At 67.6% G+C, this 56,535-nt stretch carries 52 protein-coding genes and 1 tRNA gene (2 of these 53 cut by a window edge); 17 read left to right on the top strand and 36 right to left on the bottom strand.

Annotated elements, in window-relative coordinates:
• From AC1DGE_RS11960 to AC1DGE_RS11945, 4 genes are all read right to left on the bottom strand, one after another.
• Nucleotides 1-1,439, bottom strand: partial view of an ABC transporter family substrate-binding protein gene (locus AC1DGE_RS11960; protein WP_441417153.1) — the 5' portion only. 343 nt of this gene lie to the left of the window's left edge; 1,439 of the gene's 1,782 nt are visible here — the first part of the coding sequence; its start codon is at nt 1,437-1,439; its stop codon lies beyond the left edge, outside the window.
• Nucleotides 1,440-1,840: 401 nt separating this feature from the next.
• Nucleotides 1,841-2,254, bottom strand: coding sequence for a hypothetical protein (locus tag AC1DGE_RS11955; protein ID WP_476892182.1), 414 nt, complete (start codon nt 2,252-2,254; stop codon nt 1,841-1,843).
• A 188-nt stretch (nt 2,255-2,442) separates the two neighbouring features.
• Nucleotides 2,443-3,153 (bottom strand): class I SAM-dependent methyltransferase, encoded by a 711-nt coding sequence (locus AC1DGE_RS11950; RefSeq protein WP_476892181.1) that lies wholly within the window; start codon nt 3,151-3,153, stop codon nt 2,443-2,445.
• Nucleotides 3,154-3,264: 111 nt separating this feature from the next.
• The gene (locus tag AC1DGE_RS11945; RefSeq protein WP_476892180.1) at nt 3,265-3,924 is read right to left on the bottom strand and encodes a Type 1 glutamine amidotransferase-like domain-containing protein; all 660 of its coding nucleotides are present in this window, start codon (nt 3,922-3,924) and stop codon (nt 3,265-3,267) included.
• A 232-nt stretch (nt 3,925-4,156) separates the two neighbouring features.
• On the opposite strand from AC1DGE_RS11945, the gene AC1DGE_RS11940 reads away from it, so the two are divergent.
• From AC1DGE_RS11940 to AC1DGE_RS11930, 3 genes are read left to right on the top strand one after another with little or no spacing between them, the layout of a single operon-like run.
• A complete protein-coding gene (locus tag AC1DGE_RS11940) occupies nt 4,157-4,849 on the top strand; it encodes a histidine phosphatase family protein (protein ID WP_476892179.1) in 693 nt (230 codons plus the stop codon).
• 24 nt (nt 4,850-4,873) lie between these two features.
• Complete coding sequence (locus AC1DGE_RS11935) at nt 4,874-5,434, top strand: DUF3090 domain-containing protein (RefSeq protein ID WP_476892178.1); 561 nt, start codon at nt 4,874-4,876, stop codon at nt 5,432-5,434.
• Nucleotides 5,434-6,201, top strand: coding sequence for an SCO1664 family protein (locus AC1DGE_RS11930; RefSeq protein WP_476917510.1), 768 nt, complete (start codon nt 5,434-5,436; stop codon nt 6,199-6,201). Before AC1DGE_RS11935 ends, AC1DGE_RS11930 begins: the two co-directional genes overlap by 1 nt.
• Nucleotides 6,202-6,307: 106 nt before the next feature.
• Here the strand turns inward: AC1DGE_RS11930 and AC1DGE_RS11925 are convergent, their stop codons facing one another.
• The 3 genes from AC1DGE_RS11925 to AC1DGE_RS11915 form a co-directional block, all read right to left on the bottom strand.
• Nucleotides 6,308-7,630: a nicotinate phosphoribosyltransferase gene (locus AC1DGE_RS11925; RefSeq protein ID WP_476917509.1), complete on the bottom strand. Its 1,323-nt coding sequence runs from the start codon at nt 7,628-7,630 to the stop codon at nt 6,308-6,310.
• 1,170 nt (nt 7,631-8,800) lie between these two features.
• On the bottom strand, nt 8,801-9,064 hold the full coding sequence (locus AC1DGE_RS11920; protein WP_476892175.1) for a hypothetical protein: 264 nt from the start codon (nt 9,062-9,064) through the stop codon (nt 8,801-8,803).
• Between the two features lie 274 nt (nt 9,065-9,338).
• Complete coding sequence (locus AC1DGE_RS11915; RefSeq protein ID WP_441417143.1) at nt 9,339-9,902, bottom strand: dihydrofolate reductase family protein; 564 nt, start codon at nt 9,900-9,902, stop codon at nt 9,339-9,341.
• A 334-nt stretch (nt 9,903-10,236) separates the two neighbouring features.
• Between AC1DGE_RS11915 and AC1DGE_RS11910 the strand changes: the two genes are divergently transcribed.
• Nucleotides 10,237-10,674, top strand: a complete 438-nt coding sequence (locus AC1DGE_RS11910; protein ID WP_476892174.1) for a DUF1003 domain-containing protein — start codon at nt 10,237-10,239, stop codon at nt 10,672-10,674.
• Between the two features lie 118 nt (nt 10,675-10,792).
• The gene (locus AC1DGE_RS11905; protein WP_476908506.1) at nt 10,793-11,707 is read left to right on the top strand and encodes a DMT family transporter; all 915 of its coding nucleotides are present in this window, start codon (nt 10,793-10,795) and stop codon (nt 11,705-11,707) included.
• 792 nt (nt 11,708-12,499) lie between these two features.
• Here AC1DGE_RS11905 and AC1DGE_RS11900 read toward each other — a convergent pair.
• Both AC1DGE_RS11900 and ychF read right to left on the bottom strand, forming a co-directional pair.
• On the bottom strand, nt 12,500-14,590 hold the full coding sequence (locus AC1DGE_RS11900) for a putative bifunctional diguanylate cyclase/phosphodiesterase (RefSeq protein ID WP_476892172.1): 2,091 nt from the start codon (nt 14,588-14,590) through the stop codon (nt 12,500-12,502).
• Nucleotides 14,591-15,262: 672 nt separating this feature from the next.
• Complete coding sequence (ychF, locus tag AC1DGE_RS11895; RefSeq protein WP_441417133.1) at nt 15,263-16,348, bottom strand: redox-regulated ATPase YchF; 1,086 nt, start codon at nt 16,346-16,348, stop codon at nt 15,263-15,265.
• Nucleotides 16,349-16,493: 145 nt separating this feature from the next.
• Here ychF and AC1DGE_RS11890 point away from each other — a divergent pair, with 145 nt between their 5' ends.
• On the top strand, nt 16,494-17,786 hold the full coding sequence (locus tag AC1DGE_RS11890) for a DNA recombination protein RmuC (RefSeq protein ID WP_476892171.1): 1,293 nt from the start codon (nt 16,494-16,496) through the stop codon (nt 17,784-17,786).
• A gap of 48 nt (nt 17,787-17,834) precedes the next feature.
• Here the strand turns inward: AC1DGE_RS11890 and AC1DGE_RS11885 are convergent, their stop codons facing one another.
• Both AC1DGE_RS11885 and AC1DGE_RS11880 read right to left on the bottom strand, forming a co-directional pair.
• Nucleotides 17,835-18,926: a 4-hydroxy-3-methylbut-2-enyl diphosphate reductase gene (locus tag AC1DGE_RS11885; protein ID WP_441417131.1), complete on the bottom strand. Its 1,092-nt coding sequence runs from the start codon at nt 18,924-18,926 to the stop codon at nt 17,835-17,837.
• A gap of 22 nt (nt 18,927-18,948) precedes the next feature.
• The gene (locus AC1DGE_RS11880; protein ID WP_476892170.1) at nt 18,949-19,812 is read right to left on the bottom strand and encodes a hypothetical protein; all 864 of its coding nucleotides are present in this window, start codon (nt 19,810-19,812) and stop codon (nt 18,949-18,951) included.
• A gap of 220 nt (nt 19,813-20,032) precedes the next feature.
• Here AC1DGE_RS11880 and xseA point away from each other — a divergent pair, with 220 nt between their 5' ends.
• Both xseA and AC1DGE_RS11870 read left to right on the top strand, forming a co-directional pair.
• On the top strand, nt 20,033-21,319 hold the full coding sequence (gene xseA, locus AC1DGE_RS11875; RefSeq protein ID WP_476917508.1) for an exodeoxyribonuclease VII large subunit: 1,287 nt from the start codon (nt 20,033-20,035) through the stop codon (nt 21,317-21,319).
• Nucleotides 21,320-21,418: 99 nt separating this feature from the next.
• Entirely contained in the window at nt 21,419-21,661 is a 243-nt protein-coding gene (locus AC1DGE_RS11870) for an exodeoxyribonuclease VII small subunit (RefSeq protein ID WP_175321268.1), read from the top strand.
• A 15-nt stretch (nt 21,662-21,676) separates the two neighbouring features.
• Here the strand turns inward: AC1DGE_RS11870 and AC1DGE_RS11865 are convergent, their stop codons facing one another.
• The 8 genes from AC1DGE_RS11865 to AC1DGE_RS11830 all read right to left on the bottom strand — a co-directional run bounded on the left by AC1DGE_RS11865 (nt 21,677) and on the right by AC1DGE_RS11830 (nt 29,645).
• Complete coding sequence (locus AC1DGE_RS11865; RefSeq protein ID WP_441417128.1) at nt 21,677-22,531, bottom strand: polyphosphate kinase 2 family protein; 855 nt, start codon at nt 22,529-22,531, stop codon at nt 21,677-21,679.
• Between the two features lie 69 nt (nt 22,532-22,600).
• Complete coding sequence (locus AC1DGE_RS11860) at nt 22,601-23,821, bottom strand: pyridoxal phosphate-dependent aminotransferase (RefSeq protein ID WP_175321266.1); 1,221 nt, start codon at nt 23,819-23,821, stop codon at nt 22,601-22,603.
• Between the two features lie 188 nt (nt 23,822-24,009).
• On the bottom strand, nt 24,010-24,972 hold the full coding sequence (locus AC1DGE_RS11855; protein WP_441417127.1) for an ABC transporter substrate-binding protein: 963 nt from the start codon (nt 24,970-24,972) through the stop codon (nt 24,010-24,012).
• Nucleotides 24,969-25,715 carry an ABC transporter permease gene (locus tag AC1DGE_RS11850; protein ID WP_441417126.1) on the bottom strand — a complete coding sequence of 249 codons (747 nt, stop codon included), beginning with the start codon at nt 25,713-25,715 and terminating at the stop codon, nt 24,969-24,971. Before AC1DGE_RS11850 ends, AC1DGE_RS11855 begins: the two co-directional genes overlap by 4 nt.
• Nucleotides 25,712-26,422, bottom strand: coding sequence for an ABC transporter permease (locus AC1DGE_RS11845; RefSeq protein ID WP_441417125.1), 711 nt, complete (start codon nt 26,420-26,422; stop codon nt 25,712-25,714). Before AC1DGE_RS11845 ends, AC1DGE_RS11850 begins: the two co-directional genes overlap by 4 nt.
• Nucleotides 26,422-27,519, bottom strand: coding sequence for an ABC transporter ATP-binding protein (locus AC1DGE_RS11840; RefSeq protein WP_476892168.1), 1,098 nt, complete (start codon nt 27,517-27,519; stop codon nt 26,422-26,424). Before AC1DGE_RS11840 ends, AC1DGE_RS11845 begins: the two co-directional genes overlap by 1 nt.
• Before the next feature lie 261 nt (nt 27,520-27,780).
• Nucleotides 27,781-28,935, bottom strand: coding sequence for a ribosome small subunit-dependent GTPase A (rsgA, locus tag AC1DGE_RS11835; protein WP_476917507.1), 1,155 nt, complete (start codon nt 28,933-28,935; stop codon nt 27,781-27,783).
• Nucleotides 28,936-29,192: 257 nt separating this feature from the next.
• Nucleotides 29,193-29,645 carry an NUDIX hydrolase gene (locus AC1DGE_RS11830; RefSeq protein WP_476917506.1) on the bottom strand — a complete coding sequence of 151 codons (453 nt, stop codon included), beginning with the start codon at nt 29,643-29,645 and terminating at the stop codon, nt 29,193-29,195.
• Nucleotides 29,646-29,710: 65 nt separating this feature from the next.
• Here AC1DGE_RS11830 and AC1DGE_RS11825 point away from each other — a divergent pair, with 65 nt between their 5' ends.
• On the top strand, nt 29,711-30,748 hold the full coding sequence (locus tag AC1DGE_RS11825) for a pirin family protein (protein WP_476917505.1): 1,038 nt from the start codon (nt 29,711-29,713) through the stop codon (nt 30,746-30,748).
• Between the two features lie 33 nt (nt 30,749-30,781).
• On the opposite strand, the gene AC1DGE_RS11820 is transcribed toward AC1DGE_RS11825, so the two are convergent.
• Nucleotides 30,782-31,711: an N-acetylglucosamine kinase gene (locus AC1DGE_RS11820; protein ID WP_476917511.1), complete on the bottom strand. Its 930-nt coding sequence runs from the start codon at nt 31,709-31,711 to the stop codon at nt 30,782-30,784.
• Nucleotides 31,712-31,762: 51 nt separating this feature from the next.
• Between AC1DGE_RS11820 and AC1DGE_RS11815 the strand changes: the two genes are divergently transcribed.
• Nucleotides 31,763-32,827, top strand: a complete 1,065-nt coding sequence (locus AC1DGE_RS11815; protein WP_476917504.1) for a nitronate monooxygenase — start codon at nt 31,763-31,765, stop codon at nt 32,825-32,827.
• Between the two features lie 124 nt (nt 32,828-32,951).
• Here AC1DGE_RS11815 and AC1DGE_RS11810 read toward each other — a convergent pair whose 3' ends face one another.
• The gene (locus AC1DGE_RS11810) at nt 32,952-33,935 is read right to left on the bottom strand and encodes a LysR family transcriptional regulator (protein ID WP_476892165.1); all 984 of its coding nucleotides are present in this window, start codon (nt 33,933-33,935) and stop codon (nt 32,952-32,954) included.
• A gap of 90 nt (nt 33,936-34,025) precedes the next feature.
• On the opposite strand from AC1DGE_RS11810, the gene AC1DGE_RS11805 reads away from it, so the two are divergent.
• Nucleotides 34,026-35,381, top strand: a complete 1,356-nt coding sequence (locus AC1DGE_RS11805) for an MFS transporter (RefSeq protein ID WP_476917503.1) — start codon at nt 34,026-34,028, stop codon at nt 35,379-35,381.
• On the opposite strand, the gene AC1DGE_RS11800 is transcribed toward AC1DGE_RS11805, so the two are convergent.
• The gene (locus AC1DGE_RS11800; protein WP_476892163.1) at nt 35,378-36,541 is read right to left on the bottom strand and encodes a trans-sulfuration enzyme family protein; all 1,164 of its coding nucleotides are present in this window, start codon (nt 36,539-36,541) and stop codon (nt 35,378-35,380) included. The genes AC1DGE_RS11805 and AC1DGE_RS11800 overlap by 4 nt on opposite strands.
• A 133-nt stretch (nt 36,542-36,674) precedes the next feature.
• On the opposite strand from AC1DGE_RS11800, the gene AC1DGE_RS11795 reads away from it, so the two are divergent.
• Nucleotides 36,675-37,181 carry an Lrp/AsnC family transcriptional regulator gene (locus AC1DGE_RS11795; RefSeq protein ID WP_175321256.1) on the top strand — a complete coding sequence of 169 codons (507 nt, stop codon included), beginning with the start codon at nt 36,675-36,677 and terminating at the stop codon, nt 37,179-37,181.
• 22 nt (nt 37,182-37,203) lie between these two features.
• Here AC1DGE_RS11795 and AC1DGE_RS11790 read toward each other — a convergent pair whose 3' ends face one another.
• Nucleotides 37,204-38,445: an MFS transporter gene (locus tag AC1DGE_RS11790; RefSeq protein WP_476917502.1), complete on the bottom strand. Its 1,242-nt coding sequence runs from the start codon at nt 38,443-38,445 to the stop codon at nt 37,204-37,206.
• Nucleotides 38,446-38,620: 175 nt separating this feature from the next.
• Between AC1DGE_RS11790 and AC1DGE_RS11785 the strand changes: the two genes are divergently transcribed.
• Both AC1DGE_RS11785 and corA read left to right on the top strand, forming a co-directional pair.
• On the top strand, nt 38,621-39,160 hold the full coding sequence (locus AC1DGE_RS11785) for an Lrp/AsnC family transcriptional regulator (RefSeq protein WP_476892162.1): 540 nt from the start codon (nt 38,621-38,623) through the stop codon (nt 39,158-39,160).
• A 7-nt stretch (nt 39,161-39,167) separates the two neighbouring features.
• Nucleotides 39,168-40,163 carry a magnesium/cobalt transporter CorA gene (gene corA, locus AC1DGE_RS11780; RefSeq protein ID WP_476908494.1) on the top strand — a complete coding sequence of 332 codons (996 nt, stop codon included), beginning with the start codon at nt 39,168-39,170 and terminating at the stop codon, nt 40,161-40,163.
• A 92-nt stretch (nt 40,164-40,255) separates the two neighbouring features.
• On the opposite strand, the gene AC1DGE_RS11775 is transcribed toward corA, so the two are convergent.
• From AC1DGE_RS11775 to galU, 10 genes are all read right to left on the bottom strand, one after another.
• Nucleotides 40,256-40,597: a hypothetical protein gene (locus AC1DGE_RS11775; RefSeq protein WP_476917501.1), complete on the bottom strand. Its 342-nt coding sequence runs from the start codon at nt 40,595-40,597 to the stop codon at nt 40,256-40,258.
• A gap of 67 nt (nt 40,598-40,664) precedes the next feature.
• Nucleotides 40,665-42,257: an ABC-F family ATP-binding cassette domain-containing protein gene (locus AC1DGE_RS11770; protein ID WP_476917500.1), complete on the bottom strand. Its 1,593-nt coding sequence runs from the start codon at nt 42,255-42,257 to the stop codon at nt 40,665-40,667.
• A gap of 214 nt (nt 42,258-42,471) precedes the next feature.
• Nucleotides 42,472-43,131, bottom strand: a complete 660-nt coding sequence (locus AC1DGE_RS11765) for a hypothetical protein (RefSeq protein ID WP_476917499.1) — start codon at nt 43,129-43,131, stop codon at nt 42,472-42,474.
• A 239-nt stretch (nt 43,132-43,370) separates the two neighbouring features.
• On the bottom strand, nt 43,371-43,832 hold the full coding sequence (locus AC1DGE_RS11760; RefSeq protein WP_441417111.1) for a GatB/YqeY domain-containing protein: 462 nt from the start codon (nt 43,830-43,832) through the stop codon (nt 43,371-43,373).
• Between the two features lie 133 nt (nt 43,833-43,965).
• On the bottom strand, nt 43,966-45,105 hold the full coding sequence (locus tag AC1DGE_RS11755) for a hypothetical protein (RefSeq protein WP_441417110.1): 1,140 nt from the start codon (nt 45,103-45,105) through the stop codon (nt 43,966-43,968).
• A 199-nt stretch (nt 45,106-45,304) separates the two neighbouring features.
• A tRNA-Ala gene (locus tag AC1DGE_RS11750) sits at nt 45,305-45,377 on the bottom strand.
• A gap of 46 nt (nt 45,378-45,423) precedes the next feature.
• Nucleotides 45,424-46,224, bottom strand: a complete 801-nt coding sequence (locus tag AC1DGE_RS11745) for an SDR family oxidoreductase (protein ID WP_441417109.1) — start codon at nt 46,222-46,224, stop codon at nt 45,424-45,426.
• A 79-nt stretch (nt 46,225-46,303) separates the two neighbouring features.
• Nucleotides 46,304-47,245 carry a hypothetical protein gene (locus AC1DGE_RS11740; RefSeq protein ID WP_441417108.1) on the bottom strand — a complete coding sequence of 314 codons (942 nt, stop codon included), beginning with the start codon at nt 47,243-47,245 and terminating at the stop codon, nt 46,304-46,306.
• Between the two features lie 123 nt (nt 47,246-47,368).
• Nucleotides 47,369-48,010 carry a GNAT family N-acetyltransferase gene (locus AC1DGE_RS11735; RefSeq protein ID WP_441417107.1) on the bottom strand — a complete coding sequence of 214 codons (642 nt, stop codon included), beginning with the start codon at nt 48,008-48,010 and terminating at the stop codon, nt 47,369-47,371.
• Between the two features lie 4 nt (nt 48,011-48,014).
• The gene (gene galU, locus AC1DGE_RS11730; RefSeq protein WP_441417106.1) at nt 48,015-48,920 is read right to left on the bottom strand and encodes a UTP--glucose-1-phosphate uridylyltransferase GalU; all 906 of its coding nucleotides are present in this window, start codon (nt 48,918-48,920) and stop codon (nt 48,015-48,017) included.
• A gap of 109 nt (nt 48,921-49,029) precedes the next feature.
• Between galU and AC1DGE_RS11725 the strand changes: the two genes are divergently transcribed.
• From AC1DGE_RS11725 to AC1DGE_RS11715, 3 genes are all read left to right on the top strand, one after another.
• Nucleotides 49,030-49,659: a 5-formyltetrahydrofolate cyclo-ligase gene (locus tag AC1DGE_RS11725; protein WP_476908487.1), complete on the top strand. Its 630-nt coding sequence runs from the start codon at nt 49,030-49,032 to the stop codon at nt 49,657-49,659.
• Between the two features lie 137 nt (nt 49,660-49,796).
• Complete coding sequence (locus tag AC1DGE_RS11720; RefSeq protein WP_476908486.1) at nt 49,797-50,048, top strand: FmdB family zinc ribbon protein; 252 nt, start codon at nt 49,797-49,799, stop codon at nt 50,046-50,048.
• 297 nt (nt 50,049-50,345) lie between these two features.
• Nucleotides 50,346-50,912, top strand: coding sequence for an RcpC/CpaB family pilus assembly protein (locus AC1DGE_RS11715; RefSeq protein ID WP_476917498.1), 567 nt, complete (start codon nt 50,346-50,348; stop codon nt 50,910-50,912).
• 33 nt (nt 50,913-50,945) lie between these two features.
• Here the strand turns inward: AC1DGE_RS11715 and AC1DGE_RS11710 are convergent, their stop codons facing one another.
• The 3 genes from AC1DGE_RS11710 to guaA all read right to left on the bottom strand — a co-directional run.
• On the bottom strand, nt 50,946-51,233 hold the full coding sequence (locus AC1DGE_RS11710; protein WP_476892151.1) for a hypothetical protein: 288 nt from the start codon (nt 51,231-51,233) through the stop codon (nt 50,946-50,948).
• A gap of 62 nt (nt 51,234-51,295) precedes the next feature.
• Entirely contained in the window at nt 51,296-55,111 is a 3,816-nt protein-coding gene (locus AC1DGE_RS11705; protein ID WP_476917497.1) for an AAA family ATPase, read from the bottom strand.
• 221 nt (nt 55,112-55,332) lie between these two features.
• A protein-coding gene (gene guaA / locus AC1DGE_RS11700) for a glutamine-hydrolyzing GMP synthase (RefSeq protein WP_476908483.1) crosses the window boundary here: on the bottom strand, nt 55,333-56,535 show its 3' portion. The gene runs 387 nt beyond the window's last position; 1,203 of the gene's 1,590 nt are visible here — the last part of the coding sequence; the start codon falls outside the window, past its right edge; its stop codon occupies nt 55,333-55,335.

The raw sequence follows: 56,535 nt of genomic DNA, 5'->3' as shown, positions 1-56,535 counted from the left end.
AGGGCCGCGCCCCAGTCCGACTTGCCGAGGCCGCCGTCGACGACCTTGAAGCCTGCCTTGGCGGCGGACTCGCGGATCAGGGAGAAGGAGTCCACCCGGTTGGGGTTGTCCTTGTTGTACATGATGCGGACCGTGGGGGTGGCGCCGTTCAGCAGCTTCTTCGCACCTTCGATGTCAACATCCTGGTAGGCGGAGGAGCCGTTGTCCTTGACGGAGTCGGCGTACTTGGCCTGGTCCGGGACGAAGAGCTGGGAATCCAGCGGAGCGGACTTGTCATCGAGCTTCTTGACGATCTTGTCGACGATGTCCTTGCGCGGAACCGTCTTCATGAAGGCTTCGCGGACATTCTTGTCGGCGAACGGGCCGCTGTAGTTCAGGTCGAGGTGGTCGTAGGCCAGCTGGTGGCCCACCTCCACCGTGACGCCCTGGCTTTCGAGGGCCTTGAGCTGCTCCACCGTGTCGGCGGAAGCCTGCGGGGCGATGATGTCGGCCTCGCCGTTCTTCAGCGCCTGGACCTGGGCCGGGGCTTCGCCGATGTAGCGGACGGTGATTTCATCCAGCTTGGGCTCCGGGCCCCAGTTGTAGTCCTTGTTCCTGACCATGGTCAGGGACTGGTCCTGGTTGACGGCCTTGACGACGAAGGGGCCGTTGGAGAGGTAGAGGCTCGGGTCGGCCGGCAGCGTCTTGGTGTCGAAGCCGGTGTTCCACATGTCGGCCATGGCCTTGAGCTGCTTGTTCGCGGGCTTGGGGTTCTTAGCGTCGCCGCGCGGCATGCCCTTGACCAGGTCAACGAAGGCCTTGGCGTCCGCCAGGCCGGCCTTCTTCGCAAGGACGTGGGCCGGAATGTCGATGCCGGGGCCGCCGAGGGCGATTTCCCAGTCAGCGAAGGGCTTGGAGTACTTGAGGGTCATCGAGCGGTTGTCGTCGCCGAGTTCCGGGAAATCGGTCAGCGCCAGGCCGGTCGGATCTCCCGCGTAGTCGAAGTACGAGGTGCCCTTCTTGCCATCCGCGTCAGCGTCGTTGTAGTAGCCGGAGAATGCTGCCCACTGAAGCACCAGGTCGGCTGCCGTGACGGGAGTGCCGTCAGACCACTTGACGCCGTCGTTGATGGTGTACTTCACGGTGAGCGGGTTGTCTGAGACCTTTTCCATCTTGCCGAACTTTTCGTTGCGTACAACGTTCAGCTTGTTGTCGACGTAGAAGAACCCGGAGTGGGTGGCGTAGCTGATCTTGGAGTTGATATCAGTGTTGCCTTCAGCGGTGTTGGGGTTGAACGTATTGAACGCGTTCACCTCTACGACCGTTGCCGATCCGCCTGTCTTGGCTGCTGCCGCGGCCGACGACGGGGTTGTCCCGCCGCTGTTGCCTGCGCAAGCGCTGAGTGCGAGTGCTGCTGCTGCCGCGACCCCCACTGCTTTGGAAATACGACCGAATCGCATTCCGCCTCCTTGTTTCTGTGGTGTGGATGAGACCGGCGCCGTAGGCACCAGACAGACGTCCACACTCCCCCAGCGGCAGTGTGGCGCGTCTCACATGGGATGAAGCGTAAACCCATGACAGGGCAGAAGGGCATGAAAGTTGACCGCGGGTATAGTTCGTTATCGAGCTGCAACAATTGGCGGCACCGTTAACTGAATTTTGTCGAAATTCATTGACGGATGCGGCACCCCAAGATAAAAGCCGATTGCTGCAAAAAGCCCGGATTCATGCAAATCGGGGCTTTACGAGTTAATCTTCCATTACTGGCCCCGACGGGGCCCAACCTGCGAAGCTGCACTCCGCCACGTCTTCGTTGGCAGCGCGACCGCCCGATCGCCATGTACTTTCCGCTGCTCCGACGCTAATGGTTCTGGCCGATTGCCAAGGTGCCGGAATTGAAGGCCAGTTGAAGTCCGCCGCCGACCGGGTCGAGCCTGCAGTTCTGGTCCTTTACCCGCGGCCAGCCGGCGAGCTCGGGCGCGCTGCGGCTCCACCGGTAGTGGGTGTCGTCGTGCCGCACGTAGATGTCGACTGCCTCGCCGTCGAACTGATCCTGGGTGATGAGCACCGACTGGCCGTCAGCGGCTTCAAGCCTCACATAGTCAGCAGACATCCCAGCCGTGAGGAAGGCGAAGAACAACAAGAGCGCAAGGTAGGGCACCGCAGCGGCCGCAGCCAGACCTGCGGTCCACGCGGCTGCCAGCCGTAGCTTGCGGCGGCGGATCCTTCTGATGAGCGGCGGCACCAAAAGGCTCGCCGCGGCGACCGCCGCCATTAGCGCAATAGCCCGGAGCCCTGCGCCAATACATTCGGCCGGCACAGCGAAGAAGAGAAGTAGATGCGAACCGGCGGCAACCCTGGCGGCCTCAGACACTGCACTTCCGCCCCACCCGACCAGCGCTGCCGCCACCAGGACCGCAGCGCCCCAGCCCTCGCGTCGGCTCAGGGGTCCACATCCCACCTCTACACTCTGTCGGCTTCGAGGACGAAGAAGATGAAGGACAGGAACGCTGTCTTCTCGCCAGTGAGGATGCGCGGGGGGAGGAGTTCGTGCGGTGTATCTGGAGACGGGGCTGGTTCGCTTACGGCGGCTACACGGTATCCGGCCGAGATGAAGGCGTTGATCATCGCGTGAAGGGGCCGGTGCCAGAAGGTCAGGACCGCAGGCTCGCCGTCGAACTCGTAGTCCTCCGAGTACTCCCGGACGGCGAAGTAGTCCTCGGTTGGCTGGGTGACCACGCTGACCGTGGGGTGGTTGACCGACAGGATCAGGCGGCCGCCCGGCTTGAGCACGCGCCGTAGTTCGGCAAGCGGTGCCGACCAGTCCTCGAGGTAGTGCAGGACCAGGGACGCGACGACGTCGTCGAAGGAGTCATCGGCGAAAGGGAGCGGCCTGCTGAGGTCGGCCAGGTGGAGGTCTGCGCTCTCTCCCAGTCGCTGTCGTGCCAATTCGAGCATGGCAGGACTGGAATCGAAGCCGGTCACGACCGCGCCCTTGGCGCCCAGTGCCGCGGACAGGGGCCCGGAGCCGCACCCGGCGTCGAGAATCCGGCGGCCGGCCACCTCGCCGGCGAGGCCTAGCATCGCGGGCCGCTCGTAGTAGGCGTTGAGGAGGCTGGACTCGTTCTCCGCCGAGTAGCTCTCAGCGAAACTGTCGTAGTGGTCGGCTCGCACGGATCCCCGCTCTCAGGTTGACGCTGATGGTCAGGTCGGTCGGCCCGATCCTACAACTTTTCAGGGGTCCTGTGCGGGGCACCGCAGGACTTCACAAATGCTGATCACCCATCACCCAAACTTCTTCCATCGTCCTTCGGAAACCACCTCGACGGAGCCGTCGACGACCTTGATGGCTGTCTGTTCATCGATGGCGTAGGCAGGAACATCTATGTCGGCGGCCCACCGCTCTGCGTGGGCCAGGGTGTTGCCCGGGAAAGCGTCCAGGTGAGGAAAGATCGAAAAATCCACCACCCCCAGAGTCTGGTCATCCGGAGCGGACGGCCACTCGACGAAGTAATCCCCGATCCGGGGCGTCATCACCATGCTTCCGGCACTCACCCCCACCCACACCGTGTCGGGAAGTGAGGGCAGCAGCTCGGCCAGCCCGGACTCCCGCATCCAATGGGACAGGTACGTCGCGTCGCCGCCGTCGACCAGGAGCACGTCGGCCGCCCGAAGCCAAGGGACCCACCGATCCGCGCCGATGGTGGGCAGCGCGGTCAGCTCGAGAACACCGAGCGACGCCCAGCCCAGGCCGGACAAGTGACGGTGGTTTGGGTGGGCGGCCAGTAGGCCCCGCACAGATGCCGGTCCGCACATGGGGTGACCCCACTGCGCCGTCGGGACGACCAGGGCGTGGCATTGGGCGACCGGTTTGTTGAGAAGCTGCACGAGCGCCGAGTGGATGCTCGGGTTCGTCACGCCGCCTGACGTCAGCAAGAGATTCACACGTGCCCCCAAAGTTCGCGCGCGGATGGTGGATGTGCCTGAACGCGGGAAACGGGCTGGAACCCACCGGCCGATTCGGTAAGCATGCCCGTCTGGCGCTCGGCCCTTCAATAGGTACACACCCAGCAAATCTTTGTCCATGGTCCGGCATGGATGCAGACACCACTCAGGTGGTGGACGCGCGACCCGGTCCGGTTCACACCGCCGTCGAGCGGGTGGCTAGGCTGGGTGGATGGCGACAGTTATCCTCGTGCGGCACGGCCGCACCACAGCCAATGCCACTGGACTGCTGGCCGGCCGGGCAGCCGGCGTCAGCCTGGACCAGACCGGGCGGGAGCAAGCGGCTCTGACCGGAGACCGGCTCGCGACCGTACCCTTGGTCGGGGTGGTGTCGAGCCCCCTTGAGCGTTGCCGGCAGACCGCCCAGCTCATCCTCGATCGCCAGGCGGGCGCGCCGTACGCGCCGGTCGATCTCGATCTCACCGAGTGCGATTACGGCCAGTGGCAGGGCCGCACGCTCAGTGATCTCGCGGCCGAGGATTTGTGGCCGGTTGTGCAGTCGCAACCGTCCGCCGTCGTCTTTCCCGGCGGTGAATCCATGGCCGCGATGCAGGCTCGGTCGGTGGCAGCGGTTCGACGCCACGACGCAGCTTTTGAAGCCGAGTACGGGCCAGGGGCCGTGTGGGTGGCGGTGAGTCACGGTGACATCATCAAGTCAATCCTCGCCGACGCGCTCGGCATGCACCTTGACCTGTTCCAGCGTATTAACGTGGGCCCCGCGTCCGTATCGATCGTCCGCTACGGCGCCAGTCGGCCGAGCGTCTACGCGACCAACACCGACGCGGGTGATCTGTCGTGGCTGTCGAACGGCATCCATTCCGGCGATGCGCCGGTGGGCGGCGGTGCAGGGCAACCGGCGCCATGACACTCATGTGCCTAAAATACTGACATGCCTTCACGTGTTCACGAGTTTGCCTGGCCCGATCGGGTCATCGTCGGCACCATCGGCGTTCCAGGGGCGCGCACGTTCTACCTGCAGGTGCGCGCAGGGAAGCAGCTCGTGAGTGTTGCCATGGAAAAGCAGCAGGCAGCTCTGCTCGCGGAGAAGGTCGACGAAATTCTCGACCAGCTCATCACCGTCGACGGCAACCCGTTCAGCGTTCCCACGGGTACTCCCCTTGAACTTGTCGACAATGACCAGCTCGAGGCCGTTCAGGAGCAGTTTCGCACCGGCGCCATGACCTTAGGGTGGGATCCAACCACGGCTCAGGTCGTCATAGAGGCCTATCCCGTCACCGATGCCGACGCCGATGCCGATGAGAACGACGAATCGCTTGACGAGGACGGCGCTAACGAGCCCGAAATGCTGCTGGTGCGAATGCCGGTCGGCACCGCCCGCGCATTCGCCAAGCGCACCCGCGAGATCGTGGGCGCCGGGCGTCCGACGTGCCCGCTCTGCGGTTACCCCATGGACGCCGACGGGCACATCTGCACCCTTCCCGAGGTCTGATGCCAGCGCCCGACCTAGTGAACACCGAGCTGACCCTCACCGGCCGCATCACGACGGCATCAAACGCTACGTTTCTGGGCAGCATCGGCGACGTGATGGTCGTCTATAAGCCGATAGCCGGCGAAAGCCCGCTGTGGGACTTTCCCCACGGCACCCTGGCTCACCGGGAGGTGGCCGCCTACCTGGTCTCGCAGGCCTTCGGCGGGGACGTCGTGCCGCGCACTTGGCTGCGCGATGGTCCGATGGGCGAAGGAATGGTGCAGCTCTGGCAGGAGCAAGACCACGCCCAAAGCGCCGTCGACCTGGTCGCGACGGACCGCGTGCCGGAGACTGGCTGGAAACACGTCCTTGAGGGACGGGATGAGAACGGACGGATGATCGCCCTCATTCACGAAGACTCGCCCGCGCTCAGACGCATGGCGGTGTTCKACATCATCGTCAACAACGCAGACCGCAAAGGCGACCACATTCTTGCCATGACGGACGGACACCGGCACGGCGTGGACCATGGGCTCACCTTCCACCCGGACCACAAACTGCGCACGGTGCTGTGGGGATGGCTGGGAGACGCTCTGACCTCCGAGGAACGCGACGGCATCGATCGCGTCACCGAGGGATTGAACGGCGGGCTGGGCCGAAACCTGGCGGACTTGCTCAGTGCCGAAGAAATCGCAGCGCTCGCCGCGCGCTGCGCCCGGTTGCGCTTGGCAGGGCGGTTTCCGGCTCCGCGCGGTGAGATGCCGGCGGTACCCTGGCCGCTGTTCTAAGGAACGACGGCGACGGCTTCGCCGGCTGTGCCGCGTTGAGTCGTCCCTCTGCGGACGCGCCCGCAGAGCGGATCCAACGCCAGGCAAGGTCGGCGCCTTGACCACTTCACTCGTAGATGGTCGGGATAGCCGGACCGCCGGCCTGCAGCCGGTCCACGACCCGGGGCAACTCCGCCATGGAGGCCGCGTGCCGGTCCCGCGCCCGACCCACCGCGCCCGGCCCGGTCCACCCGGGCAGGAGCTCGCCGCCTCTCATGAACTGCTGCAGGAGCGGCCGGCCGTTCTTGCCATCGGCCGGCGGATGCTCCACGCCGAGGACCTCATGGGTGGCGGTGCCGCGGCCATCCAGGCGGCGCACCGCGAACTTGCGGCCGCCCACGTTGATCTTGTCCTTCGAGGTCTTCGCGACGGCGACGAGCCCGCCTGAGTCGCCGGCGCGGCTTACCAACTTGTAGACCATGCCGGCGGTGGGCGCCCCGGAACCCGTCACCAGCGACGTGCCGATCCCGTAGGAATCGGCCGGCGCTGACCCTAGCGCGGCGACGGAAAACTCGTCCAGGTCCGAGGTCACCACGATTTTGGTGTGCACGTTGCCCAGGCTGTCCAGGAGTTCGCGGACCCAGCGCGCCTGGGCCACGAGGTCTCCGGAGTCCAGCCGGATGGCCCCGAGCTTGTCTCCGGCAAGGTCGACGGCGGTGCGGACAGCCGCTTCGACGTCGTACGTGTCCACGAGCAGTGTGGTGCCCGCCCCCAGCGAGGCAAGTTGCGCCGCGAAGGCGTCGCGCTCGGAGTCGTGGACCAGCGTGAAGGAGTGTGCCGCGGTGCCGACGGTCCGGAGGCCGTAGCGCCGGCCGGCGGCCAGGTTGGACGTGCCGGAAAAGCCGGCGATCACGGCCGCGCGGGCCGCCGCCGCGGCCGGTTCCTCGTGCGTACGGCGGGAACCCATCTCAATACAGGGCCTGCCGCCGGCGGCACTGGTCATTCGGGAGGCGGCCGAGGCGATGGCACTGTCGTGGTTCAGCACCGACAGGACGTAGGTCTCCAGGACGCAGGCCTCGGCGAAGGTCGATTCCACGATCAAGACGGGGGAATGCGGAAAGTAAGCCTCGCCCTCCGGATACCCCCAGATGTCACCGGAGAACCGGAAGGCGGACAGGTGTTCCAGCGTGTCTTGATTAACCACCCCGGAGCCGGCCAGGAAATCGAGGTCGTCCTGGCTAAAGCGGAAGTCTGCGATGCCTTCAAGGAGCCGGCCGGTGCCAGCCACGATCCCGTACCGGCGCCCGGCCGGGAGTCCGCGGGCAAAGGCCTGGAAGACGGACCGGCGGTGTGCGGCCCCGGAGTAGAGCGCCGCCTGGTACATGGTCAGCTCATAGTGATCGGTAAACAGTGAGGTCCGGGATCCGTCCGGTGCGGCAGATGTGCCCATGACTCACTCTAGGGCGGGGCCGTGCGGAAAGGGAGGCCGCTGGCCGCTGGTACCGGCTGGCGTGCTGTACCGTCTCCGGGCCGCACTTAGCCAGTGCATGGAGCTTGCCGGATCCGAGCCGGCCCACGAACTGCTCACGCTCGTCAGCGCCGAACTGGAACGCCGCGAAAGCCCGGAGCATCCGCACCCGCGGTTCCCACCACGGTGAGGGACCAAAGACCCCACGCCGCCTCGGCGGCCTGGCTGCTGGCCCACCGCAAGGACCTTCGCCCCTACTCAGGGAACTCATACAAGCGATTAATGAGGGCTAGAGCGTGCGCTAAAGAGGAGAGGGATCATGGGAACATGCGATGTTTGCGGTAACCCCGACGGAAGGACGTTCACCGTCTCCATGGGAAACCAGAGTGGAACTTTCGACAGCTTCGAATGCGCCATACAAATGATGGCTCCGGCGTGCGAACACTGCGGCTGCCGGATCATCGGACATCCGGTGGAGAGCGAATCGGGCGTGTACTGCTGCCTCCACTGTGCCAAGGAAGCAGGAAACCCGCACAAGCCCGCCAAGGAACAACCTTCCGGCCTCGCCGTTCCGGCCCAAGACCCATCTTCCCCCCGCTGAGTGCTTCCGCGGTGAACCGCCACCTCGGACTGGGCGGTTCACCGCGGAGATGGGGTGAGCGCGGTGGGAGATAGGGGCCGCTGTGGGCGAACCACGCGTCGACCATGTCGGATTACGTGGGCCAGGGAAAGTGCGTGGCCTGGCACTAAATAGGGGAAGCCCCACCAGCAATGCTGAAGGGGCTTCGACTGTTTTGATTCCGTTATGACGAACATCATCTCCCGAACTTGCGGGAATCCTAGCGCTTCCTGCCTCGTCACCGGCAGACCACGGAGGATTAGATCCACCATGCGTTCAAGGGTTCCCCTGTTGTTCGTTCCCGTCCTTCTTTCGAAGAACGTATTAACAGTGATACGCCCAGTTTTTCGATGGCGCAAGAGCCAATGCTCCCCGCGTCGGCGGGACTTTTCCGAGCGGTGTCGGTGGATCAAGGTGACTGCAGGAGACTGCAGCTTGGATCCAGGGCCACAGCACCGCCGCAGAGGCCAGTTCCTGACGCCCGAACTGAACCTGAATCGAAAAGCCATCCGCCACGGGATCCGATAGCAACGCTAGGCTGTCATCGTGTTTGCCAGCTCGTGTTTCTCCGGGGTGACTTCCACCGGCAGATTTGGCCTGACATTGTTGTCGAACCATGCATCGTGCTGCGCGGCCTCCTCCCAAATTTCCACGACAGTCATTCCGCCTACGCTCTCATAGGCGTAATGGGCGTTGAATCCTGGCGTGGCCATGAGCTTGTCCCTGAGAGCGGCGGCGATGCCTTCGTACTGTTCCCGGGTCAGGCCGGGCACAAGGTTTTGGACCAGAACAGTCATGGCGGACTCCTTTATAACCGAACGGCCAGCCGGGCGGACGGAACCCGCGGACAGGGCCGGCACAGCCGAAGCCTACGCCGGTAACGGCGGCCGCGACATAGCTGGGTGCTACGCCGTGGGGCTGGGACGGACCCCAAGACGGGGCGTTTGCGTGGCGAGCCTCGACACGTTGGATTCGTCCCGGGAACACGCGCCCGGCCGGGGGCCAGTCGGCGATGTGTACGTTGGGTTGGCCGCGTCCGGCCCTGTCAAGGTTGGCGCTCCGGCCGGGCACTCAGTGCCGGGTCTCGTACCTAGTGAGGACCACACCGCCCGGAAAGGTCCGGGTCTCCACCAAGCTCAGGTTCACCCAGTTGTCCAGGGCTGTGAAGAACGGCGTGCCGCCGCCCAACAGCACCGGATGAGTGACGATCGCGTACTCGTCGATCAGTCCGGCCCGCATGGCTGCCGCGGCGAGCGTGGCACCGCCGATGTCCATGGAGGCGCCGTCGTCCGCCTTGAGCCGGGTGATCTCCGTGACCGCGTCGCCGGTGACCAGGCGGGTATTGCCGTCGACCGTGCGGGTCGTCGAGGAGAACACCACCTTTGGCATGTCCCGCCAGCGGCGGGCGAACTCGATCTGCGCCGGTGTGGCGCCAGGCTGCTGGTCGGCAGTCGGCCAGTGGGAGCTCATCCTCTCCCACAGTTTGCGCCCGTACAGCGCCAGCCCGGTCGCCGCCACCCGGTCGGACCACCATTGGAACAGCTCGTCGCTCGGTGCGCTCCAGCCGAGGTCATCGCCGGGCGCAGCGATGTAGCCGTCCAGGCTCAGGTTCATACCGAAGGTCAATTTGCGCATGGCGTCAGTCTCCCGTGAGGGGGTATTCCTTGTACAGAGTCGAACAGACCCGGAACGCCGTCGCGTGACTAACCGTTCATATCGATCGCCGGTCAAGCGGGCCGCAGAAGTTCACTGCACCGCCGAGGCTTCGCCGTCACAAACGGGACAGCAGGTGATGGACGCTATGTGTGTGAAGTCCCGCCAGCCAGCATGGCCGGCGGGACCTTTCAATTAGCTCTCGCCGCACCCTGCTTGACAGAAAGAGAAACTAAGCAAGCTTATCATCCTGACGCTTCTCCACCTGCTGGTAGGCAGAGGCCCGGCGGCGGTCATCCTCCGGCTACCCTGAGTCATGACCGACCACCCAAAGACCTGGCACGACGGGCACAAAGCCACCCTCACTAGAGGGCAGCGCGCCGCAGACATCATGCGAAACGGAATGGGAAGTTGGCCATTCGTGGGCGGCTTCATCACTTTCATGCTCATCTGGGCCGCCATAAACACCTGGGCCCTGGCCACCAACTCCTGGGATCCGTACCCCTACATCCTTCTCAACCTCCTGCTCTCGATGCTGGCCGGACTCCAAGGGGCCATCCTGTTGATCGCCGCCAAAAGGCAGGATGCCATCGCCGCCGCCATGGCTCAACACGACTACGACACCAATGTAAAAGCCAAGGAAGAGATTGAGCTGCTTATGGCAATCAACAGCCAACAGTTGGAGATTCTCAAGGAGCTGAAGGAACTGGCGACCATTGAACGCCATGGCGTCATCGATCCTGCCGGCATCTGACCTGCACCCGTTGCCCGGACTAGGCCAGGCCAGTAGGCCGTCCTGGCCCCCGGCTCCTTCTCCTGGGAAGCGCTGAGGCGGTGCAGTCAGCGCTGCAAGCCACCTGTAGGGTCGGAGCATGATCCAGACTGTCGCAGCGCCAATCTTGTCGTCCTATCACTGGCTTGGCATCCCGATCGCCGTCGCCGGAGCGACCCTGCTGGCCCTGGGCACCCTCTTCCAGCACAAAGCCGTAGACGAGCAGGCGCCCGCACCGGGGCGCGGCGCCGGGAGCATGGGAGGGGGCCGGCTGCAGGCCCTCCTGGGCAAACCGGCGTGGCTCGCCGGCACAGCCATGCTGGGAGCAGCAATACTCCTGCAGCTCACAAGTCTGAGATTCTCACCCCTGATCGTTGTGCAGCCCATCGGCGCAGTCGCCCTTGTGGTCACGGCCCTGGCGACCGCCAAAATGACCCGGAGGCCGCCGGGCCGCCGAGCGCTCACATCCGTGGCCCTTTGTATTGCCGGTGTCGGGGTGTTTGTTGCAGTCGCTGCAGTTTCCGCGCGCGACGCTGCAATCACCGACCGGCAACTCATCACAATTCTGATACTGCTCGGCGCTGTCCTCGCCGCGCTCGGCACGGGTTTCGGCCTTTGGCGCCACAGCTGGAGCGCCGTCGTGTTCACCGCCGGAGCCGGGACACTCTTCGGGTTCGTCGCGGCGCTGGCTAAAACCGTCATTGCCCGACTCTTCCAGGGCGACTTCGAATGGCTATCCCTAACCTGTCTGGCAGGGCTCATCATCGCAGCCCTGTTCGGGACGTTTTTGGTCCAAAACGCCCACACCCGAGGGACACCCGAACTCGTCGTCGCGGGCCTGACAGTAATTGATCCGCTCGTCGCCGTCACCATAGGCATTACCGTCCTCGGGGAGGCTGACACAGCCCCGGCAGAAGCATTCATCGCATTCCTCCTCGCCGGCGCAACAGCCGTCGCCGGAGTCGTCCTGCTGGCCACCGTCAAAAAGGCACCGGTCAGCACTACGGCCGCATAGTCCGTAGCACAGCAGCCTCCTCCGTCCTGACCGCGACAGCGGCCCCTACGGCCGCATCCGTCTCCCCCGCAGCTCTGCCCCGACCAGTGCGCGGCAGCCAACACTAGCCACCGCTGTACTCTTCAAGTCGCCGCGCAATATGGCAACCGCGGAAGGCGTCACCGCCATGGTCGCGATTGATGTCTGCATACCTAGACAGACCTTATTCCGTGAGACGCGTCGACCCGGCCCTTTTGCGCGTGCGAAGAAGCTCTGGCGGTCGTGGCACCATGCAGGGATATTTCCGCAAAAGCGGCCGCCAGGAACATGTGTTCTTGGCGGTCATCGCAAAAGGGCTCAGGGACTACACCTTGAAGCGGAACTCCCCCACGTTCCGTCACGGAATAAACTTTGCTCCACCACGATGGACCCGAAGACGAGTTCGCGGCCGATCCAGAGCACCCGCGCACTCCCGGACCCGCTCGAGAGGACCTCATGAAGTTGCGCGCGGCACTCCGGAAGGTTCAGCGCCTGGACGGACCGGACATCACCGGCGGGTTCCTCACCCTCGTTGAAGAGGAACGTCGTCGTCGCAGGACGGCGCGGAAAATCCCCATCTCCGGGCCCGCCCGGGCACGTCGACGCCCGCCCCGCACCGGACCCGGCACCGACCCCGCACCGAAGAGAGCGCGGTCGGTGACCTGTGCTGCGCTGACAGAAAAGACACGGGCCACGACCTCGTTTTCGCCACCTCCACCCGGACGTAGCCGCCGACTGACCTGCAACCGGGAAGGATCCTGGGACGCCCTCGAATCAGACCAGGCCGGGCACAGTCCCGTGTCCCGGTTCAACGGCAAGGAGAGCGCCCATGCCGGGCGCCGGCTCTGAATCCCGGGACTCGAGCCAGGAGTCCAGCTCCTCAGCGGACACCGGACTGGACATGAAGAAGCCCTGGGCGAGGTCGCACCCATAGTCACTGAGCGCCCGGTAGGCCCGTTCGTCCTCAACGCCCTCCGCCGTCATTTCAAAGCCCAAGCTGTGGGCCAAGTCGATGGTCGAGACCACCAAAGCGGTAGCGCGGGCGTCATCCATCATCGAAAGAACAAAGGACTTGTCGAGCTTGAGCTCATCGATGGGAAGCTCCCGCAGGTAGGACAGCGAACTGTACCCCTTTCCAAAGTCGTCGACGGCGATCCTGACCCCCATCTCCCGCAGGGCCGCCAGCACAGCACAGGCACGCTCACGGTCAGCAACCAGCACGTCCTCCGTGATCTCCACGACCAGCACAGAAGGAGATAACCCCCGGGCGGCGGCCATGGCGGCAACCTGCTCTGGCAGCCGCGCGTCCATAATCGACCCCGCGGACAAATTAACCGCAACAGAAATCAACCGTCCCTGCCTCGTCCACCGAGCCGCCTGATCCAAGGCCTTGACCAGCACCACGCCCGTCAGGGCCCGCATGAGCCCGGCCTCCTCAAAGCGATTGAGGAAAGCATCGGGCTGCAATAACCCCAGGCTCGGGTGGGTCCAGCGAACGAGCGCCTCTACGCCGCGGACCTCGCCCGTCCCCAGCTCAAGCTTCGGCTGGAAATGCAGAACAAGCTGATCTTCGGTCAGGGCTGCATTTAATGCCTGCACGCTGTGGAAGTGCGTGTGACCAGAGGCGCCCACTGTCTCCATGTAGAGAGCGTGGCCGCTGCGGTTGGACTTCGCCGAGTACATGGCCATGTCCGCTTTGCGCAATAGCAAACTCAGGTCCCGGCCTTGCTCCGGAAAACACGAAATGCCGATACTGGCGTTGACCTGCACCGTGACCCCGCCCAAGTCATAAGCGCTCCCCAAAACCTCCCGAAGCTTCAGGGCCACCGCCTCCGCTTCCTTCGGCGAACAGTCGGCGACATGAACCACAAACTCATCCCCGCCCATCCGGGTCAATAGATCGGCGTCACGGAGCTTTCCGGACAATCGAGCGGCGACCTGCCTGAGGAGCTCATCCCCCACATCGTGGCCCAACCCGTCGTTGATCTCCTTGAACTTATCCAAATCCAGTAACAGGACTGCGCTGGCCCGGCGGGCGTCGGCCAGCCGTAACGGCAGATCAGCGTACAGGGCGCGCCTGTTCGGAAGACCGGTGAGCTCGTCAGTCCTGGCCTGCCGGTTGGCATCAGCCAGCCGGATCCTCTGCCGAAACACCAACGGCAACACGGCCAACGCCAACGTAAGTCCCGCCAGCACAACCGCCAGCAGCATCACGCGTTGTTGGGTGGCCAGGATTAGGACACCAAGTCCTGCAACCGTTGCTAGTGCCGGGACGGCCTGAACCGGGATATCAGGACGCCTTGCCCGGGCCGACGACTGCCCGGCATCTTCCTGAACTACCGCCCAACAACCGATCAAGGCAGTCCCCAGCGCCCACGCCGTATCCAGCGGAGTTCCCACGACATAAAGATCGTGGAGTTCCAGCAGGGCATACACGATGTCCGCCCCGGTAAACGTGAGCAATCCAGCCACCAGCAGGACCCACCCACGTCCCAACCCGCCGCCAGGGGTGGCTGCGATTCCCATGACCGTAGCGACCAACAACAGATCCAGCAGAGGATAGGCGGCGCCAACCGCTGCCGCCACCGAATGCGACCCCCCAAAAGCAGACCCAAAAACCGGCCCCAGGACCACGGTCAGAGCTGCTGCAGCCCCAAGGCCCCCCACAACACTGTCCAGGACGACCGGCCAGGTCATGTCACGCAACCGCCCCCTGACGACCACCAGCAACGCCGCGAGCATCAGGATGTAGAAGCCGACATACCCAATATCCGCGGGCGAAGGCAGGGGAACACTTCCACCGCCGGCCGACTGCACAGCATAGTAGGTGTCGCCCGCGGCCTGGCACGACACGGCAGCTGCCACCAAAGCGATGTCCGGTCTGCGGGAGCGCGCTCGTCCAGCCACAAGCCAACAGACAACCGCAGGCAGCCAAACGGTCAGGAGCGACAAGAATCCATCGACAAGGGGACTGAAAGCATCCGAATCACGGCACAAGACGCCGACCGCATACAGGACCGCGGCAGCGATCATGCCACCGGAACACACCCAGATAAAACGCCTCCACGAGTGGACTCCGGCGCCCGCCACGTCCTCTCCCGCCATCAGCCCTCACCCCAGCAACGGGCCACAGGGGCGATCCGTAGAGCAACGCCGCGCTTGGCTTTCGAAAAGTCACCAATTAGGGCAAAGACGTCGACAACATTGCAGATCATGATGCTCCTCCGCGGAAACCTTCCGCTACATACTCAGCTATCGACCTACAAACGCGCCCGGTAACGATATCCCGCCCATAAGGAAGTCCCCGAAGCTCTGGTACGGGCGTCGACCCAGCTGCAACGAACCTCAGTCGAATCCGGGAGGGATAAGGGGGTCCAAGAAAAACAATGCGTCAATCTTTCGGGGCCGGAGCCGGTTGCCTTCAGGATGCAAAGTCCGAGCGGCATCATTTCGCCTTGGCAACCGGTGGCGAAAGCGATGGCCGCTAAGAACACGTGTTCTTAGCGGCCATCGAAAATGGTCTCAGAGGATCAGGAACTACACGTTGAAGCGGAACTCCACCACGTCGCCGTCGGCCATGACGTATTCCTTGCCTTCAATGCGGACCTTGCCACGGGCCTTCGCTTCGGCCATCGAGCCGGCCTCGATGAGGTCGTCGAAGGACACAACTTCGGCCTTGATGAAGCCGCGCTGGAAATCGGAGTGGATCACGCCGGCGGCCTGCGGTGCCGTGTCGCCCTGGTGGATGGTCCAGGCCCGGGTCTCTTTGGGACCGGCGGTGAGGTAGGTCTGCAGCCCCAGCGTGTGGAAGCCGACGCGCGCCAGCTGGTCGAGGCCGGACTCGTCCTGGCCGTTCATTTCCAGCATTTCGCGGGCTTCTTCCTCGTCCAGTTCGACGAGGTCGGACTCGAGCTTGGCGTCGAGGAAGATGCAGTCGGCCGGGGCCACCATGGCGCGCAGCTCTTCCTGCTTCTCCGGACTGCCAAGGATTCCCTCATCCGCGTTGAAGACGTAGATGAACGGCTTGGCCGTGAGCAGGCCCAGCTCCTTGAGGTGTTCCATCTCGAGCTTGTCGCTCTTGATCGAGGAGAAGATGGTGTCGCCGCGTTCCAGCACAGCCTGGGCGGCCTTGACGGCGGCAAGCTCGGCGGCTTCGCGCTTTTTGATCTTTACTTCTTTTTCGATCCGGGGGACGGCCTTCTCGATGGTCTGCAGGTCCGCCAGGATCAGCTCGGTGTTGATGGTCTCCATGTCCGAGCGGGGATCAACCTTGCCGTCGACGTGGATGACGTCTGGGTCATCGAACACGCGGACGACCTGCGCGATGGCCTCGGCCTCACGGATATTCGCGAGGAACTGGTTGCCCAGGCCCTCACCTTCGGAGGCGCCCTTGACGATGCCGGCGATGTCCACGAAGGACACGGCGGCCGGGAGCAGGCGTGCGGAGCCGAAGATGGCCGCCAGCTTCTCGAGCCGCGGGTCCGGCAGGTTCACGACGCCGACGTTGGGCTCGATCGTGGCGAACGGGTAGTTCGCAGCGAGCACCTGGTTGCGGGTCAGTGCGTTGAAAAGAGTTGATTTGCCGACGTTGGGCAGTCCGACGATGCCAATAGTAAGAGCCACGAGTATTGATTCTACCGGTAAACGGGCCGGTCCCCTGCGGCGGCGGGGCGCTGTTCGCCGTCGGCGTCGCTCCTGACTGCCTCAGACCGTGAGGGCCCGTGCGTCACTGGCTAAAAGTGTCAGGGGTGCGTGCCAGAGTGAAGGCATGGACGCTTTCGCACTTATTCTCGCCCTGCTGATGTTGCTGATCGGAGCCGTCGCCGGCGCCGCCTTCACCTTCGTGGTGTTGCGGCGTCGCAGCGCCGGCCTTGAACAGGACTTCGACGGCGTCTCCGCGCGCCTTTCCGAGGTCAGCGCCCAGTTCGCCGCCGCCGACGCCGAACGCCGCCTGCTGGCGGCCCAGAACCGGGAGCTGGGCGACGCCAGAACGCAGGACGGCAGCGTGCTGCGTGCACTGGCCCCCGTAGCCGAAAAGCTCACCGCGGTTCAGCAGCAGGTCTCGCTGCTGGAGCGGGACCGGCTGGAACAGTACGGCCAGCTCGCCCAGCAGCTGCAGGAGGCGAGGCTGTCTGACGAGCAGCTGCTGCGCTCAACGCATGCGCTCGAATCCGCCCTGCGCTCCAACAGCGCGCGCGGCCAGTGGGGCGAAGTGCAGCTGCGCCGCGTGGTCGAGGCGGCCGGGATGCTCCGCCACGTGGACTTCCACGAGCAGCTTCACAGCTCCAGTTCCGGATCAGAGAACACCGTTCGGCCCGACCTCGTGGTGCAGCTCCCGGGCGACAAGCAGCTCGTGGTGGACGCCAAGGTGCCGCTGACGGCCTACCTTGAGGCGCAGGAACTCGGCGCCACCGCCGGAAGCCGGGCCGCCGGGGCGGGAACGCTGAACGGTCAGCAGGCCCTGCTGGCCACCCACGCGAAGGCCCTGAAGACCCACGTGGACGCCCTGAGCAACAAGAAGTACTGGGACATCCCCGGCAATGCCCCGGAGCTGGTGGTCTGCTTCCTGCCCGCGGAGTCGATCCTGGCCGCGGCACTCACTGCGGATCCGGCCCTGCTGGACTACGCGCTGTCCAAGAACGTCGTCCTCGCCTCGCCCGGGACGCTGCTGGCGGTCCTTAAATCGGTGGCGTTCACCTGGCGGCAGGACGTTCTGACGGACAGCGCGCGGGAGCTTTTCGAACTGGCGCAGCAGCTCTATGAGCGGATGGGAACCCTGGGCGACAACGTCTCCAAGCTTGGCTCATCGCTGAAGACCTCGGTGGACCGCTACAACTCCCTGGTCGGCACACTGGAGGCCAGGGTGCTGCCCACCGCACGGAAGCTCAACGCCCTGGACGGCGCGGGCCTGGCGACTCCGGTCACCGTCGAGGTGACACCGCGCTCGGTGGCGGCACCGGAACTCCAGCAGGAAATTGGCGTACGGGACGTCGTCGGCGCCCGGGCCGACGACGTCGAGCGGCGCAACGACGCCGGCACCTCGCAAGAGTCAGCCGCGTAGGACTACTCTCCGGGCCAGGACTGTTCCGGGCGAGGACTGTGCCCCGGGCTAGGACTCTTTGGCGGCGCGGGTGCCGCGGCCGCCAAGGGCGCGGGTGACGTCCCCGGCCTGCTTCAGCGTGGCCCGGAGTTCCTTTGGCAGCGAGAACAGCAGGTCCTCCTCCGCTGTGACGACTTCCTCGACGGAACCGTAGCCGTAGTCGGCCAGGAGCCGCAGTACGTCCTTCACCAGGACCTCGGGCACGGACGCCCCCGAGGTCACGCCTACCGTGGCCACGCCCTCGAACCAGGACTCGTCCACCTCGTTGGCGAAATCCACCCGGTAGGAGGCCTTCGCCCCGTATTCAAGTGCCACTTCCACGAGGCGCACGGAGTTCGAGGAGTTGGCCGAGCCAACCACAATCACGAGGTCGGCCTGGGGCGAGATCTTCTTGATGGCCACCTGGCGGTTGGTGGTGGCGTAGCAGATGTCGTCGCTGGGCGGATCCTGCAGCGTGGGGAACCGCTCTTTCAGGAGCCGCACGGTCTCCATGGTTTCGTCCACGCTCAGGGTGGTCTGCGAGAGCCAGATAACCTTTTCCGGGTCGCGGACCGTCACCTTGTCCACCTCGTGCGGGCCGTTGATGATCTGGATGTGCTCGGGGGCCTCGCCGGCGGTGCCTTCGACTTCCTCGTGGCCGTCATGGCCGATCAGCAGGATGTCGAAATCGTCCTTTGCGAAGCGGACAGCCTCTTTGTGCACCTTGGTCACCAGCGGGCAGGTGGCATCGATGGTGCGCAGGCCCCGGTCCTCCGCAGACTGCACAACAGCCGGCGAGACACCGTGCGCCGAGAAGATCACCAGGGCGCCTTCAGGAACCTCGTCGGTTTCGTCAACGAAGATGGCACCCTTTTCCTCGAGGGAGCTGACAACGTGGACGTTGTGCACGATCTGCTTGCGGACGTAGACGGGAGGACCGTAGTGCTCAAGCGCTTTTTCCACCGCAATCACGGCACGGTCGACGCCGGCGCAGTAGCCGCGCGGGGCCGCCAACAGTACCTTCTTCGGTCCGGTCACGGGTGCCGCCGCCAGCACTTCCTCCGGCGAACGCCGCCGGCGCGGAACGGAGGGCATCGGAATGGATACAGCGGTGGAGGTCATGCCCCAATGCTACCGGTGTTCGCTACGGCAGGTTATTTGACGCCGGCCGGCGGCCGCCGACAACACGGAGCACGATGCCGGTGGCCAGCAGCACGCCGCCCGCCAGCAGCGCCGCCACAATCCACTGCCCGAAGCTGGCCATGGCCGCCGCCACGAATTCACGTTTGAAGATCCCCGCCACGTCGTTGCCGCTCCCGACGCCCTGGACCATCGTTCCTGCCGCGTCCGAGCCAAATTTCCAGACACCGGCAAGGACCAAGGCCCCCAGACCGGTCCCGGCAAGGACCGTCCACTTCCGCCGCGCCGCGACGAACGCCAGGAGGAACGCAATGGCCGAGCCCACAGCCACGGCGGTGCCCATCGGCGCATAGGCCGAGACCCGTTCGATGAGCTGGCGCTGGTCGGACTGGCCGATGCTGATGCGCACCTGCTCCGGCGCCTTAATCGGAACGGGAGAGGCCTCCGAGACGCGCTTGACCACCAACCCGACCAGCGGGGCGACGTCCAGTGTCAGGGAGGTGGTGCCGGCCACTTCCGGCGGAAGCGTGCGGGGATCGGCGAAGCTTAGCCGGTGACTCCTGCGCAGGGTCTCTGCCCAGGCCTCCGAGTATCCGGGCATGGAGGTCAGTGACTGCGCGGCGTCCGCCAGGATCGGTTTGACCACGGCCTCGAGGGGGGCGGGCAGCTGCTGGCCGCCGAAGGCCATCCCATTCACGGCGGCCGTGGCCAGCCTCTTCTGGAACGCGGGGTCCTTGCCGAGCGGTGCGGTGAGGCCGACGAAACCCTCCTCCTGGACAATGTTCCGGTCCACCCACATGGCCGGGACGGCAACAGCCGCCATGGCGAGGCCGATCAGCACTGCAATGGCCGAGACAAAAGTGCGCACGAAAGTCTCCTAGGAGGTTGGGAGTAGAGCCATCCTACGGTGGCGTCGCCGCGAACCCGAATGCAGGGCACCGTAAAGCGGGGCACCGTAAAGCAGCAGCCCAAAACGTCCGGCCCTACTGGTAGAGCTATGGATAGAGTTGAAGCAGCTCCCCTCTTTACCAAAGGACCATGCATGCACCAGCACCTGCACCAGGCACTTTTCGCCGGCGGCCACCGGCATGTCTGAAGACACCGCCGCGGCCACCACCCTGCCGGCGACTGCGGCAGACACCAGCCCGGACAACCCGTGGCCGCTGCAGCTGCTCTCACAAAAACTGAAGATGCACATCGACCGGGCGCCCTCGGCCTGGGTCGAGGGCCAAGTCATCGAACTCAACCGGCGCGGCACCAACGCCTACCTCACGCTGCGGGACATCGACGCGGAGATCTCCCTCCCTGCCTCGGTCTGGACCAACGTCCTGGACCGCCAGCCCACGCCGCTGGAGCGCGGTTCCCGGGTGGTGGCGCTGCTCAAAGCCGAGTTTTGGCTGAAGACGGGCCGGCTGAACATGTCGGTCAAGGACATCCGGCCGGTAGGACTCGGCGATCTGCTGGCCAGGATCGAACGTCTTCGCCAGGCCCTCGCGGGGGAGGGGCTGTTCGCCGACTCCCGCAAAAAGCGGCTGCCCCTGCTCCCCCACCGGATCGGCCTGATCACCGGCCGCGACTCGGATGCTAAAAAAGACGTGCTCCGCAACGCGGCGCTGCGCTGGCCCGCCGTCGAATTCGAAATCCGCGAGGTGGCCGTCCAGGGCAACACCGCGGTGGCCCAGGTCATCGGCGCGCTGCAGGAGCTGGACGCCCACCCGGAGGTCGACGTCATCGTCATCGCCCGYGGCGGCGGCGCCCTGGAGGACCTGCTCCCCTTCAGCAGCGAGGAACTCATCCGGGCCGTGGCCGCCGCGGCCACGCCGATCGTCAGTGCGATCGGCCATGAGGCGGACCGTCCCATCCTTGATGACGTCGCCGACCTGCGCGCCTCGACGCCCACCGATGCGGCGAAACGGATTGTGCCCGACGTCGTGGAGGAACTGGCGCGGGTCCGGCAGGCCCGGGAGCAACTGCGCCGCGGCGTCACCCGCCTGGTCGAGCGGGAGACGGACCGGCTGGCCTCGCTTCGCTCCCGACCGGCGCTGGCAGCCCCGGAGGGCATGGTCACCGCCCGGCACGACGACGTCGAACGGCTCAAGGGCCGCTCCCATGCGGCCATCAACACCGCCGTCGTGCGGGCCGCCGACCAGCTGGTCCACCTTAAGGCCCAGGTGCGCGCCCTCTCGCCGCAGAAAACGCTGGACCGCGGCTACGCCGTCGTCCAGCTCGACGATGGCAGCACCGCCCCGGGAACCCGCCACGAAGTGGTGCGACACCCGGACCAAGCACCCGCCGGCACTCCCCTGGCCGTGCGGGTGGCCGGCGGCAGGTTTAAGGCCCAGTCCACCGGCGGCCAGGAGCCCGCCGAGGACTGACCGGCCCATTTCCAAGAACCCAGGCAATCCAGACTTCCCGGACCCCGCGACGGGACCCCGACACGCGGCAGGCACCGGACCCACGCAAGGAGCATCAGCATGGCAGCAGAAAACGCAGCAACCCCGACCCCGAACACCGACATCGACGGCCTCAGCTACGAGGAGGCCCGCGAACAACTCGTGGGCGTGGTGGGCAGGCTGGAGGCCGGCGGCGCCAGTCTTGAGGAATCCCTCGCACTGTGGGAGCGCGGGGAGGCCCTCGCGAAGCGGTGCGAGCAGTGGCTCGAGGGCGCCCGCAAGCGTCTCGCCGCGGCCCGGGACCAGGCCGGCCAGGAAAGCTGACCTACGGCCGGCCGGCTAGGAGCGCCGCACCAGCTCGCGCTCCATGTCGACGTCGATCTCCGGGACCGGCCACTCGAGCGCCAGTCCTTCCAGCGCGTCCAGCAGCAGCTGCTGTACAGCGATCCGGGCATACCACTTCTTGTTGGCAGGGACCACGTGCCAGGGCGCAAGCTCGGAGCTGGTCCGCTCAAAGGCGGCCTGGTAGGCGTCCATGTAGTCGTCCCAGAAGGCCCGTTCCTTGAGGTCGTTGCCGCTGTACTTCCACATTTTCGAGGGGTCTTCCAGCCGTGCGAGCAGCCGTTCCTGCTGCTCGTCGCGGCTGATGTGCAACATGACCTTGACGATCTTCGTCCCGGCGGCCGTCTGCCGGGCCTCGAACTCGTTGATGGCCCGGTAGCGGCGCTCCAGTTCCTCTGCGTCCGCCCAGCGGTGCACCCGGTGGATCAGGACGTCCTCATAGTGGGAACGGTCGAACACGCCCACCATGCCGGCCGCTGGTACTTCCTTCTCGATCCGCCAGAGGAAGTCGTAGGACTGTTCCTCCGGGGTGGGCGCCTTGAACGACTTGAGCTGCACACCCTGCGGATTCATCTGGCCCATGACGTGGTTGACGATGCCGCCCTTGCCGGCGGTGTCCATGGCCTGCAGGACCAGCAGGACGCGCTTCTTTCCGCCGGTCCTGGACTCCGCAAAGAGCTGCTCCTGCAGCTGCGTGAGCTTGCCGTCGAGCTCGCTAAGCAGGGTCTCTCCGGCGGCTTTGTCCCCGGCGTAGCCCGGTGTGGAACCCGGGTCAAGGTCGCGGAGGCTGAACTTCTTGCCTGCCCTCAGGGTCTCGGAGGGATGTTTGTCGAAGTCCACGACATCTGCCATCAAAGCCTCTTTCCGGTTCGGGCAGCCCGCCGGCCGGACGTTCGGCGAGCGGCGCTGCTGTCCCGAATCCTAGTTGCCCTGGTACCGGCTCAGGAAGTCCGCCATGCGGTTGATCGCTTCCTCGAGGTCCTTGACGTTCGGCAGGGTCACCATTCGGAAGTGGTCCGGCCGGACCCAATTGAAGGCGCGGCCGTGGGAGACGAGGATCTTCTGCTGGCGCAGCAGGTCCAGGACGAACTTCTCGTCGTCGCGGATGTGGTAGACCTCGGGGTCCAGGCGCGGGAACAGGTACATCGCCCCGCGGGCCTGCTGCGTGCTGACGCCCGGGATGGCGTTGAGCATGTCGTAGGCCTTGTTCCGCTGCTCCAGCAGACGGCCGCCGGGCAGGATCAGGTCGTTGATGCTCTGGTATCCGCCGAGTGCCGTCTGGATCGCATGCTGCGCCGGCACGTTAGCGCACAGCCGCATGTTGGCGAGCAGGTTGATGCCTTCAAGGTAGTCCGCAGCGTCCTTCTTCGGACCCGAGATGGCCATCCAGCCGGCCCGGTAGCCGCAGACGCGGTAGGCCTTGGACAGCCCGCTGAAGGTCAGGCAGAGCACGTCGTCGCCGGTGAGGCTGGCCATGTTCACGTGGACGGCGTCCTCGTAGAGGATCTTCTCGTAGATCTCGTCGGCGAACAGCACGAGGCCGTGCTTTTCGGCCAGGGCCACGATCTTCTTGAGCGTTTCCTCCGGGTAGACAGCGCCGGTGGGGTTGTTGGGGTTGATCACCACGATGCCCTTGGTGCGCGGCGTGATCTTCGCTTCGAGGTCGTCCAGGTCCGGCTGCCAGCCGGATTCCTCGTCGCAGAGGTAATGCACAGGCTTCCCGCTGGCCAGGGCCACCGACGCCGTCCAGAGCGGATAGTCCGGGGTGGGAATGAGGACCTCGTCGCCGTCGTCCAGCAGGGCCATCAGCGACATGGTGATGAGCTCGCTGACTCCGTTGCCCAGGTAGATGTCGTCGACGTGGATGTTCTGGATGCCGCGGGTCTGGTAGTACTGCGAGACGGCGGTGCGGGCGGAGAAAATGCCTCGGGAATCGCTGTAGCCCTGGGCGTGCGGCAGGTGGCGGATCATGTCCACCAGGATCGCGTCCGGCGCTTCAAACCCGAACGGGGCCGGGTTTCCGATGTTCAGTTTGAGGATGCGGTGACCCTCTGCCTCCATCTGCTGGGCGGCCTGAAGAATCGGTCCACGGATGTCGTAGAGGACATTATGAAGCTTGGTGGACTGCTTGAATTCTGCCATTCATCAAATATGCCATATGGCGGATGTACTTCCCCTGAGACTTGTCTCACAGCGGAAGTCCGCGTCACACGGGCTCCCCGGGGCCGCCTGGCACCGAGCGGCGCAACGACGGCGGCGTAGCGACGGCGGCCGCCGGGTCCGGGGGTTCCGGATCCGGCGGCCGCCGTCGAACGCTCAAAAGCTCCGGTCTACTTGACCAGGCCCTTGTCCTTGAGCCACGCTGCCGCGGCGTCCTTCGGGTTCTGCTTCTCGCTGCCGCCGACCGCCCGGTTGAGGTTGATCAGGTCCTCAGTGGTGAGCAGCTTGGAGACGGCGTTGAGCGCCTCCTTCGCCTTGTCGGTCATCTTGGCCTTGTTGTACAGCGGCAGGACCTGCTGGGCGATGAAGTTGTTCTTCGGGTCCTCCAGCACCACCAGGTCGTTGTCCGCGATGGCCGGGGTGGTGGTGTAGATGTCGGCCACCTGGACCTGGTCCGAAAGCAGGGCCTTGACCGTGACGGGGCCGCCGCCGTCGCTGAAGGGTTCCAGCTTCTTGGGCTCGCAGTTGTAGTTCTTCTTCAGGCCGGGCAGCCCGTAGGCGCGCTCGGCGAACGTTGCGGGGGCGCCGACCACGATCTCGTTGCAGACCTTGGCCAGGTCCTCGATGGACTTCAGCTTGTACTTCTCGGCGGTGGCCTTGGTGACCACCATGGCATCCTTGTCCTCGGCCTTGGCGGCGTCCAGCACGGCCAGGCCGTCGGGAAGCTTGCCCGGCAGTGCCTTGGCAATGTCGTCGGCGGAGATCTCGGTGGCGTCCTTGTTGACGTGCAGCAGCAGGTTTCCGCTGTAGTCCGGGATCACGTCCACGGAGCCGTCCTGCACGGCCTTGAAGTAGACCTCGCGGGAACCGATGTTCGGCTTGGTGGTGGCGGTGACGCCGGCGGCGTTGAGTGCCCCGGCGTAGAGCTCCGCGATGATCTGGCTCTCGGTGAAGTCGGCCGAACCGATCACGAGGGCGCCGCCGGCTCCCCCGGAGGAACCGCCGCTCGCGGGTGCCGAGGACAGCGGGTTGGACGAGCCTCCGCAGGCGGACAGGGCCAGGGCCAGGCCGACGCCGGCGGCGAGGCCGCCGAATGCGCGCCTGCCGAGGGCTCGTTGGCGGTTTTCTTTCATGACGTACCTCCTTGGACAACAGTCTCCGCCGGTGCGGGGTCTGTGAGATCAACCGCGGCCTGCTGGCTCCGGTTTGGCTTGTTGGCGGCCCCACGGGACAGGAAGAGCCGCTGGAATAGGACGAGGACAAGGTCGACGGCGATGGCGAGTCCCGCGATGAGCAGCGAGCCGCCGAGCATCTGCGGGAAGTCGGAGAGCACCAGGCCGTCGAAGAGGTAGCGGCCCAGGCCGCCCAGGTTGATGTACGCGACCACCGAGACCGTGGCGATCACCTGGAGGACACCGGTGCGGAACCCGCCGAACATCACCGGAAGCGCGTTGGGGAACTCGGCCCGGAAGAGCACCTGGAGTTCGGTCATGCCCATGGCCCGGGCGGCGTCCACGACGTTCCGGTCCACGCTGGAGATTCCCGCGTAGGTCCCGGCCAGCAACGGCGGCACGGTCAGGATCACCAGCGCCCAGACCGGAGGCATCAGCCCGATCCCGGCCAGCAGGACGAAGAGCGTCAGCAGGCCCAGGGTCGGCAGGGCGCGCAGGGCCCCGGCGAGGGCCACCACGGCCACCCGGCCGCGGCCGGTGTGGCCGACGTAGAGGCCGATCGGGACGGCGATGGCGGTCGCAATCAGCATCACGAGGCCGGTGTACTGCAGGTGCTCGGCCAGGCGAACCGGAATGCCGGTGCTGCCGGACCAGTTGTCCGGGTCGGCGAGCCACGCGGCGGTGTCGGTGATGACGTTGCTCATGCGGACGCCCCAGCCGTGGAATCGGACAGCCGCCGGGCCGCGGCCGGCTCCCCGGGCTTCCCGGTTTTCCCGGCGCCTGCCCGGGTCCACGGGGTCAGGAGGCGTTCGAGCAGGACCAAAACGGAGTCCATCAGCAATGCCAGCACCAGGATCGCAATGATGCCCACCATCACCTCGGTGACGAAGTCGCGCTGCAGCCCGGAGGTGAAGAGCATGCCCAGGTTGCCGATGCCCAGCAGGGCGGCGACGCTGACCAGGGAGATGTTGCTGACCGAGACCACGCGGAGCCCGGCGAACAGCACCGGCAGGGACAGCGGCAGGTCGATCTGCAGGAACCGTGCCAGGGGTTTGAAGCCCATGGCGACGGCGGCCTGCTGCAGGTCCTCGTCCACGGAGTCAAACGCGTCCAGGGCGGCCCGGACCAGGAGCGCGACGGCGTAGATGGTCAGGGCCACCACGACGTTGACCGGGTCAAGGATCCTGGTCCCCAGCACGGTCGGCAGGATGATGAAGAGAGCCAGCGACGGGATGGTGTAAAGCAGCGAGGACGCGGTCAGGACCACGGTGCGCAGGGTCCGGTTCTGCCTGGCAAGCTGGGCCAGCGGGATCGAAATCAGCAGGCCGAAGAGCATCGGCAGGATCGCCAGGACGAGGTGCTGGCCGGCGAGGCTGAAGACCTGCCCGCTGTTGGCCAGGAACCATTGCATCAGCGCACGCCCTGCCGGACCCGGCGGTCCGCTTCGATCACGGCGAGCACTTCTTCCGCCGTGATCACACCGGCCACCCGGCCGTCGGCGTCGACAGCGACGCCGAGTCCGGACGGCGAGGACAGGGCCGCGTCCAGCGCGCGGCGCAGGGTCTCGCCCTTGTGGAAGAGGGAACCGCCCGGGACGGTCGCCGCTCCGGCGCCCGGCGCGCTCCAGCCCAGCGGCCGGTTGTCGGCGTCGACCACGAGCTGCCACTCGCCCGCTCCGGGGCCGCCGTCACTGCCGAGGGCGTCGGCGCGGACGGTGTCGACCGGGTGGATCGTGACGCCGTCGGAGGGGCTGAAGGCGAGGTGCCGGAAGCCTCGGTCGCGGCCCACGAAGGACGCGACGAAGTCGTTCGCCGGGGCCCGCAGGATCTCTTCCGGCGTCGCGTACTGCGCCAGCTTGCCGCCGCCGGCGAAGACGGCCACCTTGTCCCCGAGCACCGTGGCCTCGTCGATGTCGTGGGTGACGAACACGATGGTTTTGGCCAGGTCGCGCTGCAGGCGGAGCAGTTCCTTTTGCAGTTCATCGCGCACCACGGGATCCACCGCGCTGAAAGGTTCGTCCATGAGCAGCACGGGCGGATCTGCGGCGAGGGCACGGGCCACTCCCACGCGCTGTTGCTGGCCGCCCGAAAGCTGTGAGGGGTAGCGGCGGCCGAGGCCGGAGGCGAGGCCGACGACGTCGAGCAGCTCCGCCGCGCGCTTGCGGGATGCCGCCTTGGACACGCCGTTGAGCCGCGGGACGGTGGCGATGTTGTCCAGCACGGACCGGTGCGGCATCAGCCCGGAGGACTGCATGACGTAGCCCATGGAACGGCGCAGCTGCGCGGCGGGCACGGAGGTGACGTCCTGCCCGTTGACGGTGATGGTGCCCGAGGTCGGCTCGACCATGCGGTTGATCATCCGCAGCGAGGTGGTCTTGCCGCAGCCCGAGGGGCCGACGAAGACCGTGATGGCGCCCTTGTCGATAGACATGCTCAGATCGTCGACGGCGGCCTGGCCGCCCTGGTACTGCTTGGTGACGCTCTGGAACTCGATCATGGCCTCTGCCATTCCGGGCTTACCTAACTGTTGGCGGCAACATGGGACGGTCCAGCCAACTGATCATATGCATGCTGATTTTTGGCTGTAAAGCGGGTATGACCCAGCGTAGCTGCCACCGCCGGCGATGTCGGAGCACAGAATCAAAGAAACGGGCCCGATAACGTCGGCGGCGCCGGGGCTACCGTTGGCATTCGGCGCCGGGCGGGATTTGGATGGGCGCGGGTTCAGGCCCGGTCCCGGACCCCGCGCTGGTCCGGGACCGGCACTGTGTCACGTCGCCCGGCCGCTGCCCTTACCGTGGCCTTTTCCGTTGTCTTTTCCCCTGCGGGGATGGTCGTGGCTGAGCCGCTCGGCCGCCCGCTGGCTCCGGCTGGCCACCACCACCTTCTGATGCCACTCCCGCTGGTACGCCCGTCGGGCGGCGGCGTCGTGGCGCCGGGCCAGGGCCGCCACTTCGCGCTGCATCTTGAGGTAGCTTGCCCAGCGGCGCTCGTCCAGGGCGCCCTCCGCGAGCGCGGCCTGCACGGCGCAGCCGGGTTCGCGGCCGTGCGCGCAGTCGGTGAACCGGCACCGGGTGAAGACCTCCTCGAGATCGCCGAACATCTCGTCCATGCCGTCCCCGGCATCGAACAGGCCAAAGCCGCGCACCCCGGGCGTGTCCATCAACACCGAGCCGCCGGGCAGTGGCACCAGCTCCCGGGACGTCGTGGTGTGCCGGCCCTTGCCGTCACCGGCCCGGACCGCACCCGTTTCCTGCGCCTCGAACCCGACGAGGGCATTGATCAGGGTGGACTTCCCGGCGCCCGAGGGGCCCAGCAGCACGATGGTCCCGCCGGTCGGCAGATGAGCCAGCAAGTCATCGAGGCCATCGCCCTGCTCGGCGGAGGTGGTGACCACGTCGACGCCGGCGGCCTGCAGCATGACCTGCCCGACGACGTCGTCCGCCACCTCAGCGAGGTCTGCCTTGGTGATCACCACCAGCGGGGTGGCGCCGGAATCCCAGGCCGCGACGAGTGTCCGTTCGAGCCTGTTGTGCGTGAGCGGACGGTCCACCGGCACCACGACGCCGACGATGTCCATGTTGGCGCCGAGCACCTGCGCTTCGGAGGATGCCTCGAAGGCGCGCTTGCGGCTCAGCTCTGAGCGGCGCGGCAGCACGCCCACGATGGCTGGTTCGCCCACCGGGTTGCTGCCGAGCCAGACCCAGTCGCCGGTGGCCGGGATGGGCCCGGTCCGCGGGTAGGGCAGCTGTGCCTGGCCGGCATGGTCCGCGACCAGCACGAGGTTGCGGTCCACCCGGACCACCCGCCCGGCTCTGGTGCCGCCGGGGACGGGATTGGCGGCGAAAAGTTCCGTGACGGCCTCGGTGAAACCGAAACGGGCCGGCCCCTGGAGGCCGGAGTGGTGACTGAACTGAAGATTCAATGGAAACCCTTTGATGGGCCCGGCTGCGCATTGCCCGCCGGTCTGGAGAGACCGGTCAGCTGTAAGGGCTAGGAGGTGTGGACTGCCGGGGCAGGAATAATGATGGGGCTTTGGGGTGTGCGCTGCGCGCGCAGTTCCGTTGCTTTCATTGCTTCCACCTCCCCGGCTATCTGGCCCACAGCTGGGCTCATCGGGCGGCCTTCCCGGCCGCGGTTTCTCTAGGGTAACCGCCCGCGCCACGGCTGGCTAGGGATTTCTCAGGCGAGCTTTCCGTCCAGCGGTCGCTCGCGGTACAGCCGGAGCGCGGCATCGACCAGTGAGACCCGGTTCAGGCCCGCCACCTCGGCCATCGGGATCCAGGCCGCGTGCGTGGTGCTGCCGCCTACCTCATGCCGCAGTTCCCCGCCGGTGATGCTCGCTTCATAGACCAGCCGCAGGGACTGGAAGTCGCGGTGGCCGCCGTCGAGCCGGCTCTCGGCGGGCCAATGCCCGACGTCGATCCCCAGCATGGCGCCGATCTCAGCGTGGTAGCCGGTCTCCTCGTAGATCTCCCGGCGGCACCCGTCCACGGGGTGCTCGGCGAGATCCAGACCGCCACCCGGCAGGGTCCAGCCCTCCTTGCCGCCCTGCTTCCAGTACGCGAGCAGGAGGCAGTCATCCCGGAGGATCAGTCCGTAGGCAGCCGGGCGGGTATCGAATGGCAGGGTCATTGCTCCAGCGTAACGGCGCAGCGCGGGCCCTGCCGGATCTCCGGGTTCGGCCCTAAAGTTTGAGTGTGACCAACCTCGAAGTCCTTCCGCCCGAAGAAGTCTGCCCCGCCGCCCACAGCGTGGAGGGGACCGCCAGCGGCCCGTGCCTGCAGTTGTGGCCGGCCAGGGAGGTTCCGCTGGGCGGCGTCCGCGCCATGAACGTCTCGCGGACCCTGCCGCAGCGCGGGCTGCCGACGGTAGGCGCGTGGTGCTTCCTGGACAGCTTCGGACCGGACCGGGTGGCCATGTCCGTGCTGCCGCACCCGCACACGGGGTTGCAGACTGTCACCTGGCCGCTGGCCGGCAACATCCGGCACCGGGACAGCGTGGGCAGCGACGTGATCGTCCGCCCGGGCGAACTGAACATCATGACGGCGGGCCGCGGCGTTTCTCACTCCGAATTCGCGGTGCTCCCCGTAAACGGGATTCCGGGCGGGCCGACACCGGAACTGCCCGTGCAGCGCGGGCTGCAGTTGTGGGTCGCGCTGCCGGACTCCGAACGGCACCGCGCACCGGCCTTCGAGCAGCACCGCGAGCTGCCCGTGGTCCGCGGCGACGGCTTCAGTGCAACCGTCATGGTGGGGACCCTGGCGGGCACCACCTCGCCGGCCACGATGTACTCCCCGATCGTTGGCGCCGACATCAGCTGCACCGGAAGCATCAGCCTGCCGCTGCGGCCGGAGTTCGAGCACGCCGTGCTGGTGCTCGACGGCGCCTTGGACCTGGACGGCCAGGAGGTGCGGCCGGGCCCGCTGGGCTACCTCGGCTCCGGGCGCAGCCGCCTGGACCTGGACGCCGCTCCGGGCACTCGTTTCCTGTTGCTGGGCGGCGAGCCGTTCGAGGAGGAGCTGCTGATGTGGTGGAACTTCGTCGGCCGCAGCCACGAAGAGGTGGAGCAGTCACGGCTGGACTGGGAAGCCCAGGCCGGGCTCTCCGACGACGACGCGTCGCGGGCACGGTTCGGGCTGGTGCGCGGACATGGTCCCGACGCCGGATCCGAAGCCGGCCGCATCCCGGCGCCGCCGTTGCCGGGGGTGCCGCTGCGGCCGCGACGCCGGCAGTGACTCCGTCCTAGGTTCCCGCCGCTGCGGCTGCCGCTAGCCCTGCTCGGCGACGAGCTGGAGCACCCCGAACACGGGTTCCTGCTGCAGCACCCGGACGTCGGTGATCCCGGCCGCGGCCAGGGCAGCGCGGAACGATTCCTGCAGCCGCGGCACGTTCATGCCGAGCCCGCTGCCCAGGATGACCGGGCCCTCGATGCCGAGCTGCCTCACGGTCTGCTCGGCCATGGCGGCGAGGTCGCGGCCGGCCTGGTCTATCAGCTCCCGGCTCGGCTCATGGCCGGCGTCCGCCGCCTCCACGACGAGCCGGGCGCGCTGGGCCCAGAAGCGGCGTCCAGTCTCGGGTGAGTGGAACAACGCAATGAGTTTGTTCGGGTGGCCCACCTCGCAGGAATCCAGCAGGGCCCTGGTAAGTTCATCCGGTTCCAGCCCTTGGTTCATCCGGCGCAGGCTGTGCCGCACGGCCTCGCGGCCCAGCCAGTAGCCGCTGCCTTCGTCGCCGAGCAGGTAGCCCCAGCCGCCGGCCCGGGCTTCCTGTCCACGGCTGTTCTTGCCCCACGCGGCCGAGCCGGTACCGGCGATCACGGCGACGCCGGTGCTGGCCCCGCCGGCTGCCAGCAGGAGCCGGGAGTCGTGCACGACGGTGATCTTGGCGCCGGGCACGTGCGGGGCGATCAGCGCGGCGAGCGCCGCGGCGTCGTCGTCGGTGTCGATCCCGCCGGCTCCGGCGTAGACCTGGGCGACGTCACCGCCGCCAATCCGGGCGAAGAGCTCCGCGAGGTTCCGGGCGGCTTCCTCGGGAGTGACGTTCTGGACGTTCGCGCTGCCCACGGACTCGTCGGCCACGGGCGTGCCGGCCTCGAACCGGACCCCGCGGGTCTTGGTGCCGCCGATGTCGAGTCCGATCACGGCGCCGGATGTAGTGGCATGCACGGCGGCGGAAACGGCGTCCGGCGGGGTGGGGATGTCAGAATGAGTCACCGGAACAGCCTACTGAATCACCGACAGGAGCGAGCAATGTCCCGCGATATCTTCGGTACCCGCATTATCGCCGCGCCGATGGCCGGCGGGACTTCAACTCCGGCCTTCGTCACGGCCGTGCACGAGGCCGGCGGTCTGGGCTTCCTGGCCGCGGGCTATAAGAGCGTTGCTGCCATGCTGGCGGACATCCGCGCCGTCCGCGAGTCCGGTGCGCGGTTCGGCATGAATGTCTTCGTCCCGGACCCGGCCCAGCTGGCGCCCTCCGCGGCCACCGTGGCCGAGCTCGAGGCATACCGGCTGCAGCTGCGCGCAGACGCCCTGCGCTACGGTGTGGAGCTCCCGACTTTGCGGCTCGATGACGACGACGCGTGGCAGGCCAAAGTCGAGGCCCTGCTGGCGGATCCGGTGGAGCTGGTCAGTTTCACCTTCGGCCTCCCCGGCGCGGACGTGGTCCACGCCCTGCAGCGGGCGGGGTCGGCGGTACTGGCCACGGTCACCACCGCGGCCGAGGCCCGGCAGGCGGCCGAACAGGGCGTGGATGCCCTGGTGGTGCAGCATGCGTGCGCCGGTGGCCACAGCGCGGCGTTCCTGCCCGTGTCAGGCGATCCGGGTTCAGCCGTGCCGGGTTCAGCCGCGCCGGGTTCCGCCGCGCCGGCCACGACGGCGGAGCTGATTGCGGCGGTGCGCTCCGCCGTCGCGCTCCCCCTCGTCGCGGCCGGCGGGATCATGGACGCCGCCGGCGTGGACCGGGTGCTGGCCGCGGGCGCACAGGCAGCCCAGCTGGGCACGGCCTTGCTGCGCACGGAGGAGAGCGGCGCCCGGCAGTTGCACAAGGACGCCCTGGCCAGCCCGCACTTCACCCGGAYGGCCCTGACCAGGGCTTTCACCGGACGGCCGGCCCGGGCGCTGGTCAACGAGTTCGTCCGGGACCACCCGGACGCGCCGGAGGCCTACCCGGCGGTGCACCACATCACCGCCCCGCTGCGCGCGGCCGCCGCCGCCGTCGGGGATGCGGAGCGGCTGAACCTCTGGGCCGGAACCGGCTGGCAGCAGGCGCGCGCCGCCTCCGTCGCGGAGGTCTTGCCGGGCCTGTTGGGCTGAGCGGCGCGGGCGGGCCTGCCCGCTCGCGGCGTCGCTGCGGACTCGCCGTGTGGAGACGTCGAGCCCGGACGGAACCCGCGAGCGAAGAACGGCGACGACGGTGCGTGCGCGGGTTCCGTCCGGCTCAGGTGCCCGAGCGTCCGCGGACAAAGCCGGCCAGGAGCGCCGGGCCCTCGCTAAGCACCAGCTCGCGGAACAGCCGCACCGGGTCCGGCTCGGCGTCCGCTCCCCCGCGCCGTTCCCGCCAGGCCAGGCCGATCTCCCGGAACGCCAGGCCGGAGTCGAGCGCCAGTTCCACCCAGCCCAGGTCGCCGGACTGCCCCGGGGTGTGGCGTCCGGGGGCCAGTCCGCCGGGCGGCAGGATGCTTACACCCAGCCCCGCCGAGACGAGCCCCCTGGCCGTGTGGGAGTCCTGGCTTTCGAAGGCGATGCGGGGCCTGAATCCGGCTTCCCGGAACAGTGCGTCCGTCAGCGAGCGCATGCCGTAGCCGGGGCCCATCGCCACGAACGGGTCCTGACGGATCTCCGCGAGGCGGGCACGACGACGCCGGGCGAGCGGGTGCCGGTGGTGGACCACCAGCCGCAGCGGTTCCCGGTACAGGGCAGCCGAGGAGATCAGCCGGCTCGGCGCCGCGATCGGGGCGGTGAGTGCCAGGTCCGCGTCCCCGGCGGCCAGTTCGGCCAGGCAGCCGTCCCGCGCACCCTGGCTGAGGTCGAAAGCCGGCTGCGGATGCCGGCTGCGGAAGGCACTGATCAGCAGCGGCAGCATCGCCTCGCCGAAGGTGTGCTGGAACGACACCGCGATCCGGCCGCGCACCACCTCCGACTCGTGGCGGACCAGGTCCAGCCCGGTCTGGAATTCGCCCAGTGCGGCCTCAATGTGCGGGAGGAGCGCCTTGGCCGCGGGGGTCAGCCGCACGCCGCGTCCGTCCCGGATCAGCAGTTCCGTCCCGATGATGCCGCTGGCCCGCGCAATCCCACGGCTCACCGTCGACTGGGGCAGTCCCAGCACCTCGGCCGTGGCGGTGATGTGCTGGGTCCGCCCCAGCTCGGCCAGCAGGGGCAGCAGCGGCAACAGCTGGACGAGCTGCTTGTGCTCAACGTCCATGGCCAACCCTCTCAATCGTTCCGCATTTGCCATGAATTCTATGAGAAACATGCATTGGAAGCATGCCTTTCCGGGACCTATTCTGGGGACATGCCCCGCCTCCCCCTCCGCAATCCCGCAACCGAGCCCGGTACCCCAGCTGATGCGGGTACCGCAGCTGATGCGGGCACCGCGGCGGACGGCAGCCCCGCAGCCGGCGGCCGGGTTACCGCGTGGGCGGGCCATCCCAAAGGCTCGGCGGCTTACCGCCGGATCCTCGCCGGCCTGGCCTTCGCCGGCGTCGCGACCTTCGCCCAGCTCTATTCAACCCAGGCCGTGCTGCCGATCATCGCCGCCGATTTGCAGGTGACGGCCGCCGAGGCGGCCCTGACCATCTCCCTGGCCACCGTTGGCCTGGCCGCGACGGTCCTGCCGTGGTCCTTTTTGGCCGACCGGATCGGCCGGGTGCGTGCCATGGCCTGGGGCATCTCCGCGGCCACCGTCCTGGGGCTGCTGGCCCCGCTGGCACCCAGCTTCCCGGTCCTGCTGGGCCTGCGGATGCTCGAGGGCATGGCACTGGGCGGCATCCCGGCCATCGCCATCGCCTACCTGAACGAGGAAGTGAACAAGGCCCACGCCGCCCTGGCGGCCGGTACCTACGTCGCAGGCACCACCCTCGGCGGGCTGGCGGGCAGGCTCGTGGCCGGTCCGGTGGGCGAGCTGTGGGGCTGGCGGGCCGCAGCACTGGCCGTGTCCGTGATGGCGACGTCCGCCGCCGTCCTGTTCCTGGTGCTGGTGCCGCCGGCACGGAATTTCACCGCCGCGGCCGCCAGCGGCTTCCGCGGCGCCCTCGCAACCCTCGCCGGCCACGGCCGGAACCCGCGGCTGCTGGCCATCTACGTCCAGGCGTTCCTGCTGATGGGCGGCTTTGTGGCGGTCTACAACTACCTCGGTTTCCGGCTGTCCGGCGAACCTTTCAGCCTGCCGGCCACCCTGATCAGCCTGATCTTCCTGGCCTATCTCTCCGGCACCGTCTCCGCCCGCTGGGCCGCCGGGCTGACGCTGCGCTTCGGCCGGCGCAGCGTGCTGGTGGCGGGCACGGTCCTTATGGTCGCCGGGCTCGCACTGACCCTGACCGAGCTCCTGGTCCTGATCCTGGCCGGGCTGTTGCTGTTCACCGGCGGCTTCTTCGCGGCCCACAGCATCGGCTCCGGCTGGACCGGGGTGATCGCGAGCACGGGCCGCGCGCAGGCAGCCTCGCTCTACAACCTCGCCTACTACCTGGGATCCAGCGTCATCGGCTGGGCCGGCGGCCTGCTGTTCCAGTCCTTGGGCTGGACCGCCCTCGCCCTCGCCGTGATGGGCCTGGCCTGCACGACGGCGGTGATCACCGCCGTCGTGCATCCCGCCGGCGCGGGCGGCGCCGTCGCCCCGAGCGCATCCCCAGGGCGGAGCGCGGCGCGCTAGCGGGTCGCCTCGAGGGCCTGCACAAGATCGGCGACAATGTCCGCCGGGTCCTCCAGCCCCACGGAAACCCGGAGCAGGCTGGCGTGCGGCTTGGCCTCCGCGGCGACCGGCCGGTGGGTCAGGCCCGCGGGGTGCTGGATCAGGGTGTCAATGCCGCCCAGCGAGACGGCGTGCGTGATCATGCTGACGGCTGCCGGAATGCGCTCGGCATGTTCGGCGCTGGCCAGCTCGAACGCCAGCAGCGAGCCCGGGCCCGCCATCTGGGTGCCGACCAGGCCGCGCGGATCGCACTCCGGCAGGCCCGGATAGAACACCCGCCGGATCAGCCCGTGCTCCGCCAGGGCGGCCGCGACCTTCTCGGCGCTGGCCTGCTGCGCCCGCACCCGGACCGGCAGGGTCGCCAGGCCCCGGTGGAGCAGGTACGCCGGCCACGGCGTGAGGATGCCGCCGGTGATGGCCCGGATCTGCCGGAGCCGGACGGCCCATTCCGGGGAAACGGCGACGACGCCGCCCATGGCGTCGCCGTGGCCGCCGAAGAACTTAGTGGCGCTGTGCAGCACCATGGCCGCACCGTGCCGGTACGGCTGCTGGAGGACGGGAGTGGCGAAGGTGTTGTCCACCAGCAGCGGCACGCCGTCCGCCGCAGCCGCCGCGGCGGCGATGTCGACGAGCTCCAGGCTCGGGTTCGCCGGCGTCTCCAGGATGACGAGCCCGGTGTCGGGGCGCAGTGCCGCGCCGATGCCGTCGGGCGTGGTGAAAGTGACCTCGGTGCCCAGCACCCCGGAGGCCAGCAGGTGGTCGCTGCCTCCGTAGAGCGGCCGGACCGCCACCACATGCTTCTTCCCGGTGGCGACGACGGCGAGCAGCACCGCGCTCAACGCGGCCATGCCGGTGGCGAAGGCGACGGCTTCTTCAGTGGCCTCAAGCAGGGCGACGCCGTCTTCGAAGCGGGCGACGGTCGGGTTCCAGAGCCGCTGGTAGACCGTGCTCTGCCCGTCCAGGTGCGGGCCGCCGGTGGCCATCTGTTCGTAGGCGAGGCCGCCGTCGTGGACGGAGGGCAGCGGCGCCGTGGTGGACAGGTCGATCGGGACGGCGTGGACGCCGAGTTCCGTGAGGCCGTTCCGGCCGGCGTGGACCGCCAGCGAGTCTTGAGAAAGCACCGTTACTCCTTATGAATATTCACCATTGAATGCGGTAAGTATCTGGCAATAATTCGGCGTTTTACAGGGGTTCTGAATGGAACTGTCAGATAGTGGCGTTTATGATGAACTCACAACACATCAAGGAGGACCCGTGAGCAGCACCACGAAGAATGTTCGGCCGGGAGCCGGAGCCGGCGAACCCCTGGACGCCATTGACGAGCGCCTGCTCGCGGCCCTGGTCGCGGATGCCCGGATTTCCAACAAGCAGCTGGCCGAACTGGTGGGGATCGCACCGTCCACGGCACTGATGCGCACCAGGGCCCTGTCCGAGCGCGGGATCATCCAGGGTTTTGAGGCCAAGCTCAGCCTTGCCGCGGTGGGCCGCTCGGTGCAGGCGCTGATTGCCGTCCGGCTGCGCGCCCACGACCGCGAACAGATCGACCGTTTCACGGCCCGGGTCCCCAAGCTGCCCGCCGTGCTGTCCACGTTCCACACCTCGGGTTCGGTGGACTACCTGCTGCATATCGCCGTCGCCACCACGGAGGACCTGCGCGACTGGGTGCTGGACAACCTGGCCACCGACCCCGTCGTGGGCCACACCGAGACCACCCTGGTGTTCGACCACATCCAGGGCAACCACGGGCCGCTGCCGGACTAGGGGTTTCCGCCCGGCTGCGGGCTCAGGCCCGCTGCCGGAGGGCGCTGCGCAGCGTGACGGCCGCCAGACCGATGGCAGCGAGCGCGCACAGCACCACAAAACCGGCCACGGCAGCCTGCAGGCCGAAGTATCCGGCCGCCAGCCCCAGCCCGATCACCGGGAAGGCGCTGCCGAGGTAGGTGATCACGTAGACGGTGCTGATGATCTGGGCGTGGCGCGACGCCTCCACCTTGCCGGCCACATCGTTGAAGACCGTCCGGAACGAGACGCCCTGGCCCAGGCCGGCGGTGATGCTGGCGGCAATCAGCAGCCAAGGACTGCTCCACGCCGCGGCTGCCGCGATCAGCAGCACGGAACCGGCGAGCAGGGACAGACCTACGGGCACCACGAAGCGCCCGCGTACGGCCAGCAGCTGGCTCAGCGCCGACGCCGCCAGGGTCAGTCCCGCGAGCAGACCGATCAGCGGCCGTGAGTCCGCATGGACAATCTGCGCGAAATAGCCGGGAGCCAGCGAGAGGCAGAATCCGAAGACGGCAAAACTGAGGAACCCTACCGCCGAGGCCAGCCAGAACGCGCCCCGCGCCTCCCTCGACACGGAGGGGCGCCGGGGTGCGAGGACCTTCAGCGGCTGGGGACCCGCGACCGAGGTGATGGCGGGCCTGGCCTTGAGCAGATAGAGCGGCACCAGCAGGGCGGCCAGGACTACGGAGTGCAGGTAATAGGGCGTGGACGTCGGCCCGGGAAGCACGGAAAGCACCCCGCCAATGGCCGGCCCCGCCGCCACCCCGCCGGCGGAGGCCAGCAGCGTAAACCGCGAGGCCCACTCGGGCCGGCTGGGCAGCAGCTCGCGCAGGGCCGCGGAACTGGCGCCGGTGGCCAGGGCAACCGCGGCGCCCTGCAGCGCCCGGCCGGCGGACAGCGCCAGCAGGCTGTTGGCGGTGGCGAAGACGAAGCCCCCGGCGAGGCCTACCAGCACGGCCAGGACCAGGGCAGCGCGCCGGCCGATGTGATCCGACCAGTGTCCGGCGAGGATGAGGGTGGCCACGAGCGCCAGGACGTAGGCGGAGAAGGCAACCGTGACGTCCAGGGCCGTGATGCCAAGTTTGGCCTGCAGCAGGGGGTACAGCGGTGTCGCCAGGTTGGCGCCGACCAGCAGCGTGAAAATCACGACGCCGGCCATCACCAGCCGTGCGGTGACGGAAGCGTCCCAGCCCCAGCGTTCTGCCGTGGCCGGGCGCATGCGAAGTTCGCTGAAGACGGTCATAGCGGTGCCCCTGCTGCATCGAAGCGGGCCGCACGCGTTCCCTGTGGGGAGGCGCCGGCCCGGTGAAGATTGATATCTACAGAATGCGGCACGAATGACTGTTCCAGCCAAGTTCTGTGCCAAAATTGATCAAAACCGTCAATCACGGACCACAAGCATGAACCGGAGTGATGATTTGAACAGTCTGGACCCCACCGACCTGAAGATTCTGCTCGAACTCATCAAGGACCCGCGGATCCAGATCGGCGAACTCAGCGACGCCCTCGGGATCGCGCGGAACACCGCGCAGTCCCGGGTCCGGCGGATGCTGCGCTCCGGTCTGCTGCACGACGGCGGCCGGGAAATCGACCTGGAGGCGGTGGGGTACGACGTCGTCGCCTTCGTCACGATCGAGGTCAACCACCGCGAACTCGACGGCGTGGTGGGCGCCCTGCGCCTGATCCCCCAGGTCCTGGAGGTCCACGAGATTTCCGGCCGCGGCGATGTCTGGTGCCGGGTGGTGGCGACCGACACGCACAACCTCCAGGCGGCGCTGCGGTCCATCCTGAGGATCAAGGGCGTTATCCGGACCGAGACCGTGCTGGCCCTGCACACCCACATCCCGTACCGGACCGAGCCGCTCATCAGCCGGCTTGCCCAGGGCAGCGCCCTTGCCCCCGGCCGGTCGGCCTCGCGCCGGGCCGGTGCCGCGGATCCACAGCTAAAGACTGGATAATGTCCCCGTGACTATCATTGACAACGCCGTCTACGTTGACGGCGTCCGGCGTGCCGAGCCGCGCAACCTGGAACAGACTTTTGAGACCCTGACCGAACACGGCGGCATGGCCTGGATCGGCCTGTACCGGCCGACGGAAGAGGAAATGGCCGCCGTCGCCGAGGAGTTCGGCCTGCATGGCCTGGCGGTGGAAGACGCGATCTCCGCGCACCAGCGCCCCAAGCTGGAACGCTACGATGACAACCTCTTCACCGTACTCCGGCCGGCCCGGTACCTCGACGAGACCGAGACCGTGGAGTTCGGTGAGCTGCACGTATTCACCGGCCGGAACTTCGTGGTGACCGTCCGGCACGCCGAGACGGCGGTCGTGGGCCAGGTCCGGCGCCGGCTGGAGCGGCGCCCGGACCTGCTCTGCCACGGCCCCGAGGCGGTTCTCTACGCCCTGATGGACCAGGTGGTGGATGATTACGTCCCAGTGGTGGCCGGGCTGGAGAACGACATCGACGAGATCGAGGACCAGCTCTTCAGCGGGGATCCGCTGGTTTCCCGGCGCATCTACGAGCTCGCCCGGGAGGTCATCCATTTCCAGCGGGCCATCCACCCGTTGCCGGCCATGATGCAGCAGCTCCGGCGGGGCTTCGAGAAGTACCAGGTGGACACGGAACTGCAGCACAGCCTCCGCGACGTCGAGGACCACGTGGAGCGGCTGATTTCCCGCGCCGATTCCTTCCGCGACCTGCTGCAGAACGCGCTCACCCTGGACGGCACGCTGACGGCGAACCGCCAGAACGAAGCCAGTGCGGAACAAAACGAGCAGGTCAAAAAGATCTCTTCCTGGGCCGCCATCTTCTTCGCGCCGTCCTTTGTCGCCGGTGTGTACGGCATGAACTTCGAACGGATGCCGGAGCTGCATTGGACCTTCGGCTACCCGATGGCGCTCTTCATGATGGCGGGCACGGCGACGCTCATGTACGCCATTTTCAAACGCAAGGGCTGGCTCTAGCCGGCGCGGCGCCAATGTCCTGACGACGCGTAAACGGGCTGACGCGAGGGGTATACCCGCCGCGCCAGCCTTTTTGCGCGTCATGGAATCATTTACGCGTCGGGCCAGCCTCCTGAGCGGCGCTGGCGTGCCTGGGCCACAAGGCGGATGAACGCGAGGACGAAGCAGCTCTCGATCACGGCCATCAGCCCGAGCCACAGCCACTGCCCGTGGCCGATGAAGTAGATCGTCCCGAGAAGGACCAGCACGCTGCCGAGGACAAGGGCATAGACGGCGAAGCCGAAGGCCACGCGTGCGCTGCGCACCCCGGTGCGGAAGCCGAAGCCGTGGGGCTCACCGCCCGGGTAGCCGCCCACGCGGTCCTCCGCGGCCGGCTCGAGCCGGTCGAACTCCTCCCACGGGTCACGGTCCTGTTCCCGTCGCTGCTCGGCCATAGCCCCATTATCCCGCGACGACGGCGCGCCGGCTGCCCCGGGCGGCTGCCCCGGGCGGCTTGACCGCTTAGGCGGCCCGCTGGCCGACTTCGCCGGGCGCGGCTCCGGCTGCGCCGAAGATGAGCTGGCGGGTGGCGATCTTCTCGGTAAAGAACCGGTCATGGCTTACTGCCACGACGGCGCCGGGGAAGTGCAGCAGCGCCCGCTCCATGACCTGGGTGCTGGAGAGGTCCAGGTGGTTGGTGGGTTCGTCGAGCAACAGCACCGAGGCGCCGGAGAGAAGGCACTGCGCCATGGCCACACGTGCCTTCTGGCCCCCGGAGAGGTTGCCGATCTTCTGCTTGAGGTCTGCTTCGGAGAACTGGAACATCGCCAGGAAGCGGTTCACGGACTTCTTCGTGGCGCTGAAAGCCAGGCTGTCCGGCAGCGCGTTGACGGCGTGTGAGACGGTGTCCCCGTCGTCGAGGTCTTCCAGCATCCGGTTGTACGAAACGAAGCCGGGGCCCTTCGCCCACGCCACCGCACCGGCGTCGGCGGCCTCCTCGCCGGTCAGGACCTTCAGCAGGGTGGACTTCCCGCTGCCGTTGGCCCCCAGCACCGCGATCCGGTTGCCCCTGCGGATTTCAAAGCTCAAATCGTCGAACAGCACCTTCTCGCCGTAGGACTTGCCCAGCCCCTCCACCCGGCACAGCACGTCCTTCACGTGCAGCCCGCCGTAGATCTCGGTGACAATCTGGTCGACCGGCCGGGGCGTCCGGGATTTCTTGATCTTGGCGAGCTGGTTTCCCAGGCCGCGGCCGGCGGCCTTGGCGGCTTCACGGCGGTCGGCGATCCCTTCGGCCTCGAACGCGAGCATCTCGGACTCGTGCACGAACTGCTGCTCGAGGGTCTTGAGCCGGAATTGCTTCTGGACCACGTATTCGCCGAAGTTGCCGGGGTATTCGTGCAGGTGGAAGTTCTCCACCTCGATGATGCGGGTCACGACGGCGTCCAGGAACGTCCGGTCGTGCGAGACGATGACCGCAGCACCCTTGAAATCGCGGAACCAGCTTTCCAGCCATTCGACACCGGCGACGTCCAGGAAATTGGTGGGCTCGTCGAGCAGCAGGACGTCCGGCCCTTCGAGCAGGATCTTCGCCAGCGCGGCACGGTTGCGCCAGCCGCCGGAGAGCGCGTCGATCGCACAATGGCGGTGCGCGTCGTCGAACCCTAGAGTGGTCAGCACCGTATCGATGCGGCGCGGGTAGTCCCAGCCGTCGAGCCGGTCCATGTCCTCGAACAGTCCGGCCTGCCGCCCGATCAGCCGGTCCAGCTCATCTGCCGCGGGATCTTTGGCGATGGCCGCATCAATGGCGGCAAGCTCGGCTTCCACCGCCTTGATCTCGCCGAACAACCCGTCGAGGACTTCGGTGATGGTCGCGTCGCCGTTGAGCTCGGAGAACTGGGAGAAGTACCCCACCCTGGTTCCGAGGTCCACGCTGACCGTGCCGGTGTCCGGAGACACCTGGTCCAGGATCAGCTTCAGGATGGTGGTCTTGCCGGATCCGTTCTTGCCGATCAGGCCGACCCTGTCGCCGGCTTCGAGGCGGAAGAACGCCTCGCGGAGGATCTGGGTGTTGTCGAAGCGGACGCTGACGTCGTGCAGCCGGATCAGGCTCATTGCTGCTGTCCTCTCAAGGGGGTTGGCCCCGGCGATTCCCGGGGGCTGTCCGGGAGGGGGCTGGCCGACGATATCCGCCGCCGACGCCGGAACTGTGGGCGGGCGTCCGTAAGCGGGCCGGGGTTTCAGACTATCCCGAACGGGCGGAGCGGTCGGACACGGAGACAGCAAAGACCCCGCACCGCGATGCGGTACGGGGTCTTTGGACCAATGCTTACTTGTGGTGCTTGCCCGACCCGCTGGGCTTGGCGTGCGCGGCCTTGGGTGCTTCGGCGTGGCCCGGCGCGCGAACGGCTGCGGTGACCGACCCGGATCCGTAGCTCGGAACAGCGGGGGTGGCGGCGTGCTCATTGCGGTGCTCGGCGGCCTTCGCGAGCCCGGCTGCGCGGTGCGCAGCGGCGTTCTGGTGGGCCCAGGCGCTGTTGCCGTGCTCCGAGGACTTCTCGTGCTCGTTTGACTGGTCTTCCCCGGCCTCGTCGGCATCATCGCCGTCGGTCGGCTCCGGGGCGGGCGCCGTCTCAGTCTCGGTCGGCTCCGGGGCCGGAGCGGTCTCGGTCGGCTCCGGGGCGGGCGCCGTCTCAGTCTCGGTCGGCTCCGGGGCGGGCGCGGTCTCAGTCTCCGTCGGCGCCGGGGCCGGAGCGGTCTCGGTCGGCTCCGGGGCGGGAGCGGTCTCCGTCGGCTCAACCGTCGGATCCGCCGTCGGGGTCTCGGTGGCGGTCGGTTCGGGAGAGACGGTGGCGGTCGGGTCCGAGCTGAGTTCCGTTACGGTGGCAGCCATGGCGGCGCCGGCACCACCCGTGACGACGACGGCGGCAACGACAGTGGCCTTGCCTGCAGTACCGAGGGCGCTGAGCCAGGTGAAGATTCCTGCCAAGGGGTGATCCTTCCAGAGTTCGTACGTTGAGGGCGGCTCGCGGTTCCACACCGCCAGCCGCGCGCAACGTTACCGAACAGAAAGCACGGTCCGGGGCGGGAAAGGAATTCCTGCGGAATTCCTTGGGAAAAACACTGTCAGCCGCGGCTCAAAGGCACTGGTCCGGCGCCTGCCGGGCGCCCGGGGGCCTGGCACCCCCGGGGCTTGGCAGCGGAGGCTGTGCATCACCGTGTCCCTTTTCAGGCCAGGCGGCTGCGGACGATCTCGCTGACGGACTTGCCGTCGAAGCGACCGGCCACCTTGGCGGTGACCGGCTTCATCACCGCGCCGATGGAGCGCATGGAGAGCTCCTGACCGTCGGCCTTAAGCGCAGCGATGGCCTCGTCGACGATCGCTTCCACCTCGTCGCGGGTGAGCGCCTTAGGCAGGTATGCCTCGATGATTTCGGCTTCAGCGACCTCGGCGGCGGCGCGGTCGGTTTCGCCGGCTTCGGTGAAGATGCGGGCGGTGTCGCGACGCTTGGCGGCTTCCTTCTGCAGCAGCGACGTCACCTGGGCGTCGTCTAGCTCAACCGGCGTCTTGCCTGACTTCTCCCGGGTGCTGATCTCGCCCAGGACGTTGCGGACGGTAGTCAGCGCGGTCTTGTTGCCGGCCTTCATGTGGGTGACAACGTCTTCTTTCAGGCGCTCTTTGAGCGTCATGGTGTCCTCTTTCCTAGATCGTTAGCGGGGTGCCCTACAGGCCAGTTTCCCCCAGGAGCGTGCGAATGACGATGCCGGGCCGCCTACGGCCTGCCGTCCACAGGTACAGGCCGTTGTTTCCACCGCTCCCCGCTCAGACTTCGGGCCTGCACGCCCCCTGGCCGAGAACGGACAGGCCTGTGAGGTCCCCGGCCTGGTACGTGGTTACCCCGGGGACGGCCGTGGGGTTCATCAGCTGGGCCGGGTCCTGGACGTGGCCCAGGCCCACGACGTGGCCGAGCTCGTGTTCGATGACCCCGCGGGCGGGCGCCAAGCCGTCCCGGAGGATCAGGGACTGCATTGCGGGCCCGTTCAGTTCCAGCTGGCCGCTGACGTAGGTGACCTCGGTGCCGTCCCGGCTGAGCGCGGCGCTGCCGCCCAGACCCATAACGTTGGTTCCCACGGCGTAGTTGGTGAAGCGGGGCTCCTCGGCTGTGGTCTCCCAGGCGATAAGCACCGGCGCCCAGCGGTCCCCGTACCGCGCCGGCTGGTAGGACTTGTGCTTCGCCGCCGGGGCCTCCGTGGTGGCTCCGTCGTTGATAAACACCAGCCCGGTCGCCCGGGAGACGGCTGCGATGGCCTCCTTGATCAGTCGGGGCCCTTCCGCCGGCTGGTTGGCGGCGCGCGTGACGTAATGGATAGGCCGGCAGGGGTCGTAGGCGGCCGGCCGCTTGTCCTTGCCGGTGGCCGTAAACGCGTAGGAGCGGGATTTGACCGTGACCGGCGCGGGTCGACCCAGCGGGGCGACGGCCTCTTCGCGCCCGGGTGTGGGGTGGTCCGCAGCCGCGCGCGGGGTGGGCACCGGAGTAACCGCCGCAGGAGCCGCCGCCGGAGTCCGGGGCCTTGCACCGGCGGACGGAGCGGTGCGGTACACCAGGGGGTCGGATGCGCCGGCGGCAGGATCGCCCGCGGGTCCGCCCAGGAACGACGACGGCTTCAGGTCACCTTTGAGGTACAGCAGGAAACCGCACACGAGCGCAATGGCCGTCAGGACGGCGACAGCCTTGAACAACCGTCCCAGCATCCTGCCGAGGGCCCGGAGGAGGCGGACCGGCCACGGGGCGCGGCGCGCCCAGACGTCCCGGACGGTCGAGGAGGTGTGGACCTGGCTGGGGTCCCAGCCGGGCAGCAGCGGGGCCGGGTTGCCGCGCCAGCCTTCGGACGGGGCCTGGCTGCCGGCCGTTTCTTCAAGTTTCCAAAGCGGAATCCGCTTCGGCTCCCCCTCATCACTCATCGGCGCCCCTACCCCCGTCGTCGTCGGCTCCGGTGTCAGCGTAAGGGAATTCGAGGCGCCGCACTACGTCCCGGATGATTTTGTCCCGACATCAGCCGAGATGCCGGCGCTCGGGTGGCTCTACCGCCACATGCGGGCCCAACGGGCTACCAGCATGATTGTGCGACCCACGCAGGGGCTCAAAAACCCCTGCAAATTGTGGAGCTAAGGAGATTCGAACTCCTGACCTCTTCGATGCGAACGAAGCGCTCTACCAACTGAGCTATAGCCCCGCAACAACGCCGCTCCCGGAGGAACGGCGTTGTCAACGTTCCTAGGCTACAAACTATCGGCGTGCATTGCCAGCCAGCCCTCGAATGTCTGCGTGCCGTGTCGCTCGCCGGGGGCCAGGTTGAGGCCGGCGCGCAGGTATTTGCCCATGCCGCCGGGCAGCGGCAGTTCCACTACGCGGCCGCGCGCCCCGGTAGCCTGCCGCCAGCTGTGGGCCAGCTCGCGCATCCCGACGATCTCCGGACCTCCGACGGTCCGGACCCGGTGCTGCACGCCGGACGGCGCCTCCAGCGCCGACTCCAGTAGTTCCGTGGCCACCTCTGCGGGCGCAATCGGCTGGAACCGGGCGCCCTTCACCACCGGGATCAGCCGGATCCTTGCTCCGGCGGCAAACACGCCGGCGAGGAGGGAATGGAACTGCGTGGCCCGAAGCACCAGGGTTTCAAGCCCGGAACGCTCGTAGACCTGCTCTTTGGCCGCCTTCGACTTGTAGTAGCCAAAGCTGCTCCGGTCGCAGTTGACGATCGAGAGCATGACAGCCTTCCTGACGCCGGCGTCCTGGGCGGCAGCGAGCAGCCGCGCTCCGCCGTCGGCGAAGTTCTTCAGCGCCCTGCCGGACTGTCCCTCAAGGCAATCGATGACGACGTCGGCTCCGGCCAGCGCGGCGGCCAGCCCCTCCCCCGTGGTGACATCCCCACGGAAATACTCTGCGCCGTCGTCCCGGCCGGCCTCCCCCGGCGCGGGCGGACGACGGCTAAGCACGGCGACGCGGTGTCCGCCCTCGACGGCCTGCCGCACCACTTCACGGCCCACCTGGCCGGTTCCCCCCGCAACGCAGATTCTCGTCATGCTCGTCAGGATAACTCCCGCGGGCAACAAAAAGCCCCGGGCGGCCGATGTGTCGGCTGCCCGGGGCGGGAAGTTTGAGTCAGGCGCGTCGGCGCTGCAGGACGTCGTCGAGGTTGCTCAGGGCGCTCTGCCCCTTGCCCATCACCTTCGACTCGGCAGCAGCCGCCTCCGGCTGCCGGACGGTGGCCTGCTTGAGCGAGGGCTTGCCGACGGCTTTCGGGGCTTCCGGCAGGTCCAGCGGCTCCGGGGCGGGGCGTTCCGCCTTGGGCGCCTCCACATACGTCGGCTTGGGGACCTCCACGGGTTCCCAGCTGGAGCCTTCTGCAGAGGACGGGTCGCCGACGCGGCGCACGGACGTATCGCCCGAGGCGGCGGCCTCGGCCAGTGCCGCCTGCCGCAGTTCGTCGGCTGTCAGGGGTGCGGGGGCGGCCTGGGGCTGCGCGGCGCCTGCTTCTGCGTCGAAGAGCGGACTCTCTTTCGCGGGCACCGCAGCTTCCCGGATGACGTCGGACTGCGCCGGGGTCTCCTCGGAAGCTCTCCGCGCCGGGGCGCCCATGGCCGAGCGGAACGCGGCGTTAACCTTGCGCCGGCGGTCCCGCACCGCAAGCCTGCGGAGCAACACGACGGCGGCAACGGCCCCGAGCAGGGTGGCGGCGGGCAGCCAGCCCGAGCCGACGCCGAAGAGCCGAAGGGCGGCGGACACGACGCCGGTGAGCAGCGAGAGCAGCCCCAGCACGGCAAGCGCCAGCCGGCCGTAGCGGATCCGGAACGCCGGAGCCGCCGGTTTCCGATCGCCGGAGTTAGTGGAACCCGGGGCTGACTCGGGGCGCTGCGTACTCGTCATCGGTGTCTCCTGCGGGGCAGCCATCTTCATGAGGTTTCCGGCTTGGGGGTCTGCTTTTTCTACATCCACGGCATTCATCAGGAGCTCCCCCGCCGGCTGCAGCTGGGGGCGGCCGTTCCGGAGCATGTAGGGAGCCACCCATACGATCCAGAGCGCAACAGCAATGACAAGGATCACTGAGCTGCTAAGAGGGAAGTCCACAATCAAAACCGTATGAGCAAGACGGCGGAGCGGGCGGCATTGGCAGCGGTGTGTCGCGAGGCAACTGCCAAATCACTGGATATATGACGAAACTGCTGGTCAGGCGGGGGTTTCCGGTGCCTGTGCGGGGCGGGTTTCCAGCCACCGGGCCAGCAGGCCCCCGGGGACTTCCTCGGAGGTCAGGGCGAAGGTGCGGTGGTCCGCCCATGCGCCGTTTATGTGCAGGAAACGCGGCCGGTAGCCCTCGTCGCGGAATCCGAGTTTTTCCACCACCCGCAGGCTCGGACGGTTCTCCGGCCGGATGTTGATTTCCATCCGGTGCAGCCCCAGGGTCCGGAAGCAGTAGTCAGTCGCCATCGCGACGGCGGTGGGGGCTATGCCCTGGCCGGCGCGGTCCTGGTCGACCCAGTAGCCGAGGGTGGCCATCATGGCCGAGCCCCAGACAATCGAGGAGACCGTCAGCTGCCCCACGATCACCGGTTCCTTGAACCCGGGAGTCCAGGCAGCAATGACAAAGGGAAGCGCGGTGGCCTGCGCCGCCTGGGCCTTGAGCGACCGCACCATCTGCCGGTAGTCAGGCAAGCCGCCGCCCGGTACCGGGTTGGACGCTTCCCAGGGGGCCAGCCACGCGTCGTTGCGGGCCCTAAGCTCGCTCCACTCCTTGCGGTCCCGGTACCGGATCGGACGCAGCACAAGATCGCCGCACTCCAGGGTCACCGGCCAGGTGAAGCTGCCCCCCATGGGACTATTTCGTCAGGCTGGAGGCGAAGCCGGGCAGCCATTCGCGCAGACCGGGGCCGAGGTCATCACTGTCGCAGGCGAGCTGGACGCAGGCCTTGAGGTAGCTGAGCTTGTCGCCCGTATCATAGCGGCGGCCGCGGAAAATGACGCCGTACACGCCGTAGCCTTCACCTTCGCCGGCGGAAAGTTCCTGCAGGGCGTCGGTGAGCTGGATTTCGCCGCCGCGGCCGGGCTCGGTCCGCTCGAGGACCTCGAACACCGCGGGGTGCAGCACATAGCGGCCGATGATGGCCAGGTTCGAAGGGGCCTCGTCGACGTCGGGCTTCTCCACCAGCTGCTTGATCCGGACGTACTCCTCGCCCTCAACCGGCTCGACGTCGGCGCAGCCATAGGCGCTGATCTGCGAGGGGTCGACCTCGATCAAAGCCACGACCGAGCCGCCGGTCTTTGCCTGGACCTCGATCATGGTGCTGAGCAGCTCGTCGCGGGCATCGATGAGGTCGTCGCCCAGCAGCACGGCAAAAGGTTCGTAACCGACGTGCTGCTTGGCGCGCAGCACGGCGTGCCCGAGGCCCATGGGGTCGCCCTGGCGGACGTAGTGGATATCGCCCAGGTTGCTCGCGGCCTGGATGGACTCCAGCTTGGCGGTGTCGCCCTTGGCCTCCAGCGTCGCTTCCAAGGTGGGCACGCGGTCGAAGTGGTCCTCGAGGGCGCGCTTGTTGCGTCCGGTGATCATCAGGACGTCGTTGAGGCCCACGTTCACGGCTTCCTCGACCACGTACTGGATGGCCGGCTTGTCGACGACCGGCAGCATTTCCTTCGGCATCGCTTTGGTGGCCGGAAGGAAACGGGTGCCGAGGCCCGCAGCGGGGATGACGGCCTTACGGACGGAGGCGTTGGGTGTAATCACTCGACTAATCTAACTGAGGGGGCAAAACATCAGGTAATTGTCCCCACCGGCACGGCAGCCGCGGCAGCCGACATCATCAGGCGCCGCCCGGGCGAGAGGACGCCACCGCATGAGCACCAAGGAAGAGATCCGTTCGCGGCACCGGCTGCGCCGGACAGCGATGTCGCCGGCGGAGCTGGATGCCGCCGGTTCGGCAATCGCCCGGCACGGGCTGGCGTGGGCCTCCGGGCTGGCCGACGGCGGACCACGCACCTTCGCTGCCTACCTCGGCGTCGGTTCCGAGCCGCCCACCCTGCCTCTCTTGGCCGCCCTGCATGATGCCGGCCACCGGGTGCTGCTCCCGGTCTGCGAACCTGGACTGGCGCTGAGCTGGGTGTACTGGACCCCGGCCTCGGAGTTTGTCCGCAGCCGCTATGCACCCATCCAGGAGCCGACCGGTGAACGGCTCGGCACGTCCGTGATGCGGGACGTGGCCGGAATCTTCCTCCCCGCCACGGCCCTGGACCGTTCGGGCAACAGGATCGGGCAGGGCGGCGGCTATTACGACAAGTTCCTTGCGGCCCTCGCCACACTGCCGGCGGGCCCTTCCCGGGCCAGCGACGGCCCGCTGCCGACGGCGGCCGTCGTCTACGACGCCGAGGTACTCCCCGCTGGCAGCATCCCGGCGGAGTCCTTCGATCAGAAGGTCGCGGCCGCCCTGACTCCTGGCGGCTTGGTCCGGCTTGCCGGGCTTTCCTAGCCGCAGCCGGCGGGTGATAGAATTGGCACTCAGGCCCTGCGACTGCTAATGCGGTTTCCTCGTCCACCGATTCCGGTGGCGGAGATGCCGCTCCGGCAGCACGGGACCTGCTCGTTTGTCCAAGAGGAGGAACCCCAGTGCCCACGTATGCATATGCCTGCAAGGACTGCAGCCACGCCTTCGAGACCGTGCAGTCGTTTACGGACAGCTCCCTGACGACCTGCCCGGAGTGCCAGGGGACGTTGCGCAAGAAGTTCAACAGCGTCGGCGTCGTGTTCAAGGGCTCCGGCTTCTACCGGACCGACTCACGCGATAGCAAGGGCAGCGCCGTCGCCCCCGCTGCCAGCCCGGCTGCGAGCTCCGCACCGGCTTCCGCCGCCGCCAACTAGTACCCGGCACGCCGGCACCCCCACGGTTGTCCACATAGCGCCGCCCGGGCCTGACGCCGGCTGGCTTCCCCACCATAACGTGGCGACATGGCCCACCGCAGCCGCCGCACACTCTTTTCCCGATCAGCACCGTCTTACGGGTCGACGCCGCGTTTCAGATCGTCTCCGTCACCGCTTCCGCGCGCTGCCATCCGCCCTGGCTCGCGCCGCAAATTTCCGCCGAGGCGGCGCTTCCGCGGCTGGCTGGGAAGACACCGAAGGCTGGTCATAGCCCTGCTGCTGTGCCTCGCCGCCGGCATGGCCGTGCAGCAGCTGACTCCTGCGCCCGAAGCCACCGTCACCGCGTGGGCCGCGGCCAAGGATCTCCCGGCCGGCCGGGTGCTGGATGCGGCCGACGTCGTCGCCATCCAGATCCCGCCCGGCGTTCTGCCCGCCGGCCCGCTTGACCCTGCCGGACTGGACGGGAAACAGCTCGCCGTGGCCCTGCGCAAGGGCCAGCTACTCTCCGACTCACAGTTCGTCGGCCCCGGGCTGCTCGCCGGCAGTCCGCCGGGTTCGGTGGCCGTGCCACTTCGCATGGCAGACCCTGCCTCGATCCAGCTGGTCTCCCCAGGCCAGCTGGTCAATGTCGTGATGACGAGCGGCGACGGTTATGAAAAGGCAGCCGCTTCCCGGCTCCTCGCTTCGGCTGTTCCGGTCCTGTGGACCTCAGCGCAGGGCGGCCGGGCCGGCCCATGGCTCGACGCCGGGGCGACGGACGGCCTGATCGTGGTGGCCGCTGACCCTGACCAGGCCCGCCAACTCGCCGGAGCGTCCACGCACGGCAAGCTGTTCTTCGTCCTGGTCAGGGCCGGGCGCGGATAGCGGAGGCCGCCGGCTGCTTCGCCGGCGTGCGGGTCAGCCCCAGTGCGGCGGCCGCTGCTCCTTGAGCCAGGCATCGTGGTCGTAGCTCCCGGGCTGGTCGCCCCAGCGTCGCGGATCGTCTTCGGCCGCCTTGTTCGGCAGCAGTCCGCCGGAAGCCGCGGCGCCGGCCCCCGGCTGCCCCTGTGGTTTCTGGGCGGGCGCTTCCTGGTTCCGTTCAGCGGTGTCCGGGGCAGTCACGTTCGGGTCGCCTGCCTGCTTTGCGTCACCGCTGTCACTGCCGTCACCGTGGTTGTTGTTTTCGTTCTCGCCGTCTGCGCTCATGCCGCCGGCCTCCTTGCTGCAAATAACTGTTCAGTGCCTCCGGGCCTGCCGGTTAGCCCCGGTCAGCTGCGGTCAGCTGCGGCCGGAGCGTAGGCATCTTGCCCGTCTTCGACGCTCAGGTTTTCGATGTCGTCGGAGAAACCGGGCGAGGGGCGCACCCGGCTCGGCGCCGCAGGCTTCTCCAGTCCGAGGTAGCCGCCGATCCGGTCCGCGCAGGCGGACGGATCGGTGAAGACCTCTATTGTCCATAGTGGCATGTACCGCCAGCCCATGCGCTCCAGCAACTGCGGGCGGAGCCGGCTGCGCTCACGCACTGTCATCCGCCGGTACCGTTCGGTGCCGTCAGACTCGATGGCAACCGGGCGGGGAATCTCGGCGTCGTCCTGGCCGATAGTGTGCATCGGGTCGGCCGCGGCAACCATGTCCAGGACGCCGTCGTACTGGTGCCAGACGCGAGCGCCGCGGGCACGGAGCCGGTCCCCGAGATCGGCCACCAGCGGGTCGGCGCCAAGGGCCTGCTCGCTGGCCGCGGCACGGGATGCCGGGCTCCCCAGGTCGGAGTTGCCGGCGATCTCGCGGTCCAGGAGCTCGTAGAAATCCACCGCGCCGTGGCTCAGGCGGGTGACGTCCAGGTCCTCGGGCCGGAAGCAGCTCAGCACGTGCAGTGAACGCCGCGCCCGGGTCATCGCCAGGGCGAATTTAGCACGGCCGCCCTCGGCTGAAAGCGGCCCGAGGCTATGCAGCGCACGCCCGTGCGGGGTGCGGCCGTAACCGGGCGAGAAGATCACATGGTCGCGGACCAGCCCCTGGGCCCGTTCGAGGTCCACGACCCGGAAAGATTCGTCGCCGGCGGTGAAGAAACTGCCCAGCACCGGGTAGTTGGGCAGCTGCCGCCGGATGGCCTCGCCGATCCGGGCGGCGTGACGCAGGCTGCCCGTGACAACCGCCAGGGAGGTGCGGGGGCGCAGCCGTGCGTGTTCGAAGACCAGCTCCACCACACGGTTCACTTCGGCCACGACGGATTCGACGCCGTCGTGGTCGGCGCTCGGCAGGCCGGTCCCGTCCGGCAGGTATTCCACTGTCAGGGCCCGGTCCAGGCCCGTGGCCGACTGCCCCTCCGGGAGCCGGCGGAGTCCGCCCTCGTAGAATCCCTTGCTCAACTGCCGGACCAGGTCCTCGTCGACGGCGCGGTAGACGGTCCGCAGTTTCCAGACCGGCAGCACGGCGGCCAGGGCCTGGTAAGCGCTGTCCACCGGCTGGTGCGAGTTCTCACCCGCGGCGAGCCGCTCGACCCCCACGGTGAAGCCGCGCGGGCTGGCGATTTTGTCGTCGCCAAAAGCAATGACCTGCCGGGAGCGCGCCACGGCGGGCAGCACGGCCTGCAGGGACGTCGCCTCGGCGTCGAGGATCACGACCACGTCGAAGCGCTGTTCGGCCGGCAGCAGGCTGGTCATAAGGTAGGGGCTGACGGACCAGACCGGCACGAGCATGGGCACGAGCTCCGGTGACTGCGCGGTCAGTGCCGCCGGAGTGACCCGCCCGTCCTTGAGCAGGCTGCGCAGCAGGTCGGCCTGGCGGGGGTGCTCGCTGAGGGCGGCGCGCCACCGCTCGGCCAGTTTCCAGCGCAACCGGGCGGCGCCGCTGGCGATGTGCGCGTTGTCCGCGAGGCGGTACTCCGCCTCGAGCTGGCGGAGGGCGTCGCCGTCGGACATGGCAAGGTAGTCGTCACCGCTGATCATGGCTTCGAGGGCCGACTGCCACCAGGCCAGCTCAAGCTCCGCGGCCACCGACTCGGCCGGCACCTCGCGCTCGGCGAGGTCCGCGAGCAGCTCGCCCAGGCCGTGCTCGCGCATGTTCTCCACCAGCAAGGTGCGCTCGGGCAGGGTCTCCAGCGTGCCGGTGTCCGCGACGAGGCGTTCCAGGCGCTCCACCAGTTCCTCGTACGGGGTGTCCCGGACCGCTCCGCCGGCAGCCGTATGCCGCACGGCCTCACTCAGCTCGGCCAGCTCGGAATCCAGCTCCCGGTACAGGGCGGTGATCTCGGCCAGCCCGGAGGGAACGGCAGGGTGGCGCTGAGTGGTGGCGTACCCCGACCAGGTGGCCCGCTGCTCCTGGACCAGCACCAGCGAACTGTGAAGGTCCGCGATGTGCACGCCCGGACGGACGTACTCCTTGGCAACGCGGCGCAGGCGTGAGCGTTGCATCGACGCCATTTCGATGTTCCGCTCGCGGCGCCACGAGGACGGGGCGGTGGCCGAAATCAAATCATGGACGGGCCGGTCGAAGATGTCGGGGGTGAACTTGTCCAGGCTTTCCCGGACCGCGACCAGCAGGTCGATCTGGTCCCCCCATTCGGCGAATGTCTCGCCGAGGCGGATCTCTGCGTGTTCGGCGACGCCGTTCATTCGTTCGCGCAGCTGCGGGAGCTTCTCCGCGACAGAGCGGGCCACTTGCTGCGCCTCCTGGGTCTCCTTGCGCGTCAGCAGCCGGGCGCCATGCCAGGGGCTCATGGTCGAGGCGCGGCTGAAGCTGCCCAGCTCGGCCGCCCGTTTGAGCCGTCCGGCCAGTTCCTCACGGTCCCGGATGCTGTCCAGCACGCTGCGCTTGAGCCGGACGGTGGTGGCCGGTGCCGGGTGGATGGCGGTCAGGGCCGCGAGCGACTGCATGGCCTCGTACGGCGAGCAGCCCCAGCGCTGGCGAACGTTGTGCAGGGATGCGACATGGTCCATCAGGGCGTGCCGGTGCTCGGTCAGGGTGGAGTGCAGGTTCTTCAGCTGCGGTTCGAGCGACTTTTCGTTGCGGACAATCGCGCGGACCAGCTGCCCCTTGAGCATCAGGGGCGTGGAGTTGCCGGCGAGCTGCACGAGCAGCGATTCGAGCCCCAACGTCTCCAGCTGTGCGGAAACTTCGCCCAGGCTGGCCCGGCGGTCGCCCACGACCAGGACGCTTTTGCCTTCATCGACCAAGGCGCCGATGGTGTTGATCGCGGTCTGGGTCTGTCCGGTGCCCGGCGGGCTGCTGACCACCAGTGAGTCGCCGGCGCGGACGGCGTCCACGACGTACTGCTGGTCCGTGTCGGCGTCAAGCAGCAGGAGTTCGTCGGCGGGGCTGCGCTGGTCCGTGCTGGGAAAGCGCCCCTCTTCGAGGTGGGGAACATCCACCGGGTCGCCGGCCGCGGCACGGCCCAGCGCCGCCACGAGCGGGTTGTTCGGGTTGATCCAGGGGTCATCCAGGTTGCCGGAGAGGTCGGCGAACGTCGAGACGAGCAGGTTGTGCTCGATTTCGGCGCCGTGGATCGGCTGGATCAGGGTGCCGAGGCGGTCCAGCACCGGCTGCGGATTGTACCGGGCCGTGCTGTAGGCCATCCGGGTCACGGCGTTGACGTCGAAGACAATCCCGTGGATGGTCTTCAAGTGCCGGACCAGGGCGGGGTTGATCCGGGCCTGTTCCGTGAGCTGCAGTTCGTAATCGTCCTCGCCGGGGCGCACGGTGAGGGAAATGGCGGTGAGCATGACCGGCGCGGACACGCGCTGCGGCTTGCCCCCGACGGCGGAGGTCCAGACAACGGTGCCGGCCGAGAAGTAGCCGGCGTCGATGCCGCGGTCGTTGGCGAGCTCGAAGATCTTGGAGCGAAGGTTGCGCGAGGCCCGCGCGGCGACGACGTACTGCTGACGGTCACGGATCAGGGTCGACAGGCGGGTCCTGCGGCCGGCCATCAGCTGCGCCAGGCCCGAGGGATGCGCGTGGGTCAGGTCAATGGAGCCCTCGGGCGTTTTCGTAAAGCGCAGCATGGTGTCTGCTCCGGTGACGGGTTTGAGACCCGACAGCCATTTCCTGAACTCCTCGGAGCCCTCGGGGTGGCCTTGACCAACTGACACTGCTGCCTTCTTTTCTGTGCTCACGGTTTCTGTGCTCGCGGTTTCTGAGTTCGCGCGGGACGCCCTGGACCATACCGGCATGCCTTCGAGGTTAGCCCGAATCGGGCGTCAGTGCGGGGCCGCAACACTGGCGTACACCAAATTCGTGGGCAAATTGCTTCGGCGAAAGGGCTGGCCAAAAGAAAATGGCCGGCCTCCGAAGAGGCCGGCCATTCACAACGCTATTCCCACTCGATGGTTCCCGGCGGCTTGCTGGTGACATCCAGTACCACGCGGTTCACGCCGTCCACCTCGTTGGTGATCCGGTTGGAGATCCGGGCGAGCAGCTCGTAGGGCAGCCGCGACCAGTCCGCCGTCATGGCGTCCTCGGAGGACACCGGACGCAGCACGATCGGGTGGCCGTAGGTGCGGCCGTCGCCCTGCACCCCGACGCTGCGGACGTCCGCCAGCAGCACGACCGGCATCTGCCAGACCTCGTTGTCGAGGCCGGCCGCGGTCAGCTCGGCGCGCGCGATGGCGTCGGCCTTGCGCAGCAGGTCCAGCCGCTCCTTGGTCACTTCGCCGACGATCCGGATGCCGAGCCCGGGGCCCGGGAAGGGCTGACGGCCTACGATTTCCTGCGGCAGGCCGAGCTGGGCGCCGACGGCGCGGACCTCGTCCTTGAACAGTGCACGCAGCGGTTCCACGAGCTCGAACTGCAGGTCTTCCGGCAGGCCGCCCACGTTGTGGTGGCTCTTGATGTTTGCCGCGCCCTCGCCGCCGCCGGATTCGACGACGTCGGGGTACAGGGTGCCCTGGACCAGGAACTTGATCTTTTCGCCGTGCGCCGCAGCCTCGGCGATGATGGCCAGTTCGGCCTCTTCGAACGCGCGGATGAATTCGCGGCCGATGATCTTGCGCTTGGTTTCCGGGTCGCTGACGCCGGCCAGCGCGGCCTGGAAACGCTCCTGCTCATTGGCGACGTAGAGCTTGACGCCGGTGGCGGCCACAAAATCGCGTTCCACCTGCTCCGCTTCGCCTTCGCGCAGCAGGCCGTGGTCCACGAAGACACAGGTGAGCTGGTCCCCGACGGCGCGCTGGACGAGGGCTGCGGCCACGGCGGAGTCCACGCCGCCGGAGAGCCCGCAGATCACGCGGGAGTCGCCGATCTGCTCGCGGATCCGCGCCACCTGCTCTTCGAGGATGTTCCCGGTGGTCCAGTTCGGTTCCAGCTTGGCGCCCTTGAAGAGGAAGTTCTCCAGGACCTGCTGACCGTAGGCGGAGTGCTTCACTTCGGGGTGCCACTGCACGCCGTAGAGGCACTTCTCCTCGTTGGCGAAGGCGGCGACGTCGGCGCCCGCCGTCGTCGCGAGGACATCAAAGCCCTCCGGGGCCTCGTGGACGGAGTCGCCGTGGCTCATCCAGGTGCTCTGGTGCTGCGGCAT

Source organism: Arthrobacter sp. 05N425, assembly GCF_056397125.1.
Note: the sequence above shows the minus strand (reverse complement) of the source record. Positions and strands in the feature narration are given on the sequence as shown.

Excerpts from the sequence above, each read along its gene's own strand:
- AC1DGE_RS11915 (WP_441417143.1), bottom strand. The coding sequence starts at position 9,902 with ATGCGCAAATTGACCTTCGGTATGAACCTGAGCCTGGACGGCTACATC.
- AC1DGE_RS11840 (WP_476892168.1), bottom strand. The coding sequence starts at position 27,519 with ATGGCAGAGGCCATGATCGAGTTCCAGAGCGTCACCAAGCAGTACCAG.
- AC1DGE_RS11870 (WP_175321268.1), top strand. The coding sequence starts at position 21,419 with ATGGCAGCAGAAAACGCAGCAACCCCGACCCCGAACACCGACATCGAC.
- AC1DGE_RS11940 (WP_476892179.1), top strand. The coding sequence starts at position 4,157 with ATGGCGACAGTTATCCTCGTGCGGCACGGCCGCACCACAGCCAATGCC.
- AC1DGE_RS11910 (WP_476892174.1), top strand. The coding sequence starts at position 10,237 with ATGACCGACCACCCAAAGACCTGGCACGACGGGCACAAAGCCACCCTC.
- AC1DGE_RS11860 (WP_175321266.1), bottom strand. The coding sequence starts at position 23,821 with ATGGCAGAATTCAAGCAGTCCACCAAGCTTCATAATGTCCTCTACGAC.
- AC1DGE_RS11805 (WP_476917503.1), top strand. The coding sequence starts at position 34,026 with ATGCCCCGCCTCCCCCTCCGCAATCCCGCAACCGAGCCCGGTACCCCA.
- AC1DGE_RS11770 (WP_476917500.1), bottom strand. The coding sequence starts at position 42,257 with ATGAGCCTGATCCGGCTGCACGACGTCAGCGTCCGCTTCGACAACACC.
- AC1DGE_RS11925 (WP_476917509.1), bottom strand. The coding sequence starts at position 7,630 with ATGGGCACATCTGCCGCACCGGACGGATCCCGGACCTCACTGTTTACC.
- AC1DGE_RS11755 (WP_441417110.1), bottom strand. The coding sequence starts at position 45,105 with ATGAGTGATGAGGGGGAGCCGAAGCGGATTCCGCTTTGGAAACTTGAA.
- AC1DGE_RS11710 (WP_476892151.1), bottom strand. The coding sequence starts at position 51,233 with ATGAGCGCAGACGGCGAGAACGAAAACAACAACCACGGTGACGGCAGT.
- AC1DGE_RS11715 (WP_476917498.1), top strand. The coding sequence starts at position 50,346 with ATGGCCGTGCAGCAGCTGACTCCTGCGCCCGAAGCCACCGTCACCGCG.
- AC1DGE_RS11810 (WP_476892165.1), bottom strand. The coding sequence starts at position 33,935 with ATGGACGTTGAGCACAAGCAGCTCGTCCAGCTGTTGCCGCTGCTGCCC.
- AC1DGE_RS11865 (WP_441417128.1), bottom strand. The coding sequence starts at position 22,531 with ATGGCAGATGTCGTGGACTTCGACAAACATCCCTCCGAGACCCTGAGG.
- AC1DGE_RS11775 (WP_476917501.1), bottom strand. The coding sequence starts at position 40,597 with ATGGCCGAGCAGCGACGGGAACAGGACCGTGACCCGTGGGAGGAGTTC.
- AC1DGE_RS11905 (WP_476908506.1), top strand. The coding sequence starts at position 10,793 with ATGATCCAGACTGTCGCAGCGCCAATCTTGTCGTCCTATCACTGGCTT.
- AC1DGE_RS11920 (WP_476892175.1), bottom strand. The coding sequence starts at position 9,064 with ATGACTGTTCTGGTCCAAAACCTTGTGCCCGGCCTGACCCGGGAACAG.
- AC1DGE_RS11790 (WP_476917502.1), bottom strand. The coding sequence starts at position 38,445 with ATGACCGTCTTCAGCGAACTTCGCATGCGCCCGGCCACGGCAGAACGC.
- AC1DGE_RS11735 (WP_441417107.1), bottom strand. The coding sequence starts at position 48,010 with ATGGGGGGCAGCTTCACCTGGCCGGTGACCCTGGAGTGCGGCGATCTT.
- AC1DGE_RS11830 (WP_476917506.1), bottom strand. The coding sequence starts at position 29,645 with ATGACCCTGCCATTCGATACCCGCCCGGCTGCCTACGGACTGATCCTC.
- AC1DGE_RS11955 (WP_476892182.1), bottom strand. The coding sequence starts at position 2,254 with ATGGCGGCGGTCGCCGCGGCGAGCCTTTTGGTGCCGCCGCTCATCAGA.
- AC1DGE_RS11935 (WP_476892178.1), top strand. The coding sequence starts at position 4,874 with ATGCCTTCACGTGTTCACGAGTTTGCCTGGCCCGATCGGGTCATCGTC.
- AC1DGE_RS11890 (WP_476892171.1), top strand. The coding sequence starts at position 16,494 with ATGGACGCTTTCGCACTTATTCTCGCCCTGCTGATGTTGCTGATCGGA.
- AC1DGE_RS11885 (WP_441417131.1), bottom strand. The coding sequence starts at position 18,926 with ATGACCTCCACCGCTGTATCCATTCCGATGCCCTCCGTTCCGCGCCGG.
- AC1DGE_RS11845 (WP_441417125.1), bottom strand. The coding sequence starts at position 26,422 with ATGCAATGGTTCCTGGCCAACAGCGGGCAGGTCTTCAGCCTCGCCGGC.
- AC1DGE_RS11760 (WP_441417111.1), bottom strand. The coding sequence starts at position 43,832 with ATGACGCTCAAAGAGCGCCTGAAAGAAGACGTTGTCACCCACATGAAG.
- AC1DGE_RS11855 (WP_441417127.1), bottom strand. The coding sequence starts at position 24,972 with ATGAAAGAAAACCGCCAACGAGCCCTCGGCAGGCGCGCATTCGGCGGC.
- AC1DGE_RS11725 (WP_476908487.1), top strand. The coding sequence starts at position 49,030 with ATGAGCACCAAGGAAGAGATCCGTTCGCGGCACCGGCTGCGCCGGACA.
- AC1DGE_RS11850 (WP_441417126.1), bottom strand. The coding sequence starts at position 25,715 with ATGAGCAACGTCATCACCGACACCGCCGCGTGGCTCGCCGACCCGGAC.
- AC1DGE_RS11745 (WP_441417109.1), bottom strand. The coding sequence starts at position 46,224 with ATGACGAGAATCTGCGTTGCGGGGGGAACCGGCCAGGTGGGCCGTGAA.